The 57,671-nt window shown below is 70.5% G+C and carries 48 protein-coding genes and 2 pseudogenes (2 of these 50 running past the window's edge); 15 read left to right on the top strand and 35 right to left on the bottom strand.

Going from position 1 to position 57,671, the window contains the following annotated elements:
* The 3 genes in view from OG266_RS29855 to OG266_RS29845 are tightly spaced (each overlapping or abutting the next) and all read right to left on the bottom strand, a layout consistent with a single transcriptional unit that may run on beyond the window.
* Positions 1 to 1,511: the 5' portion of an FtsX-like permease family protein gene (locus tag OG266_RS29855; protein ID WP_371549331.1), read on the bottom strand. The gene continues 907 nt to the left of window position 1, outside the view; the window shows 1,511 of its 2,418 coding nt (coding positions 1–1,511); its start codon is at positions 1,509 to 1,511; its stop codon lies off the left edge, out of view.
* Positions 1,508 to 2,224, bottom strand: coding sequence for an ABC transporter ATP-binding protein (locus tag OG266_RS29850; RefSeq protein ID WP_371549329.1), 717 nt, complete (start codon positions 2,222 to 2,224; stop codon positions 1,508 to 1,510). Before OG266_RS29850 ends, OG266_RS29855 begins: the two co-directional genes overlap by 4 nt.
* Entirely contained in the window at positions 2,221 to 2,781 is a 561-nt protein-coding gene (locus OG266_RS29845) for a PadR family transcriptional regulator (RefSeq protein WP_371549327.1), read from the bottom strand. Before OG266_RS29845 ends, OG266_RS29850 begins: the two co-directional genes overlap by 4 nt.
* 162 nt (positions 2,782 to 2,943) lie before the next feature.
* On the opposite strand from OG266_RS29845, the gene OG266_RS29840 reads away from it, so the two are divergent.
* Positions 2,944 to 4,269 (top strand): GH1 family beta-glucosidase, encoded by a 1,326-nt coding sequence (locus OG266_RS29840; RefSeq protein WP_266462597.1) that lies wholly within the window; start codon positions 2,944 to 2,946, stop codon positions 4,267 to 4,269.
* The gene (locus OG266_RS29835) at positions 4,266 to 5,537 is read left to right on the top strand and encodes an MFS transporter (protein ID WP_371549324.1); all 1,272 of its coding nucleotides are present in this window, start codon (positions 4,266 to 4,268) and stop codon (positions 5,535 to 5,537) included. Before OG266_RS29840 ends, OG266_RS29835 begins: the two co-directional genes overlap by 4 nt.
* 22 nt (positions 5,538 to 5,559) lie before the next feature.
* Here the strand turns inward: OG266_RS29835 and OG266_RS29830 are convergent, their stop codons facing one another.
* A complete protein-coding gene (locus OG266_RS29830) occupies positions 5,560 to 6,417 on the bottom strand; it encodes an NAD-dependent epimerase/dehydratase family protein (RefSeq protein ID WP_371553010.1) in 858 nt (285 codons plus the stop codon).
* Positions 6,418 to 6,536: 119 nt separating this feature from the next.
* Here OG266_RS29830 and OG266_RS29825 point away from each other — a divergent pair, with 119 nt between their 5' ends.
* The gene (locus OG266_RS29825; RefSeq protein WP_266462590.1) at positions 6,537 to 7,379 is read left to right on the top strand and encodes a helix-turn-helix transcriptional regulator; all 843 of its coding nucleotides are present in this window, start codon (positions 6,537 to 6,539) and stop codon (positions 7,377 to 7,379) included.
* A 200-nt stretch (positions 7,380 to 7,579) separates the two neighbouring features.
* Here the strand turns inward: OG266_RS29825 and era are convergent, their stop codons facing one another.
* Entirely contained in the window at positions 7,580 to 8,539 is a 960-nt protein-coding gene (gene era, locus OG266_RS29820) for a GTPase Era (RefSeq protein WP_266462586.1), read from the bottom strand.
* A 150-nt stretch (positions 8,540 to 8,689) separates the two neighbouring features.
* Between era and OG266_RS29815 the strand changes: the two genes are divergently transcribed.
* Positions 8,690 to 10,048 (top strand): ammonium transporter, encoded by a 1,359-nt coding sequence (locus tag OG266_RS29815; RefSeq protein WP_371549322.1) that lies wholly within the window; start codon positions 8,690 to 8,692, stop codon positions 10,046 to 10,048.
* Entirely contained in the window at positions 10,045 to 10,383 is a 339-nt protein-coding gene (locus OG266_RS29810) for a P-II family nitrogen regulator (RefSeq protein WP_266462583.1), read from the top strand. The genes OG266_RS29815 and OG266_RS29810 overlap by 4 nt, the downstream gene beginning before the upstream one ends.
* Here the strand turns inward: OG266_RS29810 and OG266_RS29805 are convergent.
* The 5 genes from OG266_RS29805 to OG266_RS29785 all read right to left on the bottom strand — a co-directional run bounded on the left by OG266_RS29805 (position 10,277) and on the right by OG266_RS29785 (position 15,113).
* On the bottom strand, positions 10,277 to 11,356 hold the full coding sequence (locus OG266_RS29805; protein WP_371549319.1) for a WxL protein peptidoglycan domain-containing protein: 1,080 nt from the start codon (positions 11,354 to 11,356) through the stop codon (positions 10,277 to 10,279). The two genes, OG266_RS29810 and OG266_RS29805, sit on opposite strands and share 107 nt — an antisense overlap.
* A 69-nt stretch (positions 11,357 to 11,425) precedes the next feature.
* Positions 11,426 to 12,742 carry a beta-xylosidase gene (locus OG266_RS29800; RefSeq protein ID WP_371549317.1) on the bottom strand — a complete coding sequence of 439 codons (1,317 nt, stop codon included), beginning with the start codon at positions 12,740 to 12,742 and terminating at the stop codon, positions 11,426 to 11,428.
* A gap of 238 nt (positions 12,743 to 12,980) precedes the next feature.
* Positions 12,981 to 13,457, bottom strand: a complete 477-nt coding sequence (locus OG266_RS29795) for a hypothetical protein (RefSeq protein WP_266462573.1) — start codon at positions 13,455 to 13,457, stop codon at positions 12,981 to 12,983.
* Between the two features lie 418 nt (positions 13,458 to 13,875).
* A complete protein-coding gene (locus OG266_RS29790) occupies positions 13,876 to 14,229 on the bottom strand; it encodes a cytidine deaminase (RefSeq protein ID WP_371549315.1) in 354 nt (117 codons plus the stop codon).
* Positions 14,230 to 14,291: 62 nt separating this feature from the next.
* Positions 14,292 to 15,113 (bottom strand): helix-turn-helix transcriptional regulator, encoded by an 822-nt coding sequence (locus tag OG266_RS29785; RefSeq protein ID WP_266464292.1) that lies wholly within the window; start codon positions 15,111 to 15,113, stop codon positions 14,292 to 14,294.
* Between the two features lie 148 nt (positions 15,114 to 15,261).
* On the opposite strand from OG266_RS29785, the gene OG266_RS29780 reads away from it, so the two are divergent.
* Complete coding sequence (locus OG266_RS29780) at positions 15,262 to 16,731, top strand: MFS transporter (RefSeq protein WP_371549313.1); 1,470 nt, start codon at positions 15,262 to 15,264, stop codon at positions 16,729 to 16,731.
* On the opposite strand, the gene OG266_RS29775 is transcribed toward OG266_RS29780, so the two are convergent.
* The 5 genes from OG266_RS29775 to OG266_RS29755 form a co-directional block, all read right to left on the bottom strand.
* The gene (locus tag OG266_RS29775) at positions 16,693 to 17,052 is read right to left on the bottom strand and encodes an MmcQ/YjbR family DNA-binding protein (protein WP_371549312.1); all 360 of its coding nucleotides are present in this window, start codon (positions 17,050 to 17,052) and stop codon (positions 16,693 to 16,695) included. The two genes, OG266_RS29780 and OG266_RS29775, sit on opposite strands and share 39 nt — an antisense overlap.
* Positions 17,049 to 18,353 carry a hemolysin family protein gene (locus tag OG266_RS29770; protein ID WP_371549310.1) on the bottom strand — a complete coding sequence of 435 codons (1,305 nt, stop codon included), beginning with the start codon at positions 18,351 to 18,353 and terminating at the stop codon, positions 17,049 to 17,051. Before OG266_RS29770 ends, OG266_RS29775 begins: the two co-directional genes overlap by 4 nt.
* Complete coding sequence (gene ybeY / locus OG266_RS29765) at positions 18,350 to 18,847, bottom strand: rRNA maturation RNase YbeY (protein ID WP_266462558.1); 498 nt, start codon at positions 18,845 to 18,847, stop codon at positions 18,350 to 18,352. The genes OG266_RS29770 and ybeY overlap by 4 nt, the downstream gene beginning before the upstream one ends.
* A gap of 36 nt (positions 18,848 to 18,883) precedes the next feature.
* Positions 18,884 to 19,933: a PhoH family protein gene (locus OG266_RS29760; protein WP_266462555.1), complete on the bottom strand. Its 1,050-nt coding sequence runs from the start codon at positions 19,931 to 19,933 to the stop codon at positions 18,884 to 18,886.
* A gap of 161 nt (positions 19,934 to 20,094) precedes the next feature.
* Positions 20,095 to 20,886 carry an IclR family transcriptional regulator gene (locus OG266_RS29755; RefSeq protein WP_371549307.1) on the bottom strand — a complete coding sequence of 264 codons (792 nt, stop codon included), beginning with the start codon at positions 20,884 to 20,886 and terminating at the stop codon, positions 20,095 to 20,097.
* 107 nt (positions 20,887 to 20,993) lie between these two features.
* Between OG266_RS29755 and OG266_RS29750 the strand changes: the two genes are divergently transcribed.
* From OG266_RS29750 to OG266_RS29740, 3 genes are all read left to right on the top strand, one after another.
* Positions 20,994 to 21,983: a 5-dehydro-4-deoxyglucarate dehydratase gene (locus tag OG266_RS29750; RefSeq protein ID WP_371549305.1), complete on the top strand. Its 990-nt coding sequence runs from the start codon at positions 20,994 to 20,996 to the stop codon at positions 21,981 to 21,983.
* Positions 21,980 to 23,275, top strand: coding sequence for a glucarate dehydratase family protein (locus tag OG266_RS29745; RefSeq protein ID WP_371549303.1), 1,296 nt, complete (start codon positions 21,980 to 21,982; stop codon positions 23,273 to 23,275). The genes OG266_RS29750 and OG266_RS29745 overlap by 4 nt, the downstream gene beginning before the upstream one ends.
* Positions 23,276 to 23,558: 283 nt before the next feature.
* Complete coding sequence (locus tag OG266_RS29740) at positions 23,559 to 24,668, top strand: carbohydrate kinase family protein (RefSeq protein ID WP_371549302.1); 1,110 nt, start codon at positions 23,559 to 23,561, stop codon at positions 24,666 to 24,668.
* A 95-nt stretch (positions 24,669 to 24,763) separates the two neighbouring features.
* Here the strand turns inward: OG266_RS29740 and OG266_RS29735 are convergent, their stop codons facing one another.
* On the bottom strand, positions 24,764 to 26,398 hold the full coding sequence (locus tag OG266_RS29735; protein ID WP_371549299.1) for an IS200/IS605 family accessory protein TnpB-related protein: 1,635 nt from the start codon (positions 26,396 to 26,398) through the stop codon (positions 24,764 to 24,766).
* A gap of 148 nt (positions 26,399 to 26,546) precedes the next feature.
* Here OG266_RS29735 and OG266_RS29730 point away from each other — a divergent pair.
* Positions 26,547 to 26,900 (top strand): annotated as a pseudogene (locus OG266_RS29730) (MFS transporter); the annotation flags it as partial.
* A 9-nt stretch (positions 26,901 to 26,909) separates the two neighbouring features.
* Here the strand turns inward: OG266_RS29730 and OG266_RS29725 are convergent.
* From OG266_RS29725 to hrcA, 10 genes are all read right to left on the bottom strand, one after another.
* Positions 26,910 to 27,902 carry an adenosine deaminase gene (locus OG266_RS29725; protein ID WP_371549298.1) on the bottom strand — a complete coding sequence of 331 codons (993 nt, stop codon included), beginning with the start codon at positions 27,900 to 27,902 and terminating at the stop codon, positions 26,910 to 26,912.
* Positions 27,903 to 28,017: 115 nt separating this feature from the next.
* Complete coding sequence (locus OG266_RS29720; RefSeq protein ID WP_371549296.1) at positions 28,018 to 28,923, bottom strand: ribonuclease Z; 906 nt, start codon at positions 28,921 to 28,923, stop codon at positions 28,018 to 28,020.
* 6 nt (positions 28,924 to 28,929) lie between these two features.
* Positions 28,930 to 29,283, bottom strand: a complete 354-nt coding sequence (locus OG266_RS29715; protein WP_371549294.1) for a histidine triad nucleotide-binding protein — start codon at positions 29,281 to 29,283, stop codon at positions 28,930 to 28,932.
* A gap of 118 nt (positions 29,284 to 29,401) precedes the next feature.
* Positions 29,402 to 32,617 (bottom strand): S41 family peptidase, encoded by a 3,216-nt coding sequence (locus tag OG266_RS29710; protein ID WP_371549292.1) that lies wholly within the window; start codon positions 32,615 to 32,617, stop codon positions 29,402 to 29,404.
* Between the two features lie 64 nt (positions 32,618 to 32,681).
* On the bottom strand, positions 32,682 to 33,242 hold the full coding sequence (locus OG266_RS29705; RefSeq protein WP_371549290.1) for a hypothetical protein: 561 nt from the start codon (positions 33,240 to 33,242) through the stop codon (positions 32,682 to 32,684).
* A 102-nt stretch (positions 33,243 to 33,344) separates the two neighbouring features.
* A complete protein-coding gene (locus OG266_RS29700) occupies positions 33,345 to 33,737 on the bottom strand; it encodes a VOC family protein (protein ID WP_266462516.1) in 393 nt (130 codons plus the stop codon).
* Positions 33,738 to 33,753: 16 nt separating this feature from the next.
* Entirely contained in the window at positions 33,754 to 34,494 is a 741-nt protein-coding gene (locus tag OG266_RS29695) for a 16S rRNA (uracil(1498)-N(3))-methyltransferase (protein WP_371549287.1), read from the bottom strand.
* On the bottom strand, positions 34,491 to 35,591 hold the full coding sequence (locus OG266_RS29690; RefSeq protein WP_371549286.1) for a nitronate monooxygenase: 1,101 nt from the start codon (positions 35,589 to 35,591) through the stop codon (positions 34,491 to 34,493). The genes OG266_RS29695 and OG266_RS29690 overlap by 4 nt, the downstream gene beginning before the upstream one ends.
* Positions 35,592 to 35,724: 133 nt before the next feature.
* A complete protein-coding gene (gene dnaJ / locus OG266_RS29685; protein WP_266462510.1) occupies positions 35,725 to 36,864 on the bottom strand; it encodes a molecular chaperone DnaJ in 1,140 nt (379 codons plus the stop codon).
* The gene (gene hrcA, locus OG266_RS29680) at positions 36,865 to 37,881 is read right to left on the bottom strand and encodes a heat-inducible transcriptional repressor HrcA (RefSeq protein ID WP_266462508.1); all 1,017 of its coding nucleotides are present in this window, start codon (positions 37,879 to 37,881) and stop codon (positions 36,865 to 36,867) included.
* Positions 37,882 to 38,053: 172 nt separating this feature from the next.
* On the opposite strand from hrcA, the gene OG266_RS29675 reads away from it, so the two are divergent.
* Both OG266_RS29675 and OG266_RS29670 read left to right on the top strand, forming a co-directional pair.
* Positions 38,054 to 38,788, top strand: a complete 735-nt coding sequence (locus OG266_RS29675; RefSeq protein ID WP_371549284.1) for an MBL fold metallo-hydrolase — start codon at positions 38,054 to 38,056, stop codon at positions 38,786 to 38,788.
* Between the two features lie 45 nt (positions 38,789 to 38,833).
* The gene (locus OG266_RS29670) at positions 38,834 to 39,640 is read left to right on the top strand and encodes a DUF3097 domain-containing protein (RefSeq protein WP_371549282.1); all 807 of its coding nucleotides are present in this window, start codon (positions 38,834 to 38,836) and stop codon (positions 39,638 to 39,640) included.
* 321 nt (positions 39,641 to 39,961) lie between these two features.
* Here OG266_RS29670 and hemW read toward each other — a convergent pair whose 3' ends face one another.
* Positions 39,962 to 41,194, bottom strand: a complete 1,233-nt coding sequence (hemW, locus tag OG266_RS29665; RefSeq protein WP_371549281.1) for a radical SAM family heme chaperone HemW — start codon at positions 41,192 to 41,194, stop codon at positions 39,962 to 39,964.
* Between the two features lie 53 nt (positions 41,195 to 41,247).
* Positions 41,248 to 43,389 (bottom strand): SpoIIE family protein phosphatase, encoded by a 2,142-nt coding sequence (locus OG266_RS29660; protein WP_371549280.1) that lies wholly within the window; start codon positions 43,387 to 43,389, stop codon positions 41,248 to 41,250.
* 103 nt (positions 43,390 to 43,492) lie between these two features.
* Here OG266_RS29660 and OG266_RS29655 point away from each other — a divergent pair, with 103 nt between their 5' ends.
* Both OG266_RS29655 and OG266_RS29650 read left to right on the top strand, forming a co-directional pair.
* Positions 43,493 to 47,701, top strand: coding sequence for a HAMP domain-containing protein (locus tag OG266_RS29655; protein ID WP_371549278.1), 4,209 nt, complete (start codon positions 43,493 to 43,495; stop codon positions 47,699 to 47,701).
* A 12-nt stretch (positions 47,702 to 47,713) separates the two neighbouring features.
* Positions 47,714 to 48,298: a two-component system response regulator gene (locus OG266_RS29650; protein WP_266462493.1), complete on the top strand. Its 585-nt coding sequence runs from the start codon at positions 47,714 to 47,716 to the stop codon at positions 48,296 to 48,298.
* Between the two features lie 36 nt (positions 48,299 to 48,334).
* On the opposite strand, the gene OG266_RS29645 is transcribed toward OG266_RS29650, so the two are convergent.
* Positions 48,335 to 50,209 carry a long-chain fatty acid--CoA ligase gene (locus OG266_RS29645; protein ID WP_371549276.1) on the bottom strand — a complete coding sequence of 625 codons (1,875 nt, stop codon included), beginning with the start codon at positions 50,207 to 50,209 and terminating at the stop codon, positions 48,335 to 48,337.
* Positions 50,210 to 50,427: 218 nt separating this feature from the next.
* On the bottom strand, positions 50,428 to 52,296 hold the full coding sequence (lepA, locus tag OG266_RS29640) for a translation elongation factor 4 (protein WP_266462487.1): 1,869 nt from the start codon (positions 52,294 to 52,296) through the stop codon (positions 50,428 to 50,430).
* Positions 52,297 to 52,520: 224 nt separating this feature from the next.
* Between lepA and rpsT the strand changes: the two genes are divergently transcribed.
* Complete coding sequence (gene rpsT, locus OG266_RS29635; protein ID WP_121403109.1) at positions 52,521 to 52,787, top strand: 30S ribosomal protein S20; 267 nt, start codon at positions 52,521 to 52,523, stop codon at positions 52,785 to 52,787.
* 311 nt (positions 52,788 to 53,098) lie between these two features.
* Here the strand turns inward: rpsT and OG266_RS29630 are convergent.
* The 5 genes and pseudogenes from OG266_RS29630 to OG266_RS29610 form a co-directional block, all read right to left on the bottom strand.
* Positions 53,099 to 53,258 (bottom strand): annotated as a pseudogene (locus tag OG266_RS29630) (cobyrinic acid a,c-diamide synthase); the annotation flags it as partial.
* Positions 53,234 to 54,220: a DNA polymerase III subunit delta gene (gene holA / locus OG266_RS29625; RefSeq protein WP_266462480.1), complete on the bottom strand. Its 987-nt coding sequence runs from the start codon at positions 54,218 to 54,220 to the stop codon at positions 53,234 to 53,236. The gene holA and the pseudogene OG266_RS29630, both read right to left, overlap by 25 nt.
* 266 nt (positions 54,221 to 54,486) lie before the next feature.
* Positions 54,487 to 54,732 (bottom strand): hypothetical protein, encoded by a 246-nt coding sequence (locus OG266_RS29620; RefSeq protein WP_266462477.1) that lies wholly within the window; start codon positions 54,730 to 54,732, stop codon positions 54,487 to 54,489.
* A complete protein-coding gene (locus OG266_RS29615; protein WP_371549272.1) occupies positions 54,729 to 55,643 on the bottom strand; it encodes an arylamine N-acetyltransferase in 915 nt (304 codons plus the stop codon). The genes OG266_RS29620 and OG266_RS29615 overlap by 4 nt, the downstream gene beginning before the upstream one ends.
* A gap of 4 nt (positions 55,644 to 55,647) precedes the next feature.
* On the bottom strand, positions 55,648 to 57,671 hold the 3' portion of the coding sequence (locus tag OG266_RS29610) for a ComEC/Rec2 family competence protein (protein WP_371549271.1). 529 nt of this gene lie beyond the right edge of the window; 2,024 of the gene's 2,553 nt are visible here — the last part of the coding sequence; the start codon falls outside the window, past its right edge; it ends in the stop codon at positions 55,648 to 55,650.

The raw sequence follows: 57,671 nt of genomic DNA, 5'->3' as shown, positions 1-57,671 counted from the left end.
GTATGGACCAGGTTGTCGTCGTCGGCTTCGCTGAGCTGGACCAGCAGCTGCCGGTCGCTGAGGTTGCCGGTGCTGGGCGTCGACTGGAAGCCGGTGAGCACGATGACCAGCACGGCCGGGACGCCCAGGGCCAGACTGATCGCCGCGACCGCCGCACCGGACCGGGACGGGTGCCGGGCCAGGTCGCGCAGCGCCAGCCGCACCGCGATCGGTGCCCGTGCTCCGGTCATCGCCAGCACCCGGACCGCGCCCGGGGCGGCGAACAGGACGGCCAGCGCGGTGAGCAGGGTGGCCCCGGCGACCGGCCACGGACGGGTCTTCCCGGCCCAGGCCAGCACCCCGACTCCGGCGATGAACAGCACCGCGGCCAGCAGCGCGGACCGGTGGGCGGACGTCCGGACCGGCGGCCGTCCGGACAACGCCAGCGTCACCGGCATCCTGCTCACGGACCGGGCCGGCCACCACGCCGCCCCGGTCGAGGTCACGATCGCCAGCACCAGCAGCACGCCGATCAGCGTCCACGGGATGTGCGACACCGCGATCCGATGGTCGACCGTGCTTTCGAGCCGGGATGCGACGAGCGGCCACAGGGCCAGTCCGCCGATCGTTCCGAGGACGGCGGCGAGTACGCCGATCAGCAGGCCGGTGGCGGTCATGACCTGCCGTACCTGTCGGTCGGTCGCGCCGATCGCGGCGAGCATGCCGAGCTGGCGGAGTCTGCGGTGGGCCAGCACCGCGAACGCGGCGGCGGCCACGAACGCGACGAGCAGCAGCAGGATCATCGCGCAGCCCAGCACCAACGTGGCGACCACGATTCCGTCATTGTTGTCACCCGCGCCCCCGCTCGTCGGGCTGGCGGTGGTCAGGCCCAGGCCGCCCGGCCCCACCGGGCCCTTGGTCAGGACCGACAACGACTGCGGTTGGGTCGAGGCCGGATCGACCAGTACGAACTGGTCGGCCAGGAAACTCGGGTTCTCCGCGATGCCGACGACGGCACGGGCGTGACCGTCCAGCGAGATCGTCCCGCCGAGCCGCAGCCCGAGCAGCTGTGCCAGACCGGCGGTGATGGCGGCCTCGCCGGTCCCCTGGGGATAGCGGCCCTGGTGGATGGCCAGCAGGGCCCCGGCGAACGGGCCATGGAGCCGCTGCGAGCGGTAGTCGACGGGTGTGCCGAGGCCGGGGGCCTTCTCGGAGCTGTGCCCGATCACCTCCACGGTCTTGAGGCTTGCGCGGATCTTCGCCAGGTCGGACGCGACCGCCTGCGGGTCCTTCCCGTTCAGCGTCATGACGGTGTCGGCCGAACCGAGCCTGGAATCGGCGGGATCCGGCAGATTGGCGATGGTCGTCGCGCCGCAGACCGCCGCGGTCACCGTCACGACGAGCAGTACGGCGACCAGGGCCTGGGAGCGCCACTCGCGGCGCAGCAGCCGCCACGACCAGCGGACCAGCGCCCGGCGCGCGGGCACTCCGGGGCGCCCGGCCGCCGGCCGGGGTGGGGCGAGGGCGCTCACGACTCGGCCAGCAGGGATTCGGGGCCGGCCGGCGGCGCGGTCTGGTCGATGGCCACCCCGTCGCGGACGAACACCACCCGGTCCGCCCACGCGGCGAGTTGCGCGTCATGGGTCGCCAGTACGGCGGCGGCGCCCTGCCTGCAGGCGCTGCGCAGCAGCCTGATGACGGTCTCGCCGGCACGAGAGTCCAGGGCACCGCTCGGTTCGTCGGCCAGCAGCAGTCGCCGCTCCCCGACCAGCGCCCGGGCGATCGCCACCCGCTGACGCTGCCCGCCGGACAGCTCGTCGGGATAGCGGCCCGCCTGGTCGGTGAGGCCGACCTGCTCCAGTGCCCGCAGGGCCGCGGCGGCGGCGACCTTGGCGCGCGTGCCGTCCAGTTCCAGGGGCAGAGTGATGTTCTCGGCGGCGGTCAGTCCTGGCAGCAGGTTGAAGTCCTGGAAGACGTAGCCGACGCGGCGGCGGCGCATCCGCGCCTGCTCGGAGCGCGACATCCCGGAGAGCGGTATCCCCTCGACCAGCACCTCGCCGCTGGTCGGCTGCTCAAGGCTGCCCGCGATGGTCAGCAGCGTCGACTTGCCCGAGCCGGAAGGGCCCATGACCGCGACCATCTCTCCGGCCCGCACCGTGAGGTCCACCCCGGTCAGGGCATGCACCTGGGCCGCCCCCGTCCCGTACACCTTGGTGATGCCGCGCAGTTCGAGCACCGGACTCATCGGGCCGCCCTCTCCCTGGCAGTGGCGTCCGCGGACTCGGCGGGCGCCAGCTGCCGCAGCCGGGCATCGGCGGCGTCCAGCCAGCGCACGATCGCCTCCAGCCGGAACAGCTCGGCGTCGGCCACCAGCAACAGGCCGATGGCGTCCGGCCCGGCCCCCTCCTTGAGCCGGGCGTAGCGGGCCATGGTCTCGATCACGTGCCTGCGGTGCGTCTGCAGGATCGCGGTCACCCGCACTCCCGGCACCCGCAGCGCGACCAGCACCTTGATGACCAGCTCGTCGCGCGGCGGCACATCAGCCGTGGATGGCGTGGCCAGCCAGGCCTGCAGCTCCTCGCCGCCCGCCTCGGTGATCCGGTAGCTCTTCTGCGGCCCGGGCTCCTCCGTGTCGTCGGAGACGACCATGCCATCACGCTCCAGGCGCTGGACCGTTGTGTAGACCTGACCCACGTTGAGCGGCCAGACCTCTCCGGTCCGGGCCTCGAACTCCTGGCGCAGTTGCAGTCCGTACTTCGGGCCCTCGCTGAGCAGGGCCAGCAGCGCATGTCGCACGCTCATGGGCAGCCACCTCGGTAGGAATATACCGAGTATCATACTCAGTATGCAGCTCGCCTCCGCAACCCCTCGCACGCCGTAGGTCAGGCCGATTCCCTCCGACACCCGGAACGCTGTAACGGCCAGTTCACACGGCACCGTTGACTTCCATTACTGCGGGTAAGGATGATCGCGCGCATGGCGACGACCCTCCCGAAATTCCCGCCCAACTTCCTCTGGGGCGTATCGACATCGGCCCACCAGATCGAGGGAGCCACCGACAAACGCGCCCCCTCGGTGTGGGACACCTTCACCGCCGAACAGGGAAACGTGAAGGACGGCTCCACAGCCGAAGTGGCCTGCGACCACTACCACCGCTACCGCGAAGACGTCGCCCTCCTCCGCGACCTCGGCGTGGACGCCTACCGCTTCTCCATCTCCTGGCCCCGGGTGAACTCCCCCGGCGGCCTGGACTTCTACGATCGCCTGGTCGACGAACTGTGCGCGGCGGGCGTACGCCCCGTACCGACCCTCTTCCACTGGGACCTGCCGGTCGACCTCGACTGGATGAACCGCTCGACCGCGGAACGCTTCGCCGAGTACGCGGCCGTCGTCGCCGCCCGCCTCGGCGACCGCGTCACCAAGTGGATCACCCTCAACGAGCCCGCCGAACACACCCTGTTGGGCCACGCACTGGGCGCACACGCACCCGGCAAGAAGCTGCTCTTCGACGCCCTGCCGGTGGCCCACCACCAGCTCCTTGCCCACGGTCTGGCTGTACGGGCCCTGCGCGCGGCCGGCGTCACCGACATCGGGATCGCCAACTCGCACGGGCCGACCTGGGCGGCGTCTCAGAGCACGGAGGACGTGGAGGCCGCCGACTTCTACGACCTGCTCCTCAACCGCCTGTTCGCGGACCCGCTGCTCCTTGGCCGCTACCCCGACGGCATCGCCGACCTGCTCCCCGGTGACATCGAGTCGGACCTGAAGATCATCTCGGAGCCGCTGGACTGGTACGGGATCAACTACTACCAGCCGACCAAGGTGGGCGCCCCCGAGGGCGCGGAGATCGAGTTCAGCGGACTGACTCTGCCCGCCGAACTCCCCTTCTCGGTACGCGAGTTGGAAGGCTACCCGGTCACGGACTTCGGCTGGCCGGTGGTCCCCGAGGCGCTCACGGAACTGCTCACCGGGTTCCGCGAGCGCTACGGCGACCGGCTCCCGCCCGTGGTCATCACCGAGAACGGCTGCAGTTACGACGGGATCGACGACCAGGAGCGGATCACGTTCCTCGACGGTCATGTGCGGGCGCTGCACCGGGCGTTGGAGGCGGGCGTCGACGTACGCGGCTACTTCGTGTGGTCGCTCCTCGACAACTTCGAGTGGGCGGAGGGGTACGCGCGCCGCTTCGGCCTCGTCCACGTCGACTACGGAACCCTGGAGCGGACCCCGAAGGCGTCCTACTCGTGGCTGCGGGACGCGCTGCGGGACTCTTTGCGGGCCAAGAGATGACGGCGCCCTCGACCGACGCGAGCGAGCCCTCGGCGGCGGCGCTGGCCGAGCCCGTCGAGCGGGTCGGCCGGGGCTGGACCGCGTCGCTCTCGCTCGCCAACGGGGCGATCTGGGTGGGCTGGTACGGCCCCCTGCAGATCCTGCTCGCCTCCCAGGCGGAGGACTTCGCGCCCGGCTCCGGCATGTCCAAGGAGACGATGCTGGCGTGGGTGACGGGTGCGGGTGCGGTCGTCTCGCTGGTCGCCAACCCGCTCTTCGGGGCGCTGTCCGACCGGACGACCGCGCGCTGGGGCCGCCGTACGCCGTGGATCGTCGCCGGAGCGGCGGGCGGCGCCCTGTCGCTGCTGCTCCTGGCGGGCGCGGGCGGCGTCTGGACGATGGCGGCCGGCTGGTGCCTGGTCCAGCTGACACTGAACGCCGCCTTCGCCGCGGTCACGGCGGCCGTGCCCGACCGGGTGCCGCGGCTCCAACGGGGGTCTGTGGGCGGCTGGTTGGGGGCGGCCCAGATCCTGGGCGTGGTCGGCGGGACGGGCTTGGCGACGCTGGCGGGGGGTGTGGGCGGCGGATACGCGGCCTGCGCGGTGTTCACCCTCGTCGGCGTCCTGCCGTACGTACTGCGCCACAAGGACCTGCGCCTGCCCGCGTCGGCCCGCCCCGCGTGGTCCTGGCGCCCCTTCCTGGCCTCCTTCTGGCTGAGCCCCCGCCGCCACCCCGACCTGGCCTGGGCCTGGCTGACCCGCTTCCTGATCAACCTCAGCAACGCGCTCGTACTGCTGTATCTGCTCTATTACCTGCGGGACCGCCTGCACTACGACGACCCGGAGCAGGGCGTCCTGATCCTGACCGCGGTCAACGGCGTCACGCTCCTCGCCACCGTCGTGGTCGGCGGCGTCTGGTCCGACCGTGTGGGCCGCCGCAAGCCCTTCGTGATCTGGTCGGGCGTCCTGATGGCGGTCGCCACGGCCGCCCTCGCCGGCTGGCAGACCTGGCCGGGCGCCATCGTCGCGGCCGCCGTCCTCGGCATCGGCTTCGGCGTCTTCACCTCGGTCGACTTCGCGCTGATGACGGACGTCCTCCCGAAGGCGATGGACCGCGGCAAGGACCTGGGCGTGATCAACGTGGCCAACGCCCTCCCCCAGGTCGCCGCCCCGGCCCTCGCGGCACCGATCGTGACGTACCTGGGCGGCTACCGCGTGCTGTACCTGGTGGCGGCGGTGATCGGGCTCGCGGGGGCTCTGCTGGTGGGGCGGATCAGGGGTGTGGACTAGGGCCTGTCCCGCCGGACAGGCCCTAGAGCGCGCCCACGTCGGCCGCCGTCCAGACCGAGGGGTACAGGGGGCGGAAGCCCAGCTCGCGGCGGATGCGGCGGGTGGAGACGATGCCGTGCCACGGGTCGTCGTCCTCCGCCCGGTCGTGCAGGTCCTCGGGGACCTCGAGGCCGTTGAGCTGGTGCAGCTCGACCGTAGTCACCGGCGCGTCGTCCGCGATGTTGTACACACGGCCGTCGGCGCCCGGGGCGTAAAGCAGGCGCAGCAGCCCCTGGGCCACATCCGCGTGGTGGACCATCTGCAAGCGCTGGGTCGCGGCCCAGTGCGCCGCCCACCGCATCGACTGGGCGATGTGCGGGTCCCCTTCGCCGTAGACGAAGGAGAGCCGCCCGACGCGTACGTCGAGGTCCGCCATGGCCAGCAGCCCGCGCTCGGCCTCGAGCTTCGCCTCCGGGTACGCGCCCCACAGGCGGCCGCCGGGCACGTGGGGATCGGACTCGGTGTGCGGGCGGCCCCGCCCCGCGCCGTACACGAGGTTCGTGCTGACCTGCACGAACCTGCGTACGCCTGAAGCGACCGCCGCGTGCCCCAGTTCCAGCGCCCCGTCCCGGTTGACCGCCCGCGCCTCGTCGTCCGGTACGCCGCGGAAGGAGGCCGCGATGTTCACCACCGCGTCGGCTCCGGCGAGCGCCTTCCCCAGCGTGTCGGAGTCCCGCAGGTCCCCGACCGCGACCTGCGCGCCCAGGTCGGCGAACCTGGACGCCTTCGACTCGTCGCGGACCAGGACCCGTACCTGCTCGCCGGGCTGCGTCTGCGCCAGCAGCCGCGGGACGAAACGGCGCCCGACCTCACCCGTCGTACCCGTCACCAGTGTCAGCATCATGTGCTCCTCTCGCCTGCCGCCAGCCTGGGACGCGGCGGCGCGCGGCGGGAGAGACCTCTCGATCAGGGGATCAGCACTCCCTGGATAAGACGGGCGCCTTCGGCCACGCTGGAGGGGTGAACCGAGCCGAACTCGCCGACTTCCTGCGCCGCGGCCGCGCCCGTCTCGACCCCTCCGACGTGGGGCTCACGGCGGGTGCCCGGCGCCGTACGCCGGGTCTGCGGCGGGAGGAGGTGGCCGCGCTCGCGGGGATGTCCGTGGACTACTACACGCGGCTCGAGCAGTCGCGGGGGCCGCGCCCGTCACGGCAGATGCTGGGTGCGCTGGCGCGGGCGCTCCGGCTCAGTGGGGACGAGCGGGACCATCTCTTCCACCTGGTGGGTGAGGAGCCACCGCGGTCCGAGAGCGCGTCCGCGCATGTCCGGCCGGGGCTGCTGCTGATCCTCGACCGGCTGTACGACGCGCCCGCGATGATCGCCACGGACTACGGTGACGTGCTCGCCCAGAACGCGATGGCGGCGGCGCTCGTCGGGGATGCGGGCGGTGACCGCAACATGGTGCGCCGCTTCTTCACCGAACCGGGGGCCCGTGCCCTCTTCCCCGTCGAGGACCATCCTGAGCTGGCCCGTGCCCATGTCGCCAACCTGCGGGCCGTCACCGCGGCGCGGCCCGAGGATCCGCGGCCGGCTCGGCTGGTGGCCGAACTCCGTGCGGCCGGTGGGGAGTTCGCGGAGCTGTGGGACGCCCACGAGGTCGCCGTGCGGCGCGCCTCCACGAAGCGCTTCCGCCATCCCACCGTCGGTCTGCTCGAACTCGACTGCGAGATCCTGCTCAGCTCCGGCCACGACCAGTTCCTGATCGTCCACACGGCCCGCCCCGGCACGGAGTCCCACGAACGACTCCAACTGCTGCGGGTGGTGGGGCTGCAGGACCTGTCGCCGAGCGGGGGCCGGCCTTGAGTTTTTTCGCCCCCTCCGCCCCTACCCGTCCCTTGTTCCTGGGGCTCCGCCCCAGACCCCGCTCCTCAAACGCCGGAGGGGCTAACCCCTAGCCCGTCCGGCGTTTGAGGACGAGGCCGTTCAGGCCGAAGCGGGGGTCTGGGGGCGGCAGCCCCCAGGGGAACGGGACGGGTAGGGGCGGAGGGGGCGAAAAAAGCCCCTCAGAACCCCAGCTTCCGCAACTGCCGAGGATCCCGCTGCCAGTCCTTGGCGACCTTCACATGGAGGTCGAGGAACACCGGCGTACCCAGCAGCGCTTCGATCTGCTTCCGGGACTTGATGCCGACCTCCTTCAGCCGCTTGCCCTTGGGGCCGATGATGATGCCCTTCTGGCTGGGCCGCTCGATGTAGACGAAGGCGTGGATGTCGAGGAGCGGCTTGTCGGCGGGCCGGTCCTCGCGGGGAAGCATCTCCTCGACGACGACGGCGATGGAGTGCGGCAGCTCGTCCCGCACACCCTCGAGCGCGGCTTCACGGATCAGCTCCGCGACCATGACCTGCTCGGGCTCGTCGGTGAGGTCACCCTCCGGGTACAGCGCGGGCCCCTCCGGGAGGAGCGGCACGATCAGGTCGGCGAGCAGGTCCACCTGCTCGTCCGCGACCGCCGACACCGGCACGATCTCCGCCCACTCGAACCCGAGCTCCGTACCGAGCTGATCGATGGCGATGAGCTGCTCGGCCAGCGTCTTGCCGTCGACGAGGTCGGTCTTCGTGACGATCGCGATCTTCGGCGTCTTCTTGATGGACGCCAGTTCCTTCGCGATGAACCGGTCACCGGGGCCGAGCTTCTCGTTCGCGGGCAGGCAGAAGCCGATGACGTCGACCTCGGCCCAGGTGGTCCGCACGATGTCGTTCAGCCGCTCCCCGAGCAGCGTGCGCGGCTTGTGGAGCCCGGGGGTGTCCACCAGGATCAGCTGCGCGTCGGCCCGGTGCACGATCCCCCGCACCGTGTGCCGCGTGGTCTGCGGCTGGTTCGCGGTGATCGCCACCTTCTGGCCGACCAGAGCATTCGTGAGGGTGGACTTGCCCGCGTTGGGGCGGCCCACGAAGCAGGCGAAGCCGGCGCGGTGGTTGGCCTCGGACGGCTCGGATGACTCGGTACGAACGCTCATGGCGCCCATTGTCCCTGATCATCGGAGCCCTGCCGCACGGCGGACGAAAGCGGCGGCGGTCTCGGCCGCGGCACGGTCACCTCGGTGAGGTTCCGGAAACCCCCACGCAACACGAAACACGCCCGAAACGCATGTGTGCACAACCGGAAACGCGGGCCCGTGACCCTCGGACGACGCCCCCACCCCGTTGGAGACACCGTGATCCTGGCCGCGCCCCTGGCTGTCCCCCACATCGACACCGGCGACACCGCCTGGCTGCTCGCCGCCACGGCGCTCGTGCTGCTGATGACCCCGGGCCTGGCCCTGTTCTACGGCGGCATGGTCCGCACGAAGAGCGTCCTCAACATGCTGATGATGAGTTTCGTGTCGATCGCGCTGGTCACCGTGGTGTGGCTGGCCGCCGGCTACTCGCTCGCGTTCGGCGACGACGCCTTCGGCGGGCTGATCGGCGGACTGAAGCACGCGGGCATGGCGGGCATCGGCCCGGACAGTGTGCAGGGCACGGTCCCCACGATCCTCTTCGCGACCTTCCAGCTGACCTTCGCGATCATCACGGCGGCACTGATCAGCGGCGCGATCGCGGACCGCGCGAAGTTCGGCGCGTGGCTGGTCTTCGTACCGCTGTGGGCGCTGCTCGTATACGTTCCCGTCGCCCACTGGGTGTGGGGTCCCGGCGGCTGGATCCTCGACAGCCTGGGCGCGCTGGACTTCGCGGGCGGCCTGCCGGTCGAGGTGACCTCGGGCGCCTCCGGTCTGGCCCTCTGCCTGGTCCTCGGTCCGCGCCTCGGTTTTAAGAAGGACTCGATGCGACCGCACAACCTGCCCATGGTCATGCTGGGCGCCGGTCTCCTCTGGTTCGGCTGGTTCGGCTTCAACGCGGGCTCCGCCCTCGGCGCCAACGGCCTGGCCGCCGCCGCCTTCCTCAACACCCTCACCGCCGGCTGCACGGGCCTGCTCGGCTGGCTCTTCGTGGAGCAGCGGCGCGACGGCCACCCCACCACGCTGGGCGCGGCGTCCGGCGCGGTCGCGGGCCTGGTGGCCATCACCCCGTCCTGCGGCTCGGTCTCCCTCCTTGGCGCGCTGGTCGTCGGTCTCGCCGCCGGTCTGGTCTGCTCGTACGCCGTGAGCTGGAAGTTCAAGCTGAACTACGACGACTCGCTGGACGTCGTCGGCGTCCACCTGGTCGGCGGTGTCATCGGCACGGTCCTCATCGGCGTCTTCGCGACGGAGTCGATGACGGGCGGCGCCGAGGGCCTCCTCTACGGCGGTGGGCTCGGGCAGCTCGGCAGGCAGCTGGTCGCCGTCGTGGCCGTCGGGGCGTACGCCTTCGCCGTCACGTACGGCATCGGGAAGCTGATCGACCGGGTCATCGGCCTGCGCGCGGACGAGGAGCAGGAGCAGACCGGCCTGGACCTTACGGTGCACGCCGAGACCGCCTACGATCACGGGGTCCTGGGGCACGGCGCCCCGGTCTCCTCCTCCGTCCCCTCCGCCCAGAAGGTCCAGGCCCAGGCATGAAGCTCATCACCGCGATCGTCAAGCCGTACCGGCTCGACGAGGTCAAGACCGCCCTCCAGGAACTCGGCGTGCACGGTCTGACCGTCACTGAGGCCAGCGGTTACGGGCGCCAGCGCGGCCACACCGAGGTGTACCGCGGCGCCGAGTACCAGGTCGACCTCGTCCCCAAGGTCCGTATCGAGGTCGTCGTCGACGACGCCGACTCGGACGCGGTCATCGACGCGATCGTCAGGGCCGCGCAGACGGGGAAGATCGGCGACGGGAAGGTGTGGGCAGTTCCGGTGGAGACGGTGGTGCGGGTACGGACCGGCGAGCGCGGCCCCGACGCGCTCTGAACACCCATGGCCATGAACGGCGTTGACGTTCTCCCGACGTCCACGGCCAGCTGCCGCCGCGCCGCGCTCTGATCACCACCAGGGCCCCGACGAGCGCCGCCCCCAGCACCGCCGCCACCAGCCAGGGCAGCGCGAAGAACGAGGCGCTCGCCGACTCACGGGTGTCATGGGCCGAAGCCGTGAGCGTGACCTCGCCCCAGTCCAGCTGGGGCGCGCCCCGCCACGGCTCGCTCAGCCGGACCCGCTGCCCCGGCAGCAGCTCCGAGGGGATCTTGGTCAGTCCCCGCGAGAGCAGCGTACGGCCGAAGAGTCCCTCGGCCTTCAGCTGGACCTTCGGGTTCAGCGTCACGTTGCCCGTGTTGCGCAGGGTGTACGAGATGGTGGCGGTGCTGTCGCCCAGACCGGGCACGAGGGGCTGGTGGTGGGTGATGCGGACCTTCTCGACGGAGATGGCGGGCATCGTCGGGCCGCCGACCCGCAGGTAGATCCGGGCCGCGACGGCCCGCTGCACCCCCATCGCGAGGGTCCCGTCGCCCGCGTCGATCCGCTCGTCGAGCGCGACCAACGCCCCTGGGTGGTCCCCGGGTTCGGCCTTCTCCGGCACCCGGAGCGTGAACGGCACGGTGACCGAGCCGTGCGCGGGAACCGTCACCCGGGAGCGCGCGGGACGCGCCCACGCCCCGACCCCCCGCTGCTTCTCCTTGAGCGTGCGTACGGCGAACCCGCCGTCGCGCACGGTGTTGTAGGCGTCGGCCGCGTACAGCCGGAAGGTCAGCGGCTCGCCTGTCTTGTTGGCGACCGTGACCTTGTCCTCGAGGGTCGTGCCGGGGTCGGCGGAGAGGTAGAAGTACGGCCGCGCGGCGAGTTTCGTCGAGACGGGGAAGACGGACCAGCTGCCGTTGTCGGCGGCGTAAGAGGGTGCGGCCTGTGCGGCCAGGAACAGGCACAGGAGGAGGACGTACAGCTTGCGCATGGGTGCGGACCCCCACGGACGAGGTGGACGGGCGGGTGCGCGCCCGGCCACGAGGTGCGGATGGACGAATCAGCTGAGCGTCAGCGTGAGAACGCCCGAGTACGAACCCGGCGGGGTGAACGCCGGTACGTTCAGCGACAGTTGGGCGTCAGCGGTGAACTCACCACCGGTGACCGTGCCGTTGGGGGCGGACGCCAGTGTCGCTCCCGAACTGCCCACCGTGCCGGACGAACCGGCCTGGCAGGTGCTCAGGCTCCCGGCCTTGGTGGCGCATGCCGGGGTCCAACTCAGTTGACCGGCGTCGATCTTGGCGCCGGGCGCGGTGAAGTCGGTGACCTTGCCGACCAGGGACCAGCCCGCGGGTCCGCCGCGGAAGTCCTGGACGGTCACTGTGTTCAGGGCGCCCGTCGACGGACCGCCCTTGCCGAACTCGACGGCCGAGAGGTCGACGGTGTCGCCGTCCTGGGTCATCGACAACGACCCTGCGGTCACTGTGGTGTTGAGCTTCTGACTGTTCGGCGGGACCGGTGTGTTGTCGATGACGGTGTACGTGGCCGGGCCCGCGCCCAGGTCGCTGCTCCAGCTGCTTCCCTCGTACGCCACGACGCCGGTCGTCGTCTTGTCGTTGACGGTCAACGCGCCGGTGATGGCGCCCGCCGCGGTCGCGGTCACGGTGGCCGTGTCCGCGGTCTGACTGACACCGGACCGTCCGGCGAGCGTGACGGTCGCACCCGGGGTGAAGTTGCTGCCGGTGACGGTCACGCTGTCACCGGGGTTCCCGGAGGCCGAACCCAGCTGAATGGCACGGGTGTTGGGCTGGGGTGTGTCCGCAGCGGTGATCGTCTCGGAGACCGGCGCGGGCGCGTTGGTGACCGTGCAGGGGGTGTCCAGCTCCAGGATGTAGCTGGTGTGGATGTTGTAGTCGCCGGGCGAGAGCGTGATGGCACCCGGGCTGGTGACCGTGAAGGTGCCGGTCATGGTGAACCCCGGGAAGGGGGCGTTGCCCGCCACCGGGTCGTTCTTCTTCGGTCCCGCGACGGTGACGCTCCCGGTCTGGGCGCCGCCCAGCGTGACCTTGCCGGACGGCGTCATGATGTCGGCCGGCAGGCTGATGGCCGTGGGGTTGTTCGCGGCGGGCTTGACCACCTCGTACGTCACCGTGACGGTGTCGCCGACCGTGGGACTGGCGTTGTCCACCGTGATGACCGCGGTGGTGGTGCCGTCGATCGGCGGGATGCCCGCGATCTCCGGCGGGATGCAGTGCGTGGGGAAGTCCACGTTCGTGGCCGCCCCGGCCGGACCGGCCAGCGCGCCTGTGGCTGTGACCGCGAGAGCGGTCACCCCGAGGAGCGCCGCCCAGCGGCGTCTTCGAGCTGTCGAACCCATGATTGACATGGTTGCCCCCTCCTGAGGGATGCGGGCGCAGCGGCTCTTCTGCGCCGACAGGGGGCCATTGATGTGCGGGTAGTGTGAAAAGTCAATGGAATCCGGCCACAGCAACTGATGGGCCATCAGATTTCGTAGATACCGCCAACAGTGCGCGGCAGAAGGCCAGTTGGACACGCGTCAACGCGAGGACCGGTGCCGCTGCGCGCGGGCGGCACCGGTCTGCGCGTACTGGGGCCTACTCGAACACGAACGGGCCCGGGGACTGCGGCGCGTTCGCGTTGCAGGTGATGGGGATCCCGAAGACCACCAACTGCAGGGAGCCGCCGTAGGCCTCCAGGCTGTCACCGGGGGCGACAGTGCCGTCCAGGGGGCCGACCGAGACCCCGCCGCCCGCCGGGATGGCGGGGTTCTTCGTACCGCTGAAGACGCTGGTGCCGCCGCTCGCCTTCACCAGGGTCAGCGTGGCGCTGACCGTGTCCTGGTCCAGGGCGAGCGGGGTCGTGATCTCGGTGGAGGTGACGGTGATGGTCGCGGCCGTGCCGGTCTGCGTGGCCGTGAGGGTGGCCTCACCGTCGCCGACGATGCTGCAGGTCGCTGTGATGGTGGCCGTCAGTGGGGTGACGGCCGCGGCGGTCGGCGCGAACGCCAGCCCGGTCACCGCGAGGGTGCCTGCGGCTAACGCCGCGACACTCCCGAGTCGCTTGCTTCTCATCGGATTCCCTTCCCTTGTACGGGAATTGCCATGTGGGGATGGAGGGACGGCGCCGCCTTGCGCCGGGCACACGGACGCGTCACCGGTACGCCGGTGAGGGTGCGGAGTGTTGTGTACGCGGACCGCCCACGTACGTGGTGCGGGACGCCACGCGGCGGTGTTTCTGACGGTCCGTCGGAACTGACGGTTCCATTGATGCGCGAGCGGCTCGCCAACGCAAGCGATTGCCGACGGATTCCTCCAGGGGTCAGCAAAAGTGGCCGAAGGTTACCCCGGGTAAGTCTCTTTTTCGCCCCTAGCCGGAGGGGCTGATTTCAGCCCGTCCGGCGTTTGAGGACGAGCGCGTTCAGCGCGAAACGGAGGTCTGGGGGCGGAGCCCCCAGAAACGGGACGGGAAGGAGCGGAGGGGGCGAAAAACTCAGCCCGCCACAACCCTCACCCGCAGAGCCCCGTCGGGCCCGGCGACCAGCACCGGCGTCCCGGCCCCGCCGAGATCCCGCACAGCCGCAAGATCCTCCGCAGCGGCGGCCTCCGCCTCCGTCACCACCGCCGCCGCCTCCAACGACTTAGCCCCCGAAGCCACAGCCATCGCCACAGCCGTCCGCAGCGCACTCAGCCGCAACGAGGGCAGATCCACGGTCCCGGCGACATACGTACGCCCCGTCTCGTCCCGCACGGCCGCCCCCTCGGGCACACCGTTACGGGCCCGAGCCGAACGAGCCAGGGTGACGATCTTGCGGTCCTCGGGATCGAGGGCGGAGTTCTCGGTCATGGACCGAGCTTATCGACACGCCGGCCAGGACTTTCGTACACCCGGCCACCACTCCCCAGGTCCTAGCCCGCCACCGGATACATGGACCCCCGCCGCCCCTCCGGCGTAGCCAGCCACTCCAGCTTCGCCGCGGTGTTCGCCTCCGGCAGCGGCGTATGCAGGACGACGGTGAGATCGGGCCGCGCGGGCACCTTCATCGCGGTGGACTCGACGGCCAGCACCCCGACCAGCGGATGGTCGAGCTCCTTGCGGATCTGCCCCGCGTCCTGGATGTCGCGCCGCTCCCACAGCTCGGTGAACTCCGTACTGCCCGCCTTCAGCCGGGCCAGCAGCTCCTGGAACCCCTCGTCGTCCGGGGCGGCGGCACAGGAGGCACGGAACTGGGCGACCACCGTGCAGGCGTTCCGCTCCCAGGTCCGCGAACGCCCCCGGTAGAGCGGGTCGTTGAAGAAGTCGACGATGCAGTTCTGGGAGTTCTCGGGACGCATCCCGAGGACCATGGTGGCGGCGTCGTTGTACATCACGCAGTTGTAGTACTGGTCCATGATGTGCGCCGGATACGGCATCCACGTGTCGATCAGCCGCCGCAGCCCGTCGCACATGTCCCGCACCTCGGGCGCGACTTCGGGCGCCGGCGGATTCAGCCCGGCGAGCACATACAGATGGCGGCGCTCGGCGTTGCTCAGCCGCAGCACACGGGACACCGCGTCGAGGACCTGCGGCGATACGGAGATGTCCCGCCCCTGCTCCAGCCACTGGTACCAGGACGCGCCCACCCCCGCGAGCACGGCGACCTCCTCGCGGCGCAGCCCCGGGGTACGGCGCCGGGCCCCGCCGTCCGGCAGCCCCGCCTCGGCCGGAGTGACCCGCGCACGGCGGCTCATCAGGAACTCGCGCAACTCCCGCCGTCGGTGCGTCTTGAGCGCCGCGTCTTCAGCCACGTACGAATCCCCCTACTGGCGACTGGTGGTGCGACCACCAGCATAAGTTCCGGCTCCCCACGGTTATTCCGGCCGCAGCAAGCTCTTGCCCATGCCGACCGACACAACCTCCAGTCCCCTGAAACACCCGAAGCAGCGCCCCCTCGACACCCGCCGGTCCACCCGCCTGTCGACCCGCGACAAGCTCGTCCTCTTCGTGCTCTGCGCGGCCCAGTTCATGGTCGCGCTCGACTTCTCCGTCCTGAACGTGGCGCTGCCCGTGCTCGGCAAGGACCTGGGCATGAGCCAGTCCGCCCTGCAGTGGGCGGTCACCGCCTTCGCGCTGCCGTCGGGCGGATTCCTGCTCCTGTTCGGCCGCATCGGCGACCTGTACGGGCGCCGCAGGCTGTTCCTGACGGGCCTGGCCCTGTTCGGCGCGGCCTCGCTGCTCGCGACCTTCGCCTGGGACCCGGCGTCGTTCCTGACCGCGCGGGCGCTGCAGGGTCTTGGCGCGGCGGCGATCGTGCCGACGGGCATGTCGCTGCTGACGACGACGTTCCCCGAGGGCCCGGCGCGCGACCGTGCCCTCGGCATCTCCGGCACGCTCCTGTCCCTCGGCTTCACGGTCGGCATGGTGGCGGGCGGTGTCCTGACCGACGTACTGAGCTGGCGTTCCACGATGGGCCTGCTCGCGGTCTTCGCGCTGATCGTGCTGCCGCTGGCGCCCGGCCTGCTCCCCGAGTCCCGCACCCCGGACCGCCCGCGCCTGGACATCCCGGGTGCCGTCACCGTCACCGGCGGTCTGCTGGCCCTGATCTACTCGCTGTCGACGGCGGCCGAGCGCGGCTTCGGCGGCGCCGACGTGATCACGACCCTCGTCGCGGGCGTCGCGCTGCTCGCCGCCTTCGGGTACGTCGAGTCGCGCAGCGAAGCTCCCCTGGTGAGTCTGCCGATGCTGCGCCGCCGCACGGTGGCGTGGGGCAACCTGGGCGGTCTGGTGACCTTCTCGATGATGTCGACGGTGGTCTTCGTCCTGACCCTGTACCTCCAGGAGACCCTGAACCTCTCCGCGTTCGAGACGGGCCTGGTCTTCGGCGTGCAGGGCGTCATGTCGGCCGTCGCCGGAGTGAACGCCCCGAAGGTCATCGGCCGCTTCGGCGCCCGCCGCACGCTGGTCGCTTCGCTGGCGGGCCAGGGTGTCCTCACCGCCGCGCTGCTCGGCCTCGGCGAGGGCGGCCGGTCGGTCTGGCTGGCCACCGCCGCGGTCTCGCTGGCCAGCATGTGCCACCTCGGCGCGATCATCTCGTACGGCCTGACCGTCACCTCGGGCGTCCCCAATGAGGAACAGGGCCTGGCCACCGGCCTGGTGACCTCCACCCAGCAGGTCGGCCTCACCATCGGCATCCCGCTGCTCGGCATCCTGGCCACCACGTCCACCGACCTCCTGTCCGGAGTCCACACGGTGCTGTCCCTGGACGCGGCGATCCTGCTGGTGGCGGCGGTGCTGGTCGCGGCGGGTCTGCGCCGGGGCCGCCCGGGGACTTCAGGGGCGGTCGAGGCGGAGGCGGTCGGCCTTCGGTAGGCCGGCGACGACGAGGTCGTAGCTGTCCTCGATGAGCTCCCGGACCAGGCGGTCCGGGAGTTCGCCGTCGACCGTCACGGTGTTCCAGTGCCGCTTGTTCATGTGATAGCCGGGGATGATCAGGCCCGGATACTCCTCGCGCAGCCGGACCGCGTCGTCGGGGTCGCACTTCAGGTTGACCGTCAGTGGCCGCGCGCCCAGATTCGTCAGCGCGAAGAGCTTGCCCAACACCTTGAAGACCGAGAGGTCCGGGTTGAAGGGAAAGTCCTCGACGGTCGCGTTGAAGGACAGACAGAACGCGCGCAGCCGCTGCGGAGTCACTCCGGCTTCTCCTCCTCGGCAGGATCCGCCGCGCCCACCGGCTCGACGAGCACCGTGACGATCTTGTTCCGGCGTCCGGCCGCGGCCTCCGCCGTCAGCCGCAGTTCCCGCCCGTCGGGCAGCTCGACCACCGACGAAGCCCCGGCGATCGGGACGCGCCCGAGCGCCTTCGCGAGTAGCCCGCCGACCGTCTCGACGTCCTCGTCGTCGTACGCCTCGAAGCCGTACAGCTCGCCGAGGTCGCCGATGTCGAGGCGGGCGGTGACGCGGTAGCGGTCGTCGCCGAGCTCCTGGACCGGCGGCAGCTCACGGTCGTACTCGTCGGTGATCTCGCCGACGATCTCCTCGAGGATGTCCTCGATGGTGACGATGCCGGCCGTGCCGCCGTACTCGTCGATGACGACGGCGACGTGGTTGCGCTCCTGCTGCATCTCGCGCAGCAGATCGCCCGCGTTCTTGGTGTCGGGCACGAAGGTGGCGGGCCGCATGGCCGTCGACACCAGCTCGGACTCGGCCTCGCGGCTGATGTGCGTCTTGCGGGCCAGGTCCTTCAGGTACACGACCCCGACGATGTCGTCCTCGCTCTCCCCGGTGACGGGAATGCGCGAGAAGCCCGACCGGAGCGCCAGGGTGAGCGCCTGCCGGATGGTCTTGTACCGCTCGATGACGACGAGGTCCGTCCGCGGCACCATCACTTCCCGTACGAGGGTGTCGCCCAGCTCGAAGACGGAGTGCACCATGCGGCGCTCCTCGTCCTCGATGAGGGACTCCTTCTCGGCAAGGTCGACCAGGGCGCGCAGCTCGGCCTCGGAGGCGAACGGGCCGCGCCGGAAGCCCTTGCCGGGGGTGAGCGCGTTGCCGATGAGGATGAGGAGCGGCGGGATCGGGCCCATGATCCGCGCGAGCGGAAGCAGTACGTACGCCGCCGCCGTCGCCGTGTTGAGCGGGTGCTGGCGGCCGATGGTGCGCGGTGAGACGCCGACCGCGACGTACGAGACGAGGACCATGACGCCGATGGCGACCGCGAGGGCCTCCCAGGTCGCGTCGAACTCCTGCAGGCACGCGTACGTGACGAGCGCGGAGGCGGCCATTTCGCAGGCGACGCGCACCAGCAGCGCGACGTTCAGATAGCGGGTCGGGTCGGCGGCGACCTTGGCGAGCTTCGCGCTGCCGCGCCGACCGGACCGTACGGCCTCCTCCGCCCGGAAGCTGGAGACGCGCGCGAGGCCCGCCTCCGCGCAGGCGGCGAGCCACGCGACGATGACCAACAGGACGGCGCCGGCGACGAGTTGCGGACTCATGACACGGTCGGGGCCGGTGAGGGACCCGTCATGCCCTTGTCCGCGCGCCAGCCGTCCACGATGGCCGCCTGAAGACCGAACATCTCGGCCTTCTCGTCGGCCTCCTCGTGGTCGTAACCGAGCAGGTGCAGCACCCCGTGGACGGTCAGGAGCTGGAGCTCCTCGTCCATGGAGTGCTGCGTCTCTGCATCCTTGCCCTGCTGCTCGGCGACCTCCGGGCAGAGCACGATGTCGCCGAGCAGACCCTGCGGCGGCTCGTCGTCGTCCTTCGACGGCGGCCGCAGCTCGTCCATGGGGAACGACATGACGTCCGTCGGCCCCGGCAGGTCCATCCACTGGATGTGCAGCTGCTCCATGGCGTCGGCGTCCACGACGATCACCGAGAGCTCGGAGAGCGGGTGGATACGCATCCGCGCGAGCGCGTAGCGGGCGATGTCGAGGATCGCCTGCTCGTCGACCTCGGTTCCGGACTCGTTGTTGACGTCGATCGACATGGCTGTGCTGGTCTCCTGCTTTAAAAGTTACGGCTCTTAGTGCCTGCGGCCCTTGTGGGAGCCGTTCTCGGTGCCGTTCTCGCTGTCGTACTTCTCGTACGCGTCGACGATACGGCCGACCAGCTTGTGCCGTACGACATCGCTCGACGTGAGCCGGGAGAAGTGGATGTCCGGAAGGCCCTCCAGGATGTCCTGGACCTGCCGCAGACCCGACTTCGTGCCGCTCGGCAGGTCGACCTGGGTCACGTCACCCGTGATCACGATCTTCGACTCGAAGCCGAGCCGGGTCAGGAACATCTTCATCTGCTCGGGGCTCGTGTTCTGGGCCTCGTCCAGGATGATGAAGGCGTCGTTGAGCGTACGGCCGCGCATGTAGGCGAGCGGCGCGACCTCGATCGTGCCCGCCGCCATCAGGCGCGGGATCGAGTCCGGGTCGAGCATGTCGTGCAGCGCGTCGTACAGCGGGCGCAGGTACGGGTCGATCTTGTCGTAGAGGGTGCCCGGGAGGAATCCCAGGCGCTCTCCCGCCTCCACCGCCGGGCGGGTGAGGATGATCCGGCTGACCTGCTTGGCCTGGAGCGCCTGGACGGCCTTCGCCATGGCGAGGTACGTCTTGCCCGTACCGGCGGGGCCGATGCCGAAGACGATGGTGTGCTTGTCGATGGCGTCGACGTACCGCTTCTGGTTGAGCGTCTTGGGGCGGATGGTGCGGCCCCGCCAGGACAGGATGTTCTGCGTGAGGACCTCGGCCGGGGTCTCCTCGCCGTCGCCCTCCCCGTTCTCGCTCGCTCTGAGCATCGCGATCGAGCGTTCCACGGCGTCCTCCGTCATCGGCTGCCCGGTGCGGAGCACCAGCATCATCTCGTCGAACAGGCGCTGGACGAGGGCGACTTCGCCGGCGTCGCCCACCGCGCTGATCTCATTGCCCCGGACATGGATGTCGGCCGCCGGGAAGGCCTTCTCGATCACGCGCAGGAGGGCGTCGCCGGACCCCAGCACAGTGACCATGGGGTGATTCGCGGGGACCGTGAAACGCGCTCTTGCCTGCCCCTGTGCGGGGGTCTGTGCTGTGGGTGTCTGAGTCATGGGCCGGCTCTGAGGCCTGCTTTTCCTCCTCGATCGGCACGCTTGCCACGGGGGCAGCCTTGCGATTCCAAGAGTACGACCCTGCACTGACAAGTCCGTAGGGCTTTTCACCGTGACGTGGACCGTCGACGCACCGTGACCTGGACCGTCGCCGTGCGGCCTCAGCGCCAGTGCGGGGCTCCCGCCGCCCCCGGGGCCGCCGTCTCGATCTTGGCCCGGATCTCGCGCATGACCGTGATGATCCGGTCCTCGTGTGCGGAGGTCAGCCGGGCCACCGGAACCGAGCAGCTGACGGCGTCCTGGGCGGGGACGTCGTACCGCAGGGCGAAGCCGAAGCCGACGATGCCGAGGACGCCCTCCTCGCGGTCGACGGAGTAGCCGCGGGCGCGGGTGCGGGCCAGGTCCGCCGCGAGGGCGTCGCGCCGGGTGTGGGTGTGCGGGGTGGCGGCGGCGTACGGGCCCTCGGGCAGCTTCTCGTCGGGGCGTTCGGCCAGCAGGGCCTTGCCCAGTGCGCCCACGTGGGCGGGGAGCCGGCGGCCCACCCGGCTGATGGTGCGCAGGTACTCGTGCGATTCGCGGGTCGCGAGGTAGGCCACGTCCGTGCCGTCGAGGCGCCCCATGTGGATCGTCTCGCCGAGCGCCTGCGAGGCCTCGTCGAGGTAGGGGCGTACGGCGCGCACGCGCGGGTCCGAGTCCAGATAGCTGGTGCCGGTGAGGAGCGCGTGGATGCCGATGCCGTAGAGCGAACCCGTGACGTCCGTGCGCACCCAGCCCCGGCCGATCAGGGTCTGGAGCAGCGCGTACATCGAGCTGCGGGGCACTTCGAGCGCGTCCGCGAGCTCCTGGAGGCGTGCCGGACGGTCGCCCCGCACGGCGAGCAGTTCCAGCAGTTCGACCGTGCGCGCGGCGGACTTCACCTCGCGCACTCCGCGCTCGTCAGTGGGTTCCGGCATGTGCAGATCGTAAGCGTGGCGGCCCGGCCCATTGACGTCTCTCGTTCGCGTACCTAATCTCCATCTTCATACGTAGACGACATCTACATACGGAGATGATGACAGGGATGACCGCGGACACGCACAGGAAGGCCGTCGTGGAGCGGCTGCGCGAAGGGATGGCACGCGGCGTGCTGTCGTTCCCGCTCACCAGCTTCCACCGCGACGGCTCCCTCGACCTCGACGGCTTCCGTACACATGTGGCCGCGCAGATCGCCACCGGCCCCGGCGCCGTCTTCCCGGCCTGCGGCACCGGCGAGTTCTTCTCACTGGACGAGGACGAGTACCGGAAGGTCGTCGCCGCGACGGTCGAGGCGGCGGCAGGGCGCGTGCCCGTCGTCGCGGGTATCGGGTACGGCTGGGCCCAGGCCGCCCGGTTCGCGCGGATCGCGGAGGAGGCCGGCGCCGACGCCCTGCTTGTGCTGCCGCACTATCTCGTCGCCGCGCCGCAGGACGGGCTCGTCGCACAGGTGGAGCAGATCGCCGTACGGACACGACTGCCCCTCATCGTCTACCAGCGCGGCCAAGTCACCTTCAGCGCCGAGTCGTTGAGGCATGTCGCCCGCATCCCCGGCGTCATCGGACTCAAGGACGGACACAGCGACCTCGACCGCCTGCAGCGGCTCACCCTCGCCGCGCCCGAGGGGTTCCTGTTCTTCAACGGGGCCGCCACGGCGGAGATCCAGGCCCGCGCGTACGCCACGGTCGGCGTCCCCGCGTACTCGTCGGCCGTGCACGCCTTCGCGCCCGAGATCGCCGACGCCTTCTTCGCGGCGCACCAGGACGGTGACGACGCCGCCATGGACCGGCTGCTGCGCGACTTCTACATCCCCTTCGTCGAACTCCGCGACCGCCGGCCCGGCTACGCCGTCTCGCTCGTGAAGGCCGCCGCCCGGCTCCGCGGCCACCCCGTCGGCCCGGTCCGCGCCCCGCTCACCGACCCGTCGGCAACGGACCTCGCCGACCTGGAAAAGCTGCTCGCCACCGGACTCGCCCTCGTCCCCACCTCCGCCTCCCCCTCCACCCCTACCTCCGCCTCCGTAGGAGCCGCCCTGTGACCCGCGATCTGACCATCACCGACGTGCGGCTGACCCCGATCCTGGTGGCCGACCCGCCGCTGCTCAACACGCAGGGCGTGCACCAGCCGTACACCCCCCGGCTGATCGTGGAGGTCGTCACGGCGGACGGTGTGACGGGCGTCGGCGAGACGTACGGCGACGGCAAGTACCTCGAACTCGCCCGCCCCTTCGCCGACAAACTGGTCGGCCGCCAAGTCTCCGACCTCAACGGCCTGTTCACCGTCGCCGACGAGGTGGCCGTCGACCAGGGCCGGGTCGACGACCAGATCGACGTCGGCGGTCTGCGCGGCGTCCAGACCGCCGACAAGCTGCGCCTGTCCGTGGTCTCCGGCTTCGAGGTGGCCTGCCTGGACGCGCTGGGCAAGGCACTCGGGCTGCCCGTGCACGCGCTGCTCGGCGGCAAGGTGCGGGACGCGGTGGAGTACAGCGCGTACCTCTTCTACAAATGGGCCGAGCACCCCGAGGGCGTCGAGAGCGAGAAGGACGACTGGGGCGCCGCCGTCGACCCAGCCGGAGTCGTCGAGCAGGCGCGGAAGTTCACCGAGCGGTACGGGTTCACCTCGTTCAAGCTGAAGGGCGGTGTCTTCCCGCCGGACGAGGAGATCGCCGCCGTACGGGCACTCGCCGAGGCGTTCCCCGGGCATCCCCTGCGCCTGGACCCCAACGGCGCCTGGTCCGTGGAGACTTCACTGAGGGTCGCCGAGGAGCTGGGTGACGTACTCGAATACCTGGAGGACCCCGCACTCGGCACGCCCGCCATGGCGGAGGTCGCCTCCCGCACCTCGGTCCCGCTCGCCACCAACATGTGCGTGACGACCTTCGCGGAGATCCAGGAGGCCTTCACCAAGGGGGCGGTGCAGGTCGTCCTGTCCGACCACCACTACTGGGGCGGACTGCGCAACACACGTGAACTCGCCGCCATCTGCCGCACGTTCGGCGTAAGCGTGTCCATGCACTCCAACACCCATCTCGGCATCTCACTCGCCGCGATGACCCACGTCGCCTCGACGGTCCCCGACCTCCACCACGCCTGCGACTCCCACTACCCCTGGCAGTCCGAGGACGTACTCACCGAGCGCCTCACCTTCGAGAACGGCTCGGTCAAGGTCTCCGACGCCCCCGGCCTCGGCGTCGAACTCGACCAGGACAAACTCCGCTTCCTGCACCAGCGCTGGCTCGACGACGACGGCAAACTGCACGACCGCGACGACGCGGCGGCGATGCGGATCGCGGCCCCGGACTGGGTCACACCGGCCGTGCCGCGCTGGTAGTCACCGGCGCCGCTTCCCTTCAAGCCGACCTCGCCGATCCTCTGGACTCACCGAGGTCGGTTTCCTGGTCCGCGGCGGCGGCCGCAACGACCGTATCCGGCCGCGCCCCGCGAGAGCCTTCACGCCCACCGCGCCGAAGGCCGCACCGGACGCCGCCCCCCGGACCTGCGGGAACGGCTCCGGCGGGAGCCTGACGCGACGGCAGTTGCGGGCGTGCTCCGCCGCTCCGCCCGCAGCGTGGTGCAGACTGACTTGAAATCAGCACCACGTCAGGGAGCGCACCGTGACCGCAGCCAACGGAGAGCGACCGTACAGCCACGCGCCCGTCGACCCGCTCGCCGGGCTGCGCGCGCCCCAGGATCCGCCCTGGGACGTCTACCTCACGGGCACCGTCTTCCTCGACATCATCTTCACCGGGCTCGACTCCGCCCCGGTGCGCGGGACCGAGTCCTGGGCGCGCGGGATGGGGTCGAGCCCCGGCGGCGTGGCGAACATGGCGACGGCGCTGGCGCGGCTGGGCCTGAAGACCTCGCTGGCGGCGGCCTTCGGGGACGACCACTACGGGGAGTACTGCTGGGACGCCCTGGAGCAGGGCGAGCACATCGACCTCTCCCCGTCCCGCACGGTGCCCGGCTGGCACTCGCCGGTCACCGTGTCGATGGCGTACGAGGGCGAACGCACGATGGTCTCGCACGGCCACGAGCCGCCTCCGGAGGAGCCGGCGCCCGACTGCCCGCCGAGCGCGCGTGCCGCCGTCGCCGCGCTCACGCCGGGCAAGCCCGCGCCGTGGATCGCGCAGGCCGCGAGCAAGGGGGCCCGGATCTTCGCGGACGTCGGCTGGGACGACACGGGCGCGTGGGATCTGGCGGGGCTGTCCGACCTCGCGCACTGCGAGGCGTTCCTGCCCAACGCCGAGGAGGCGATGCGCTACACAGGCGCCTCTTCCCCTCGGGCCGCGGCCCACGCGCTCACGGAGCACGTGCCGCTCGCCGTGGTCACGCTCGGCGCCGAGGGTGCGTACGCCGTTGACGCCGGCACCGGCCAGAGCGCCGAGGTGCCCGCCATCGCCGTCGAGGCCCTGGATCCCACCGGCGCCGGTGACGTCTTCGTCGCCGGCTTCGTCATGGCCACCCTCGCCGACTGGCCCCTCGCCGACCGCCTCGCCTTCGCCGGCCTCACCGCCGCGCTCTCCGTCCAGGAGTTCGGCGGCTCCCTCTCCGCCCCCGGCTGGTCCGAGATCGCCGCCTGGTGGCGCCGCGTCCAGTCGGTCGACGACCAGGACCCCGCCGCCCTCGACCGCTACGCCTTCCTGGAGCCCCTACTCCCGGAGACTTCCCGCCCCTGGCCCCTGAGACGAGCAGTCCCCACCATCGGCTTCGGCCGCTCAGCCTGATCCCAGGGTTGCCGCGGAGGCATTTTTTCGCCCCCCGCCCCCTCAAATGCGAATTGCCCGAGCATTCCTGTCCGTCGACAGCCGCCCAACCGTTGCTAATAGCTGAGCGGGAGTGAGTCCTGTAGCCAGGACGCATGCTCAGCCATGTGCCCCGAACGGTGTTGGGCACACTGGTCTCCCGCTTTCGCTCCACCACCGGGCGGCGCGCATCGCGTGCGCGGTCCGGGAACGTGGGGGCGGGTTTCCTCACGCCCTCGGGTGTCCGGTCGGGCCTGGCCGGTCCGATGCCCCTGCACATCGCTCTGGTGTACAGGGGGCGGTGCCGCCCGTCGCCTGATCGGATGTCCGAGTGCGCGCCTTCCGACCCCGATGCTCGCCGCATCGTGCCGGGTGGTCTTGCGGGTGGGGGTGGTCAGGGGTTTCTGCCAGTGCTGGCCGCCCCAGCGGCTTGTGTAGGCGGGGTCGACCGCGACGATGGCCATGTCCTGCTCGGCGGCCATCGAGACGAGCCGGGCCTTGAGTCTCGCGGTCGGGAAGCGGGAGATCAGTCGGCGGAAGCGTTTGTTGCGGCCGTGCTTCTCCCGGCTCCTGCCGTCGGTGAAGTCGAGATCCTCGACGGCGATCGCGGCGACGCCGCTGCGCCGGGCGAAGTGCAGCAGCCGCGTTAGCGCGTGCCGGATCTGCGCATCCCGGTGATCCGCGTTCCCGGTCAGGTCGTAGAAGAAGCGCTGCGGCTCCCCGACCGGATTGCCGTGGGTATCGAGCTGCCAGGCAGCGAGGTGGTCGTCGTTCATGTCCACCCCCACCACCCCCTGAGCCAGGGCCGCTTCCAGGGGCAGCACCGGCGTTGCGGCCCGCTGCCAGGACGCGGTCACATACCAGCGGCCTCGCACCGTGTCGTGGTGGATGCGGTAGGCCACCGCCCGGTTGGCGGTGATCCGGTCGAGCCACTCCTGGCCCCGGTACTGGAACGCCACCCGTGCGTCGAGCACGTACCGGCCGTGCGGCGCGTTGGCCAAGTGCGCCAGCGGGAGCGGGAGTTTGAGGGAGAGCTGTCCGCTGTCGGTGACGCGGATCGTCTCGTTGCCGAAGCGTTTGCCGGACTCCCCGTCGGCGGCCAGGAACATCCGCGCCGCCTCCCACCGCTCACGCCACGCCCGCTCACTCAGCCCGGCCTCAGCGAGGTGGTGACGAGTGTTCATCAGACTTCGGCCGCCGCGCACCACACGCACCCGGCCCGCCGCCCAGTCCGCCTCCACCACCGCCAGCCGTCCCTGCAGCACGTGCAGACGCCGGGACTTGGCATGCCACTCGGCACGCGAGGCATACCCCCGTACCAGGCCCTCACGTTTACAGGCCTTGGCGCCCAGCGGCCGGGCCAGCCGCGCCGCAATCTGCGCGATCTGCCCCCGCAGCCAAGTGATGTGGGCGGCCTGACCGCGCCGGGCCAGCGCCCACTGGTCATGCGTCGCCTTGGTGACACTCCCCGCCCAACGCGCGGACGAGCGCCCGGTCAACTCCCGCTTGCGCACCGCCCAGGCGGCCGCATCAGGCGCCGCGCCCTGCTGGGAACGGACTACGAGATCCTCTGCGGCCAGCGAGCCCAGGAAGGCGCCGACCTCACACAGCACCGTCTCGTCCGCCCCCGACACCCTCAGCCGGTCTCGGATCGCCACCCCCGCAGGGCCGGGCACCACGAACGATGCCGCCAACTCTCGTACCCCGCCCACCCGTTCACCCCCGCCCGACCGAAGATCCCATCACTGCAGTCAACGAACACCACCGGCAAAGGTCACCCGTTCGGCCCAGGAACTTCCGTTCCCCTCCCGAAGACAGTCCAGCATGCACGCCGCGACACACAAGATTGCGCGGCGGCCGACGTACGTGATCGGCCTCGCCGCGTCCCTGGACCCGCGCGGCCGCTGGGCGGTCCTCGTAGGCTCCGCCTCCTCACTCGGCACGGCGTGCGGCCCGCTCACGGGCAGCCTGCTCTCCGCCCGGGCGGGCTACCCGGCGATGGGCACGATCCTGGCCCTCGGCCTGCTCCTGCTCACGGTCCCGATGACGGCCGTGGCCCTGCGCACGAGCACGGCCAGGACCCGGTACGCCACCCCCGAACACACGGTGGTGGAGATCTCGTTGGACGCGATCCCGGCCCAGCGGACGGCGTACGACACGGCAGGACCCCGGCAGGCAGCAACAGCGGCCGCACCGGGGCCCGGCCCCACGTAGAAAGCCCGTCTACTCGAACTCGTACGCCGCCACCTCGGCGATGTACCGGGCCCGCCGCTCCTCGTCGTGCTCGAGGAAGGACGCCTCGAAGGAGTTGCGGGCCAGCTCCCGCAACCGTTCCTGATCGACCCCCAGCGCTTCCCGCACCGCGTGGAAGGTGTCCCCGACGTACCCCCCGAAGTACGCGGGGTCATCGGAGTTCACGGTGCACAGCAGCCCGGCGTCCATCATCGCGACCAGCGGATGGTCCTCCAGCATCTCCACGGCCCGCAGCCGTACGTTCGACAGCGGGCACAGCGTCAACGGCACCCGCTCGCGCACGAGCCGCTCGACCAGCGCGTCGTCCTCCATGCAGCGCAGCCCGTGGTCGATGCGCTCGACGCCGAGGACGTCCAGCGCCTCGGTGATGTAGGACGGCGGCCCTTCCTCACCCGCGTGCGCGACGCGCCGCAGCCCGAGCGCGGCGGCGGCCTCGTACACCTCGCGGAACTTGACCGGCGGGTGCCCGACCTCGGCGGAGTCGAGGCCGATGCCGACGATGCGGTCGAGGTACGGCTTCGCGGCCTCCAGGGTGTCCATGGCCGACTCGGCGGACTCGTCGCGCAGGAAGCACATGATCAGCTGGGTGGAGACACCGTGCGTCTCCTCACTGCGCGCGAGCGCGCGGGAGAGCCCCTCGACGACGGTCCCCATTCCCACCCCCCGCGCGATGTGCGCCTGCGGGTCGAAGAAGATCTCGGCGTGCCGCACGCCCTGCGCGGCGGCGCGCGCGAGGTAGGCGTCAGCGAGGTCGGTGAAGTCCTGTTCCGTCCGCAGTACGGCCATGAGCTCGTAGTACAGGTTCAGGAACGACTGGAGATCGTCGAAGAGATACGCCTTGCGCAGCTCTTCGGTGTCCGCGTACGGCAGGGTCACGCCGTTGCGCGCGGCGAGCGCGAAGGCCAGCTCGGGTTCGAGGGTGCCTTCGATGTGGAGGTGCAGTTCAGCTTTGGGGAGGGGCATCAAATCATCGTAAAGGCGATTCCCCACAGCTCCGGAACCGGCACTCGAACTACCACCCGAACCACCGTCAACGCCGCTTCGGAACCGGCACTCGCACCGCCACCCGAGCCCACCATCACCGCCGCTTGGGAACCGGCACCCGAACCAGATCGTGCGCCACGGTCAGCTCCCCCTCGAACCCGGCGGCCCGAGCCTGCCGCTCGAACTCATCCGGTTCGGAGTACCGCTGACTGAAGTGCGTGAGCACGAGATGCCGTACGCCGGCGTCCTTGGCCACCCGGCCAGCCTGACCAGCCGTCAAATGACCGTGATCCGAAGCAAGTTGCTCGTCCTCATCAAGAAACGTCGACTCGATGACCAGCATGTCGCACCCCTCGGCAAGCGCATACACCCCGTCGCACAGCCGGGTGTCCATCACGAACGCGAACCGCTGCCCGCGCCGGACCTCGCTCACCTCGTCGAGGGAGACTCCCGGAAGGGAGCCCTCTCGCTGCAGCCGCCCGACATCAGGTCCCCGGACCCCCCGCTCGGCGAGCCGCTCGGACAGCATCCGCCGCCCGTCGGGCTCGACAAGCCGGTAGCCGTACGACTCGACGGGGTGGGAGAGCCGCCGTGCCTCCAGCGTGTACGAAGCGCTCACAGCAAGCACCCCATCGGCGTCGACCGGCGCCTCGGTGAGCGCGACGGTCTCGCGGTACGCGGTGGCGTACCGCAACCGGTCGAAGAACCGCTGCCCGGAGCGCGGATAGTGCGCGGTCACCTCGTGCGGCACCCGGTCGAGGTTGATGCGCTGGATCACCCCGGCGAGCCCGAGCGAGTGGTCGCCGTGGAAGTGGGTGACACAGATCCGGTGCAGATCATGGGCCGCGACCCCGGCACGCAGCATCTGCCGCTGCGTGCCCTCGCCGGGATCGAACAGCAGCCCTTGCCCGTCCCAGCGCAGCAGGTAGCCGTTGTGGTTGCGATGGCGGGTGGGGACCTGGCTGGCGGTGCCGAGGACCACCAATTCACGTACGGACAAGGCCGGTTACCCCGGCGGCCACTGCATGCCACGACCACCGAGGAGGTGGGCGTGTGCGTGGAAGACGGTCTGCCCGGCACCGCTGCCCGTGTTGAACACGATGCGGTAGCTGTCGAGCTTCTCCTCGGCCGCGACCTGACCGGCCTCGCGCAGTATGTCCGCGGCGATGCCGGGTTCGGCGGCGGCCAGTGCTGCCGCGTCCGGGTGGTGCACCTTGGGGATGACCAGGATGTGGGTGGGCGCCTGGGGGTTGATGTCCCGGAACGCCACGGTCGTCTCGGTCTCCTGGACCATGTCGGCCGGGATCTGCCCCGCGACGATCTTGCAGAACAGGCAGTCGTCCTGCGGCTCTCCCACCATGCGTGTGCCTCCTCACGTGGTCCGGTCAGTACGCCAGCATCGTATCGGCCCTACCGATCAAGGGCGCCCTGCCCGGTAGGGGCGGATGTTCCAAGCCACAACGCACCCGCAGAAAAGATCAAAGCTGCGGCAGAGCGGGCGCAGCCTTCGCCGGGTTCTCGGCAAGCGCAGCCAGCGCGATCCGGATCGCCTCGTCCAACTGTGTGTCGCGCCCCGCGGCGTAGTCCTGCGGGGTCTGGACGACCTCGACGTCCGGATCGACGCCGTGGTTCTCCACGCCCCACTCGTAACCCTCGAACCAGAAGGCGTACTTGGGCTGGGTGACGAGGGTGCCGTCGACGAGCCGGTAGCGGCTGTCGATGCCGATCACGCCGCCCCAGGTCCGGGTGCCGACCACGGGACCGATGCCCAGCGCCTTGATGGCCGCGTTCACGATGTCGCCGTCGGAGCCGGAGAACTCGTTGGCGACGGCGACGACGGGCCCGCGCGGCGCGTCCTCGGGGTAGCTGTACGGGCGCATGCCGCGGGGCAGGTCCCAGCCGACGATCCGCCGGGCGAGTTTCTCGACGACCAACTGGGAGGTGTGGCCGCCGCGGTTCTCGCGGACGTCCACGACGAGTCCCTCGCGCGCCACCTCGACGCGCAGGTCGCGGTGGAGCTGCGCCCACCCGGAGCCGACCATGTCGGGCACGTGCAGATAGCCGAGCCGTCCGCCGGACTGCTCGTGGACGTAGGCCCGCCGGTCGGCGACCCACGCGTGGTAGCGCAGCGGTTCCTCGTCCGCGAGGGGCACCACGACGGCGTGCCGCGGATCGCCGCCGCCGGACGGGGAGACGGTCAGCTCGACCGGCTTGCCCGCCGTGCCGACGAGCAGCGGTCCCGGCCCGGCCACCGGGTCCACCGGCCGCCCCGCGACCGCGACAATGGCGTCCCCGGCGCGCACGGCGACCCCGGGCGCGGCGAGCGGCGCGTGTGCGTCGGGGTCGGAGGTCTCCGAGGGGAGGATCCGGTCGATACGCCAACTGCCGTCGTCGTGACGGGAGATGTCGGCCCCGAGCAGCCCCTGCGCACGGTCACCGCCGCCCCATCCGCCGCCGCGCGGCATGACGTACGCGTGCGAGGTGCCGAGTTCGCCCTGCACCTCCCACAGGAGGTCCACGAGGTCGTCGTGGGTGGCGACCCGTTCAAGCACCGGCCGGTACCGCTGAAGGACCCCGTCCCAGTCGGTCCCTCCGAGATCGGGCCGCCAGAAGTTGTCCCGCATGAGGCGGCCGGTCTCGTCGTACATCTGCCGCCACTCGGCGGCCGGGTCGACGGTCTGTCGTACGCGCGACAGATCGACGGTGATGTTGGTGTCGCTCTCGTCGTCGTTCGAGGCGCGCCGGTCGCTCGGTACGACCTTGAGTTTGCCGTCGGTCCACAGCAGGACGCGCTTGCCGTCGCCGCTGACGGCGAAGTGGTCGGCGTCGGCGGCGAGATGCTCGATGCGCTGCTGGACGAGGTCGTACCGCTCCAGTTCGGTCTTCGGGTCCGGGTCGTCGGGGGTGGCGCGGGAGGAGCCGAGCACTCCGCGGACGGGATGCCGCAGCCACAGCAGTCCGTCCTTGGCGGCGCGAAGGCCGGAGTAGCGGGCGGCCTCGACGGGGAACGGCACGATCCGGTCGGCGAGTCCGTCGAGGTCGATCCGGGTCGCGGGGGCGCCCTCGCTGTCGGGCGTCTCGTCCTTGTCGGGCGCCTCGAAGGGGCGGCCGTGGCGCTGCGGTCCGAAGGGCGAGGGGGTGGTCGCGGCGAGCGTGATGAGGTGCGGTCGCGAGCCGCCCACGAACGCGAGGTCGAAGACGTGCTCGTCGTAGACCGGGTCGAAGGACCGGGCCGAGAGGAACCCGAGGTGCTTGCCGTCGAGGGTGAACGCGGGTGCGTAGTCCCGGAAGCGGAGCGGGGTCGCCTCGGTCACCGACAGGTCGGTGGTGTTGGCGAGCTTGAGCTGGCGCAGCGGGCGCGGGCCGGGGTGCGACCAGGCGAGCCAGGCGGAGTCGGGCGAGAAGGCGAGGCCGCTGACGTCGCCGTTCTCGCTGCGGTCGACCTCGCGGACCTCTCCCGTCTCGCGCTCGACGAGCAGGACGCGTCCGTCGTGCGAGGCGACGGCGGCGCGGCTGCCGTCGGGTGACATCGCGAGCCCAAGGACCCGCCCGAGCTGTCCGGCGGCGAGCCGCCGGGGTGTCGCGCCGGGCGCGACGCCGGTCGCGGGGGCGAACTCCAGGGCGTCGTCGCCCTCGGCGTCCGTCACCCACACCACGTGTTCCTCGCCCTCCGCCCGGAAGGTGCGGGGCAGCCGGGCGCGTACGCCGGGTTCGGCGGCGAGCGCGCGGGCCGGGCCCGAGCGGTGGGTGACCCAGTGGACGGAGCCGCGCACGGCGATCGCGCTGCCGCGTCCGGTGTGGTCGGGCGCGGCGGCCCCGAACCAGCGGGAGGCGCTCACGGGATGCGGCTGCAGGTCGACGCGCTGTCCGCCGAGCCTGAGGTCGAGCCGGCGCGGTTCGGCACCGTCCAGGTCGTCGAGGAGCCACAGTTCACCGGCGGACGCGTACACGACCCGGGTGCCGTCGGTCGCCGCGTGCCGCGCGTAAAAACCGTCGATCTCGGTGTGCCGCCGCAGGTCGGACCCGTCCGGGAGAGAGGAGTAGACGGCCCCGACGCCTTCGTGATCGGACAGGAAGGCGACCCGGTCCCCCACCCACAGGGGGTACTCCAGGTTCCCGTCCAGCCCTTCATGCAGCCGTACGAACTCCCCGTCGCCCTCCCGGTCGATCCACAGCTTGCCCGCCGTACCGCCCCGGTACCGCTTCCACCAGGCGGCCTCGCGCCCCATCGGAGCGGACAGCAGCAGCACGCCCCCGTCGCCGTGGGCGACGTCGCCGACGGGCCCGTACGGGAGAGTGGTGGCCGGACCGCCGTCGAGCGGGATCGCCCGCGCCCAGCTGCGGCGCAGGCTCGCCTGTCCCTGCGTACTGAGCGCGAGCACCTGCCCGTCGGGGGTCCAGCCGCGCACCTGGGTCTTCGAACTCCCCCAGTACGTCAGCCGTTTGGACGGTCCGCCGTCCAGCGAGGCGGCATGCACCTCGGGGGCGCCGTCACGGGTGGACGTCCAGGCGACGGTCGTACCGTCCGGGGAGATGCGCGGATGGTTCACCGGAACGTTGTCTGCGCTGACCCGCCAGGCGCGGCCCGCCCCGTCCAGCGGGGCGACCCAGACGTCGTCCTCGGCGGTGAAGGCGACCAGATCGCCGTGCAGATGCGGAAACCGGAGATACGCGGAGGGTGCGGACTCTGTCACCCGATCACCTTAGGCAGCGATCACGCCCCCGGACAGGGGTTTCGATCACTTACCTCCCCGCACGTCACTTGCCCTGGGGCCAGCACGTGGGGTTCCCCTGGCAGTAGATGGTCTTGGTGACGGTCACGGTCACAGTGGGGCCGGGCTGCTGTGGGTTGTTGACGGGCGGGGTGTATCCGGGCGTGCTGGGGGTGTCGCAGTTGCCGAGACCCTTCACGTGGAACCACTCCTTGCCGTCGATCCTGGCGGTCAGATCACCGCGTACGCACCGGCCGTCGACGGCCCGGGTGACCTTGCCCGTGACGGTGATGTCCTTCCCGTCCGAGGTCTCCCCCGTGCAGTCGACGTCCGCCACGGTGTTCTCGGTCGGCGAGGGCGTCTTCCCGGGCGTGTAGGCCTTGTTGCCGCCGCCGAACGACGCCGTGCAGGTGAGCCACCGCACATCCGCCTTCTGCCGCTCGAGTTCCTTCGTCACGGTCTGGTCGGTCGTGTACGCCACGGAGGCGGAGCTCAGCCCTGCGGGGTCGCACGCGACGACGCCGCCCACGGCGACCGCCACGAGACCGGCCGCCGCCATCGTCCGCCGCTGTCCGGCCCGTCTTCCTATCCGCCTCAAAGCCCCCATGACTGGCAGCGTGCCACCGTCCCGGGTGGCGCGGAAGACCGCATGCGGCCACTGCCGCATCCTCACGCGTCACACTCGAACACCTGGGCGCCGACCGGGGATTCAGGCGAGCAGCAGCTGCCACTCCTGCAGCTCCACCAGGTTCCCTTCCGGGTCCTTGAGGTGGGCGACGCGCATGCGGTCGGTCATGGGTGCGGGGCCGTGCAGGATGGTCGCGCCGCGGGCCGTGATCTGCTCGCAGTACGTGTCCAGGTCGTCCACGCGCAGCACCACCAGTGAGCGGTGTCCCGTCGCCATGTCGCCCAGTTCGCCGAGGACTTGGGCCATCATCGCGCGGTCCTGGAGGGCGATGCCCGCCGAGCCGGTGACCGGGCTGAACTTCTCGTACGGTCCCCCGGTCGCGCCCGACTGGGGCTTGAGGCCGAGGACTTCCGCGTAGAAGCGGTAGCAGGCCGGGAAGTCGGAGACGAGCAGACGTACTTGGGCGAGTTCCAAGGGGATCTCCATCGGTTCAGGACCAGCGACCGGTGCGGCCGAGCAGCAGCGCGGCCGCCGCGGTCCCGGCGGTCGAGGTGCGCAGCACGCTGCGCCCCAGGCGGTACGCCCGCGCGCCCGCCTCGGTGAAGAGCACCAACTCCTCCGGGGAGACGCCCCCTTCGGGGCCGATCACGAGCACGATCTCGCCCTGTTCCGGGAGTTCGGCCGTGGCGAGGGGTTCGTCGCCGCTCTCGTGCAGGACGGCCGCGAGGTCGGCTTTGGCGAGAAGTGCGGCAACCTGCTTGGTCGTCATCGCGTCCGCGACCTCGGGGAAGCGGACGCGGCGGGACTGCTTGCCGGCCTCCCGGGCCGTGGCCCGCCACTTGGCGAGCCCCTTCAGTCCCCGCTCGCCCTTCCACTGCGTGATGCAGCGGGAGGCCACCCAGGGGACGATCGCGTCGACGCCGGTCTCCGTCATGGTCTCGACGGCCAGCTCGCCGCGGTCGCCCTTGGGGAGGGCCTGGACGACGGTGATGCGGGGCGACTCCTCCGGCTCCTCGGCCACCGAGTCCATCTGGACGATGAGCCGGTCCTTGCCCTCGGTGTCGAGCACCACGCAGTCCGCCCACCGCCCGGCGCCGTCCGTGAGGATGACGTCCTCGCCGGCCCGCAACCGCTTCACGGAGACCGCGTGCCGCCCCTCGGCCCCGTCGAGGACGTAGCGTCCTCCGCCGCCCGCGTCGAAGTGCTCGACCACGAACACCGGCGCCGTCATCGGACCGCACCCCCCGCACCCGTCCCGGACTCCGGATCCGCCGACAACGCTGTCTTCGCAGCGGCGAGTTCGGCGCTCAGCACCTCCACCAGCTGCCCGGCCGGCAGTTCGCGTGCCATGCGGTGTCCCTGGCCCGCCCACAGCGCCATGCCCTGCGCGTCGCCCGCCTTGGCCGCCGCCTTGCGCAGCGGGGAGGTGAGGTGGTGGACCTGGGGGTACGCGGCGGGCGCGTACGGGCCGTGCTCGCGCAGGAAGCGGTTGACGAGTCCGCGTGCCGGGCGCCCGGAGAAGGCGCGTGTCAACTCCGTACGTACGAAAAGGGGGTTGGTCAGTGCCTGCTTGTGCACGGCGTGCGCGCCGGACTCGGGGGTGGCGAGGAACGCCGTGCCGAGCTGGGCCGCGTTCGCGCCGGCCGCGAGCACCGCGGCGATCTGGCTGCCCCGCATGATGCCGCCGGCCGCGACGATCGGGATCTGCACGGTCTCGCGGACCTGCGCGATCAGCGAGAGCAGTCCGATGCCGGTGCCGTCCGTCTCCGGGTTGTCGCGGTGGGTGCCCTGGTGGCCGCCCGCCTCGACGCCCTGCACGACGACTGCGGCGGCTCCGGCCCGCTGCACGGCGAGCGCTTCCTCGGCCGTGGTCGCGGTGACCAGGGTGAGGGTGCCGGCGCGGGCGAGGGAGTCCAGGACGTCGCGGGTGGGGATGCCGAAGTGGAAGGAGACCACCGGCACCGGGTTGTCGTGGAGGACCGCGAGTTTGGCGTCGTAGCCGTCGTCGCGGCCGCTGTCCGGGTCGCCGAGTTCGGTCTCGTACCAGGCGGCCTCACCCGCGAGCTGGTGGGCGTACACCTCGACGGCGGCCTTGTCCGCGTATTCGGGCTGCGGCATGAAGAGGTTCACGCCGAAGGGTCGTCCGGTAATCCCGCGCAGCTGCTTGATCTCCTGGTACATACCGTCGGCGGTCTTGTACCCGGCGGCAAGGAAGCCGAGCCCGCCGGCCTCGGACACGGCGGCCGCGAGATGCGGGACGGATACGCCGCCCGCCATGGGGGCCTGCACGATCGGGTGTGGGAAGAGATCGGTCAGTGCGGAGGACATGACGGCATGTTGTCACGTCCTCCGAACAAGTCCGAATCGAGCCTTCGCCCTGGCATAGGCCACCCGCACGTCCCGCCCCGGCCTGTGCGGCCCGGGGCGGAAAGGCCCACCTCAGCGAGTGCTGAAGGCGCTCTCAGCGACCGTTGAAGGCGTCCTTCAGGCGGGAGAACAGCCCCTGCTGCCCCGGCTGGAACTGCCCGATGGGCCGCTCCTCGCCGCGCAGCACGGCCAGCTCACGCAGCAGGCGCTCCTGCTCGGCGTCGAGCTTCGACGGCGTCATCACCTCGACGTGCACGACGAGGTCACCGCGCCCGCCGCCCCGCAGATGCGTGATACCGCGCCCGTGCAGCGGGACCGACTGCCCGGACTGCGTGCCCGGACGGATGTCGATCTCCTCCATGCCGTCGAGCGTCTCCAGCGGCACCTTGGTACCGAGGGCCGCCGCGGTCATCGGGATGGTGACCGTGCAGTGCAGGTCGTCACCGCGCCGCTGGAACACGGCGTGCGGCAGCTCGTGGATCTCGACGTACAGGTCGCCGGCGGGGCCGCCGCCGGGGCCGACCTCGCCCTCGCCCGCGAGCTGGATCCGGGTGCCGTTGTCGACACCGGCGGGGATCTTGACGGTCAGCGTCCTGCGCGACCGCACCCGGCCGTCGCCCGCGCACTCCGGGCACGGCGTCGGGACGACGGTCCCGAAGCCCTGGCACTGGGGGCAGGGCCGCGAGGTCATGACCTGGCCGAGGAAGGACCGCGTGACCTGCGACACCTCACCGCGACCGCGGCACATGTCACAGGTCTGCGCCGAGGTCCCCGGCGCCGCGCCCTCACCGCTGCAGGTGCCGCACACCACGGCCGTGTCGACCTGGATGTCCTTCGTGGTGCCGAAAGCCGCCTCGTCCAGCTCGATCTCGAGCCGGATCATGGCGTCCTGGCCACGGCGCGTACGCGACCGGGGGCCACGCTGCGACGCCGTGCCGAAGAAGGCGTCCATGATGTCCGAGAAGTTGCCGAAGCCACCGGCGCCGAAGCCACCGGGGCCGCCCGCGCCGCCCGACTGGGACAGCGGGTCGCCGCCGAGGTCGTAGACCTGCTTCTTCTGCGGGTCCGACAACACCTCGTACGCGGCGTTGATCTCCTTGAACCGCTCCTGCGTCTTCGGATCGGGATTGACGTCCGGGTGCAGCTCGCGCGCGAGCCTTCTGAACGCCTTCTTGATCTCGTCCTGGGACGCGTCGCGGCGCACGCCGAGTACGGCGTAGTAGTCCGTGGCCACTTAGGACTCCGCCAGGATCTGTCCGACGTACCGTGCCACCGCTCGTACCGCTCCCATCGTGCCGGGGTAATCCATGCGGGTCGGTCCGACCACGCCGAGTTTCGCTACTGCTTCGTCGCCCGAACCGTAGCCGACGGAGACGACGGACGTGGAGTTGAGTCCCTCATAGGCGTTCTCGTGACCGATCCGTACGGTCATGCCCGAATCCCCGGCCTCACCAAGCAACTTGAGGAGCACGACCTGCTCCTCCAGCGCTTCGAGGACGGGCCGGATGGTGAGAGGGAAGTCATGTCCGAAACGGGTGAGATTGGCGGTGCCGCCGATCATCAGCCGCTCCTCGGTCTGCTCGACGAGCGTCTCCAGCAGAGTGGAGAGCACCGTCGTGACCGTACCGCGGTCCTCCGCCTCGAAGGCGTCGGGCAGGTCCTGCACCAGTTGCGGAACGTCCGAGAACCGACGGCCCGCGACCCGGCTGTTGAGCCGCGCCCGCAGATCCGCCAGCGACGTCTCCCCGAACGGCACCGGGCAGTCGATCATGCGCTGCTCGACCCGGCCGGTGTCCGTGATCAGGACGAGCATGACGCGGGCCGGAGCCAGCGACAGCAGCTCGACGTGCCGCACGGTCGAACGCGTGAGGGACGGGTACTGCACGACCGCGACCTGCCGGGTGAGCTGCGCGAGCAGTCGTACGGTCCGCCCGACGACGTCGTCGAGATCGACCGCGCCGTCGAGGAAGTTCTGAATGGCCCGCCGCTCGGGGGCGGTCATCGGCTTGACGCCCGCGAGCTTGTCGACGAAGAGCCGGTAGCCCTTGTCGGTGGGGATGCGCCCGGCGCTGGTGTGCGGCTGGGCGATGTACCCCTCGTCCTCGAGGGCGGCCATGTCGTTGCGGACCGTCGCCGGAGAAACCCCGAGCCGGTGCCGCTCGGTGAGGGCCTTGGAACCGACCGGCTCCTCCGTCCCCACATAGTCCTGGACGATGGCGCGCAGCACTTCGAGCCTGCGTTCACTGAGCATCGCGCACACCTCCAGCTGTCGTCCCGTGGTCCTGGTGGGCCTTTCGCCCTGGCACTCAGCGCGTGCGAGTGCCAGCGTTCCCCGGCCCAGTGTACGGCGGGGAGGTACGCCCCCGGCAAGGGCGGCCCCCGCGCGGTCGTGCCGACGACGTCCTCGCCGTTAGCGTCTGCCCATGAGCGTGACTTGGGAAGAGGCAGGCTGGGAGAGGGTGACGCCACGGGTCGGGCGACGGCGTCTTCCGGACTGGGACTGCACGACCGGACTCGTGGTGGGCGACGGGGCGGCACTGGTGATCGACGCGGGGTCGAGCCTGCGGGAGGGCGCGCGGTTGCGTTCCGAGGCGCGAGGGCTGCTTGACGGCCGCCGGGTGACGCACCTCGCGCTCACCCACGCGCACTTCGACCATGTTTTCGGCGCGGCCGCCTTCTCGGGTGTGGAGGTGTTCGGGGCGGTGGGCCTGGACACGGTTCTCGCGCACGGCCGCGAGGGGCTGGGCGCGGACGCCGTACGCCACGGTCTCGACCCGCGGGAGGCGGACGAGGCCGCCGATCTGCTCGTCCGCCCCCGCCACCTCGTGTCCGGCGAGTGGACCCTGGACCTGGGCGGCGGCACGCAGGTCCTGCTCGCGAACGTGGGCCCCGGCCACACGGGCCACGACCTGGTGGTCCTGGTCCCCGGATCGACGTCATGGCCGGAGGTCGTCTTCTGCGGCGACCTGGTGGAGGAGTCGGGCGAGCCCCAGGCGGGCACAGACGCCGTCCCGTCCCACTGGCCGGCGGCCCTTGACCGGCTGCTCGACCTGGGCGGGGAGGACGCGTTGTACGTGCCCGGTCACGGGGCGGTGGTGAATGCGGGGTTTGTCCGGGCCCAACGGGACGCGCTGGCGGCCCGTTTCGGCGTGTCGTAGGAGGCCGTACGACACGGGGGCCCGGCTTCTCCTATCGTCATCCGAATGCGCCAGTACCAGCCGGACCTGACTCCGCCGTGGAAGAAGCCCAAGCCCGTACCCGAGGTCCCGGCGGACCCCGGTCTGGTGGTCGAGGAGCCCGGCACCGGTTTCTGCGGCGCGGTGATCCGTTGCGAGGCGGGCACGGTGACGCTTGAGGACCGCTTCGGCAAGCACCGGGTGTTCCCGCTGGAGCCGCGCGGCTTCCTCCTCGAGGGCAAGGTGGTGACCCTGGTCCGCCCCTCGGGCGCGGCTCCCGTACGTCCCGCCCGCACCGCCTCCGGGTCGGTCGCGGTGCCGGGTGCGCGGGCGCGGGTGGCACGGGCCGGGCGGATCTACGTGGAGGGGCGGCACGACGCCGAGCTCGTCGAACGCGTCTGGGGCGACGACCTGCGCATCGAGGGCGTCGTCGTCGAGTACCTGGAGGGCATCGACGACCTGCCCGCGATCGTCGCGGACTTCGCCCCGGGGCCGGACGCCCGCCTCGGCGTCCTCGTCGACCACCTGGTCCCCGGCACGAAGGAGTCCCGCATCGCGGACGCGGTCACCAGCGACCACGCCCTGGTGGTCGGCCACCCGTACATCGACATCTGGGAGGCCGTGAAACCGTCCTCCGTCGGCATCGCCGCCTGGCCCCGGGTCCCCCACGGCCAGGACTGGAAAACAGGCGTCTGCCGCGCCCTGGGCTGGCCCGAAAACACCGGCGCGGCCTGGCAGCACATCCTGTCCCGCGTCCACTCCTACAAGGACCTGGAGCCAGAACTCCTGGGCAGGGTGGAGGAACTGATCGACTTCGTGACGGCACCGGAGTGAGCGACAGGGGTGTTTTCTCGCCCCCTCCGCCCCTTCCCGTCCCGTTCCTGGGGGCTGCCGCCCCCAGACCCCCGCATCGCGCTGACGCGCTCGTCCTCAAACGCCGGACGGGCTGAAAGATCTCCCCCGGCCGGGACTGAAAGATCTGCCGCGGGGGCGAAAGATCTGCCGGTCGGGGTTGAAAGGTTCTCTGGCCGGAACTGAAAGATTTCAGCTCCGGCCGGGGAAAGATTCAGCCCCTCCGGCGTTTGAGGAGCGGGGTCTGGGGCGGAGCCCCAGGAACAAGGGACAGGTAGGGGCGGAGGGGGCGAAAAAAGCCCCTCAGTCCACCAGGTCCCGCACCACCGCATCCGCCAGCAACCGCCCCCGCAACGTGAGAACGGCACGACCGTCGTCGTACGGCCCGATCTCCAGAAGCCCCTCGGACAGCGCCCGCCGCGAGGCGGAGAGCCCATCAGGGCGGAGCAGCGACAACGGACACCCCTCCCGCAACCGCAGCTCAAGCAGAATCCGCTCCACCCGCCGATCCTCCCCGGAGAGCAGCTCACGCCCCGCCCCGGGCGACTTCCCCGCCGCCAGCGCCCCGGCATACGCCCCCGGATGCTTCACGTTCCACCAGCGCACCCCGCCCACATGACTGTGGGCCCCGGGCCCGGCACCCCACCAGTCGGCACCACGCCAGTACAGCTCGTTGTGGAGGCACCGCCCGGCATCGGAGGTGGCCCAGTTGGACACCTCGTACCAGTCGAAGCCCGCCCCGGAGAGCACCTCGTCGGCGATGAGATACCGGTCCGCGTGGACGTCGTCGTCCGTCATCGGCACCTCCCCACGCCGGATCCGCCGCGCGAGCTGAGTGCCCTCCTCGACGATGAGCGCGTACGCGGAGATGTGATCGGGCCCGGCCCCGAGCGCCGCGTCCAGCGAGGCCCGCCAGTCGTGGTCGGACTCCCCAGGCGTGCCGTAGATGAGGTCGAGGTTCACATGCTCGAAGCCCGCCGCGCGGGCCTCGGCGACACAGGCCTCGGGCCGCCCGGGCGTGTGCGTGCGGTCGAGCACCTTCAGCACGTGCTGCCGGGCGCTCTGCATGCCGAAGGAGATCCGGTTGAAGCCCCCGGCCCGCAGGGTCGCGAGGTACCCGGGGTCCACGGACTCCGGGTTCGCCTCGGTGGTGATCTCCGCGTCGTCGGCGAGCCCGAACTCGTCACGGATCGAGGCGAGCATCCGTACGAGATCGGCGGCGGGCAGGAGCGTGGGCGTACCGCCGCCGACGAACACCGTACGGACGGGACGCGGGTCGTCGCCGAGCACCTTGCGGGCGAGGCGGACCTCGTCGATCAGTGTCTCCGCGTAGTTGTCGCGGGAGGCGAGCACGCCTCCGGTGCCCCGCAGCTCGGTCGCCGTGTAGGTATTGAAGTCGCAGTAGCCGCAGCGGGTCGCGCAGTACGGCACATGGAGATAGAACCCGAGGGGGCGGTCGGCGGCCCCGGCCAGGGCGTGCGCGGGCAGCGCCCCGTCGTCGGGGACGGGCTCACCGTCGGGAAGTGCGGAAGGCATGCCTTCCATTGTCCCGTACGCCCGCCCGAACCTCGTACGAGCTGCGGCCGTGCCTATTCCGCCTGCAGCACCAGCAGCGCCATGTCGTCCTCCGGCGGCTTGGCACCGAACTCGTGGACGAGCCTGCGGATCCGTTCGGCGATCAGTTCGGCGCTCAGGCCGGTGCAGTCGGCCAGGGCCACGGCGAGACCGTCGTCGTCGTCGAACTGACGGGAGCCGCTGCGGCGCTCGGTGACACCGTCCGTGACGCACAGCAGGGTGTCGCCGGGGTACAGCTCGAAGGTCTCGGAGGCGTACGTCGCGTCCTCGAAGACGCCGAGGAGGGTCCCCGGCCGGGCCACCTCGCGCACGTCGCCGTCCGGGCCGAGGAGCAGCGGCAGCGGATGCCCGGCGGAGGCCAGGGTGCAGCGCACTCCGCCGTCGAAGGGCACCAGTTCGCCGTACAGCATGGACAGGAAGCGCGTCTGCGGTCCGGGGTCCGCGGCGAGCCCGGGTCCGCCCGCCGCCACGAGCGCGCGGGCCGCCGCGTCCGCCGCCTCCGTCGCGTCGTCGAGGAGGAGCCTGTTGAGGCGGTCGAGGACGTCGGCGACCTCGTACCCCTCACGGGCCAGCAGCCGCAGCCAGGGCCTGGCCAGGCCGATCACTACGGCGGCCTCGGGCCCCTTGCCCTGGACATCGCCGACGAGGAAGGACCAGCGCCCGTCGCCGGCCGGAAACAGGTCGTAGAAGTCGCCGCTGGGTCCGCCCTTGTCGAGCGGCTCGTAGACGAGGGCGCTGCGTACCCCGGGGATCTCGGCGACCGCGCCGGGCAGCAGGCCGCGCTGGAGGACCCGGCTGATGGTGGCCTGGCGCGCGTACTGGCGGGCCGCTCCGATGGCGAGGGCGATACGGCGGCTGAGGTCCTCGACGAGCCCCGTGATCTCGTCGGGGAAACCGGTCGCCCCGGCCCGCCCGATGACGAGCGTGCCCAGCGGCCGCCCGCCCGCGATCAGCCGATACGCGAGCGCCGCCCCGCTCACTCCGGGCCCGGTCGGCCCAGCCGACTCACCAGCTTCATGCACGTCACCTGCCGCATCAGCCCCATGCCCGTCCAGGATCTCGCCCACCGGGCCCGTCCCGTCGCCCCCGCCCGAAGCCAGCGCCTCCCCGGGCCAAGGCACCGGTACGGCCCGGGAGCGTACGGAGTCGGGGAGCCGGGGCGGGTCCTTCTCCAGGGCGCGGCGCAGGTCCTCGATGCGGTTCTCGCTGCCGTGCCAGACGCGGGCGAGGCGTGGGCCCAGGGCGATGCCGAGGCCGCCGGCCCGGTCGGTGGCCTCGTCCTCCAGCCACACCGCGCACCAGTCGGCGAGGCGCGGCACGATCAGCTGTCCGGCGAGCGCGGCGACGAGATCCTCGTCGAGCTGCCCGGCGAGCAGGTCGGAGGCCTCGGCGAGGAAGGAGAGGGCTCCGCGGTTGAGCCAGTCGTGGTCCTGCTGGGCTCTGCGCCTCGGCTCGCGGGCGAGTATCTCGGCGACCCGCAGCCCGCGTTCCAGAGCCTGTTCACCGGCGTACGCCTCCATCCTCTCGTCGACTTCCACGATCCCCCCGACGCCCGGGATCCCCTCCCTGCCCACGCCGAGGCCGCCTCCGGCGAGGGGCAGCCGCGCCCAGACGGTCTTGACGCCGGTGCGGTAGGTGATCCCCCAGGCGTCGGAGAGCGCGGAGACGAGCCGCAGGCCACGCCCGTACTCCGGTGTGCCGTACGGCTGTTCGCAGTTGTCGTCGCGTACCGCGCGTGAGGGGTGGTGGTCGGACACCTCGATGACCAGCGAGCCCGGCGAGCCGCCGTCGGTGCCTTCGGCGCTGCCGGAACTCCCCATGCCATCGGTGTCCTCCCTGCTCACCCTGCTCCCCTCGCCCTCCATGCGGCACACGAGCTGGACGTCGGTGCCCGCGTGCACAACGGCGTTGGTGACGAGTTCGCTGACGACCACGAGGGCGTCATCGGTGAGCCTGTCGTCCATCATCTCGGCGCCGTGCGGAGCGAGTTCGGCCCATTCGGCGAGGGCGGCGCGAACAAAGTCGCGGGCGGCTCCTGGAGCGAGTGGCGTGCCCGGCAGCGAGGTGCGGGTGACGGTGTCCTGGCCGGCGCGGTGGTGCGCGGGCGCATCAAGGGCACGCGCCTCGGACTCCCGTTGCGTCGGAATGGCCCCCACGGTGCGGCTCCCTGAGCAGTTCGGACGAATAGGCCTCAGCCGATGCGGACACAGTGACAGACTGGCTGTGCCCATAAGCGCCGAGTTACCGAAGTGGGCCGCCATGAGTGAGAACAGTGGTATGCGTGTGCTCGAAGACGGACAGATTCGGGCATCGGATCTGCGCCCTCTGTTCGCCGCGATGACCGCCGCACGGGACGGTGACTTCAGCAAAGTGCCGGAAACCGGACACGGTCTGGTGGCGGATCTCAGCACGATGTTCAACCAGATCATGGACCGCAGCTCGCACTTCAACTCCGAGGTGCAGCGCGTCCGCCGGGACCTGGTGCGGCACGGCCGCCTCGACGAGCGCCTCTCGGCGAGCCCGGGCCAGGGCAGCTGGACGACCCGGGTCAACGACGTGAACCAGCTCCTTGACGCCCTGGTCGCGCCCGCCGCGAACGCGACCCGCGTCCTCGACGCGGTGGCCGGCGGCGATCTGACCCAACGGGTCGACCTGCACGACGGCAACCGTCAACTCCGGGGTGATTTGCGCCGGTTGGGGCGTGCCGTCAACAAGATGGTGGACCAGCTCTCCCTGTTCACCGGAGAGGTGACCCGGGTCGCGCGCGAGGTCGGCACCGAGGGACGGCTCGGCGGCCGCGCCAAGGTGACGGGTCTGTCCGGAAGTTGGCGGGACGTGACCGAGGCGGTCAACACCATGGCGTCCCGGCTGACCGCCCAGGTCCGGGACATCGCCCTGGTGACCACGGCGGTGGCCCGCGGTGACCTGACCCGCACGGTGACCGTCGAGGCGACCGGCGAGCTGCTCGAACTGAAGCTCACCGTGAACACCATGGTCGACCAGCTCTCCGCCTTCGCCGACGAGGTCACCCGCGTGGCCCGCGAGGTCGGCACCGAGGGGCAGTTGGGCGGCCGGGCCCAGGTGCGGGGTGTGTCGGGGGTCTGGAAGGACCTCACCGACAACGTCAACTTCATGGCCTCGAACCTGACCTCCCAGGTCCGCAACATCGCCCAGGTCACCACGGCCGTGGCCAACGGCGACTTGAGCCAGAAGATCACGGTCGACGCGCAGGGCGAGATCCTGGAGCTCAAGTCGACCATCAACACGATGGTCGACCAGCTCTCCGCCTTCGCCGACGAAGTGACGCGCGTCGCCCGCGAGGTCGGCACCGAAGGCAACCTCGGCGGCCGCGCGCAGGTGCGGGGTGTGTCGGGGGTCTGGAAGGACCTCACCGACAACGTCAACTTCATGGCGGACAACCTGACTTCGCAGGTCCGCAACATCGCCCTGGTGTCCACGGCGGTGGCTCAGGGCGACCTCGGCAAGAAGATCACCGTCGAGGCGAAGGGCGAGATCCTGGAGCTGAAGTCGACGATCAACACGATGGTCGACCAGCTCTCCGCCTTCGCCGACGAAGTGACGCGCGTCGCCCGCGAGGTCGGCACCGAAGGCAACCTCGGCGGCCAGGCGCAGGTGCGAGGCGTGTCGGGGGTCTGGAAGGACCTCACCGACAACGTCAACTTCATGGCGCTGAACCTGACTTCGCAGGTCCGCAACATCGCCCAGGTGACGACGGCCGTCGCGAACGGCGACCTCTCCAAGAAGATCACCGTCGACGCCCGCGGCGAGATCCTGGAGCTGAAGGACACCGTCAACACGATGGTGGAGCAGCTGCGCGCCTTCGCCGACGAGGTGACACGTGTGGCCCGCGAGGTCGGCACGGACGGCCGGCTGGGCGGTCGCGCCCAGGTGCTCGGCGTCTCCGGCGTCTGGGCCGACCTGACCGACAACGTCAACTACATGGCCGACAACCTGACTTCACAGGTACGGAACATCGCGCAGGTCGCGACCGCCGTGGCCCAGGGCGACCTGTCCAAGAAGATCGACGTGGACGCGCGCGGCGAGATCCTGGAGCTGAAGACCACGATCAACACGATGGTCGACACTCTCTCCTCCTTCTCGTCCGAGGTCACCCGCGTGGCCCGCGAGGTCGGCTCCGAGGGCCAACTCGGCGGCCAGGCGAGGGTCGAGGGTGTGTACGGCACCTGGAAGCGCTTGACGACGAACGTGAACGAGCTGGCGCTCAACCTGACCACCCAGGTCCGCGCGATCGCCGAGGTGGCGTCCGCGGTGGCCCAGGGCGACATGTCCCGCTCCATCACGGTGGAGACCCAGGGCGAGGTCACCGAGCTCAAGGACAACATCAACCTGATGGTGGCCAACCTCCGCGAGACCACCCGCGCGAAGGACTGGCTGGAGTCGAACCTCGCCCGCCTCGCCGCGCTGATGCAGGGCCACCGCGATCTGATGGAGGTCGCCGACCTGATCCTGCGCGAGCTGACCCCGCTGGTGAACGCGCAGTACGGCGCCTTCTATCTGGCAGACCCCGAGGACGAGAGCCTGCGGACCGCCATCCCGGCCAAGGGGCTCGCCTTCATCGCCGGGTACGGCTCGGCGCAGGGCGCGACCGTCGACACGGGCGGCATGCCGGTGCACGGGCTGGTCCGGCAGGCGGCGCGCGAGAAGAAGCGGATCCTGGTGGAGGAGGCCCCGCCGCACTACATCAAGATCAACAGCGGTCTGGGCGAGGCCTCCCCCGCGAGCGTCGTCATCATCCCGATCCTCTTCGAGGACAAGCTCCTCGGCGTCATCGAACTCGCCTCGTTCTCCCGCTTCTCCGACGTCCACCTGGCCTTCTTCGACCAGTTCGTGAACACCATCGGCGTCGCGATCAACACCATCATCGCCAACTCCCGCACCGAGTCCCTGCTCGGCGAGTCCCAGCGCCTGGCGATCCAGCTCCAGGACCGCTCGGACGAACTCCAGTCGCAGCAGGCCGAGTTGCAGCGCTCGAACGCCGAACTGGAGGAGAAGGCAGCGCTGCTGGCCACCAGCTCCCAGTACAAGTCGGAGTTCCTGGCGAACATGTCGCACGAACTCCGCACGCCGCTCAACTCACTGCTGATCCTGGCCCGCCTGCTGTCGGACAACCCGGACGGTCATCTCTCCGACCAGGAAGTGCAGTTCGCAACCACCATCCACCGTTCCGGCTCCGACCTGCTCCAGCTCATCAACGACATCCTCGACCTCTCGAAGATCGAGGCCGGCCGGATGGACGTACGCCCCAAGAAGCTCCCCCTCATCAAGCTCCTCGACTACGTCCACGCGACCTTCCGCCCGCTCACCCTCGACCGGGGGCTCGCCTTCGAGGTGGCCGTCGGCGACGACGTACCGCGCGAGATGTGGTCGGACGAGCAGCGGCTCCAGCAGATCCTGCGCAACCTGCTCTCCAACGCGATCAAGTTCACCGCGACCGGCCGGGTCGAGCTGCGCGTCAACCGCCTCAAGGACCCGGACCACGTTTTCACCCGCGAGAACAGCGACGACGTCATCGCCTTCGCCGTCTCCGACACCGGCATCGGCATCGCCCCGGAGAAACTCCCGGTGATCTTCGAGGCCTTCCAGCAGGCCGACGGCACCACCAACCGCAAGTACGGCGGCACCGGCCTCGGCCTGTCCATCAGCCGCGAGATCTCCGGACTGCTCGGCGGCCGGATCGTCGCCGAGAGCAAGCCCGGCCAGGGGTCCACCTTCACGCTGTACGTCCCCGTCATCAGCCCCGGGCACGCGCCGACCGGCCCCACCCACGAGGACCAGGACCTGCCCGTACCCGAGCTGTCCACCGAGCCGTACACCGCCCACGACACGGACGACACCTGGCCCACGCCCACCAAGCTGGAGGCGTGGAAGGCCGGCCGGGCGGGCCAGGTCCTGCCGGGGCGACGGGTGCTGATCGTGGACGACGACATCCGCAACGTCTTCGCGCTCACCCATGTCCTGGGCCGCGTCGGCATGCCCGTCCTGTACGCGGAGAACGGCCGCGAGGGCATAGAGACGCTGGAGCGCAACCCCGACGTCGAACTCGTCCTGATGGACATCATGATGCCGGAAATGGACGGCTACGAGACGATCGCCGCCATCCGCCGCACGCCCCGCTGGACAGGCCTGCCCATCGTCGCGCTCACCGCGAAGGCGATGCCGGGAGACCGCGAGAAGTCCATCGCGCAGGGCGCCAACGACTACGTACCCAAGCCGGTGGACGTCGACCAACTGCTCACCGTCGTCTGCGCACTCCTCGACCCGGAGGGCACGAAGAACTCCGAGCTCCCGGAACACCCGGAGAACCCGGAGGGCGCGAACGACACCGAGCGGCAGGCCAACGACGCTGCCGCCGCCGAGACTGCTGTACCCGTTGTACCGGGACCGAGCACATCAGGGGAGCCCGCGATCCCGCCGACGACTGAGTGAGGCACAGTCATCATGAGCGCTGAGGAAACGACCGACGAGCGCGCCAGCATCCTCCTCGTGGACGACATGGAGGACAATCTGATCGCCCTTGAGGCCGTCCTGGGGTCCCTCAACGAGCCGCTGGTGCGCGCGCGTTCGGGCGAGGAGGCGATGAAGGCGCTGCTGCGGCAGCGATTCGCCGTCGTCCTTCTCGACATCCGGATGCCCGGCATGGACGGCTTCGAGACCGCCGCGAACATCAAGCGGCTCGACCAGACCAAGGACGTCCCCATCATCTTTCTGACCGGCACGGACGCCGACGCGGGCTACGCCTTCCGCGGGTACGCGACCGGAGCCGCCGACTACCTGACGAAGCCCTTCGACCCATGGGTGCTGCGCGCCAAGGTCACCGTCTTCCTCGACCTGCACCGAAAGAACCAGCAACTGGAACGTTTGCTCGCCCGTGAACAGGAACAATTCGACGAACTTGCCGCCCGCCTGAAGAAGATCGAGACGCACATGGCCGCGAGCAGCCTGCAGGACGTGTTCGAACTGCGCCACCAGGTACGGCAGATGGAGGAGCTGCTGAAGGAGATGCGAAGGGGACGGGGCCTGTGACTCCCCGCCCCCTTCGGGGACTTACGCCTCGGGGACTTATGCCTCGCGCGATCCCGCGTACATCTCGTCGATGAGGTGCTTGTACTCGCGCTCGACGACCGGCCGCTTCAGCTTCAGGCTCGGCGTGATCTCGCCGTGCTCGACGTCGAGGTCGCGGGGCAGCAGCCGGAACTTCTTGATGGTCTGCCAGCGCTGGAGACCCTCGTTGAGCTCCTTGACGTAACCCTCGACGAGGCTGACCGTTGCGGGCGCGGCGACGACCTCGGCGTACGACTTGTCGGCGAGCCCGTTCTCCTCGGCCCAGACCAGAATTGACGGCTCGTCAAGAGCGATCAGCGCGGTGCAGAAGTTCCGGTCGGCGCCGTGCACAAGGATGTTGGAGACGTACGGGCACACGGCCTTGAACTGGCCCTCGACCTCGGCGGGCGAGATGTACTTGCCGCCCGAGGTCTTGATGAGGTCCTTCTTGCGGTCGGTGATGCGGAGGTAGCCGTCCGGGGACAGCTCGCCGATGTCACCGGTGTGGAACCAGCCGTCGGCCTCAAGGACCTCGGCGGTCTTTTCCGGCAGCCCGTGGTAGCCCTCCATGATGCCGGGGCCGCGCAGCAGGATCTCGCCGTCGTCCGCGATGCGCACCTCGGTGCCGGGCAGCGGCTTGCCGACGGTGCCGGTGCGGTAGGCCTCACCGGGGTTAACGAAGGAGGCGGCGGAGGACTCGGTGAGACCGTAACCCTCAAGGATGTGGATGCCGGCGCCGGCGAAGAAGTAGCCGATCTCCGGCGCGAGCGCCGCACTGCCCGACACACAGGCGCGCAGGTTGCCGCCGAAGGCCTCGCGGATCTTGGCGAAGACGAGCGCGTCGGCGACCTTGTGCTTGGCCCCGAGCGCGAAGGGGACGGAGGCGGATCCGGTACGGCGGAAGTTGTCCTGGCTGGCCTTCGCGTACTCGCGCGAGACCCCGGCCGCCCACTGGAAGATCTTGTACTTGGCGCCGCCACCGGCCCGTGCCTTGGCCGCGACCCCGTTGTAGACCTTCTCGAAGATGCGGGGCACGGCCGCCATGTACGTCGGCTGCACCACCGGCAGATTCTCGATGATCTTGTCCACCCGGCCGTCGACGGCGGTGACGTGCCCGACCTCGATCTGGCCGGAGGTGAGCACCTTGCCGAAGACGTGCGCGAGCGGCAGCCAGAGGTACTGCACGTCCTCGGTGCTGATCAGACCGGTCGCGGCGATGGCCTTCGCCATGTACGACCAGTTGTCGTGCGGGAGACGGACACCCTTGGGGCGCCCGGTGGTACCCGAGGTGTAGATGAGGGTGGCGAGCTGGTCGGAGGTGATCGCGCCGACCTTCTCCTTGATCAGATCGGGGTTCTTCTCCAGGTAGGCGGCGCCGCGGGCCTCCAGCTCGGCGAGGGTGAGAACCCAGTCGCTGCTCTCGATGCCCGCGGGGTCGATGACCACGACATGCGTCAGCTCGGGAAGGTCGGCGCGCTTCTCCACCGCCTTGGCGAGCTGGGCCGCGTCCTCCGCGATCAGGACCTTGCTCGCGGAGTCCGAGAGGATGAACGCCGACTCCTCGGCGTTCGTCTGCGGATACACGGTCGTCGTGGCCGCGCCCGCGCACAGGATGCCGAGGTCCGCGAGGATCCACTCGACCCGGGTGGAGGAGGCGAGCGCGACGCGCTGTTCCGGCTGCACGCCCAGTTCGATCAGACCGGCCGCGACGGCGAAGACCCGCTCGGCGGCCTGGGCCCAGCTCAGCGACTTCCACTCGTCCGGGCCCTCGCCCGAGGTGGCGGGCACCGGGTAGCGGTACGCCTCGGCGTCCGGCGTGGCCGCCACACGCTCCAGGAAGAGGGCCGCCACGGACGGCGGACGGTTCTCGATCAGGGTCTGTGTGTCGCTCACGACATCCTCCGGGGCCCGCGGCAGCGCGGCTGGCTCAATGGTGCGGCTGTTGTTTAACTCGTGAGTAACTAGCGAGCAGTGATCAGAGTAAAGCCCGACCGGCCACTGCGTAAGAGGCCGCGGCCTGTCACTTCCTACAGAGCGCGACCGGGCGCAAGCGCAAGGGCCCGCCACGCCGAAGCGCAGCGGGCCCTTGGGAACAACGGCATTCCGCGGGTCTACTTCTTGCCCTTGCCCGAGCCGCTGTCCTCGTCACTGGACAGCACGGCGATGAAGGCCTCTTGCGGAACCTCCACAGAGCCCACCATCTTCATCCGCTTCTTGCCTTCCTTCTGCTTCTCCAGCAGCTTCCGCTTACGGGAGATGTCACCGCCGTAGCACTTGGCGAGGACGTCCTTGCGGATCGCGCGGATGGTCTCGCGGGCGATGACCCGCGACCCGATGGCCGCCTGGATGGGAATCTCGAAAGCCTGGCGCGGGATGAGCTCGCGCAGCTTGGCCACGAGCCGCACTCCGTACGCGTACGCCGCGTCCTTGTGCGTGACGGCGGAGAAGGCGTCGACGCGGTCGCCGTGGAGCAGGATGTCGACCTTCACCAGCTGGGCGTCCTGCTCGCCGGTGGGCTCGTAGTCCAGGGAGGCGTACCCACGGGTCTTGGACTTCAGGTTGTCGAAGAAGTCGAAGACGATCTCGGCGAGGGGAAGCGTGTAGCGGATCTCGACCCGATCCTCCGACAGATAGTCCATGCCGAGAAGGGTGCCGCGGCGGGTCTGGCAGAGCTCCATGATCGAGCCGATGAACTCGCTGGGAGCGAGGATCGTGGCCCGGACGACCGGCTCGAAGACCTTGTCGATCTTGCCCTCGGGGAACTCGCTCGGGTTGGTGACCGTGTGCTCCTTCCCGTCCTCCATGTTCACGCGGTAGACCACGTTGGGCGCGGTGGCGATGAGTTCGAGGTTGAACTCGCGCTCCAGGCGCTCACGGATGACATCGAGGTGCAGCAGGCCGAGGAAGCCGACGCGGAAGCCGAAGCCGAGGGCCGCGGAGGTCTCCGGCTCGTAGACCAGGGCGGCGTCGTTGAGCTGGAGCTTGTCCAGCGCCTCGCGGAGGTCGGGGTAGTCCGAGCCGTCCAGCGGATAGAGGCCGGAGAAGACCATCGGCTTGGGGTCCTTGTACCCACCGAGGGCCTCGGTGGCGCCCTTGTCCTTGCTGGTGATGGTGTCACCGACCTTGGACTGACGGACGTCCTTCACGCCGGTGATGATGTAGCCCACCTCGCCGACGCCGATGCCGTCGGCCGGTGTCATCTCGGGGGACGAGACGCCGATCTCCAGCAGCTCGTGGGTGGCACCGGTCGACATCATCTTGATGCGCTCGCGCTTGCTGAGCTGGCCGTCGATGACACGGACGTACGTGACCACACCCCGGTACGAGTCATAGACGGAGTCGAAGATCATCGCGCGGGCGGGCGCATCGGCGACACCAACCGGGGCAGGGACGTCACGGACGACCCGGTCCAGGAGCGCGTCCACGCCGATACCGGTCTTCGCCGAGACCTTGAGCACGTCCTCCGGCTGGCAGCCGATGAGATTGGCCAGCTCCTCGGAGAACTTCTCCGGCTGGGCGGCCGGCAGGTCGATCTTGTTCAGTACGGGGATGATCTTGAGGTCGTTCTCCATCGCCAGGTAGAGGTTGGCGAGAGTCTGCGCCTCGATGCCCTGAGCTGCGTCGACGAGGAGAACGGTCCCCTCGCAGGCGGCGAGCGACCGGGACACCTCATACGTGAAGTCCACGTGCCCGGGGGTGTCGATCATGTTGAGGATGTGGGTCTTGCCCGGATCCTCGGTCGGCGCCCAGGGCAGTCGCACTGCCTGGGACTTGATCGTGATGCCGCGCTCGCGCTCGATGTCCATCCGGTCGAGGTACTGGGCGCGCATCTGCCGCTGATCGACCACTCCGGTCAGCTGGAGCATGCGGTCGGCGAGCGTGGACTTGCCGTGGTCGATGTGCGCGATGATGCAGAAATTGCGGATCAGAGCCGGGGCGGTACGGCTCGGCTCGGGCACATTGTTAGGGGTCGCGGGCACGCAGGGTCCTGTCTCTTGAGGCGCCTGTCGCCTCGGGTCGGATCGATACGTAGGCTCCATGGTCCCACGGGCGGGGAGCTGCGACCGGTTTGGGCCGGTCGCAGGAGCACTGGTAGCCTGGGTAGCTGTGTCTCATGCCCTCTCTGCAGGAGGCACACCCAAGGAAATCAAACGGCGTGTGAGACGTGCTGTCTCGCGCGCCTGAACCTGTAAAGGCTCATTCAGTGGCGAACATCAAGTCCCAGATCAAGCGGATCAAGACCAACGAGAAGGCTCGGCTGCGCAACAAGGCCGTCAAGTCCTCCCTGAAGACCGCGATCCGCAAGGCCCGCGAGGCAGCTGCCGCCGGTGACGTCGAGAAGGCCACCGAGTACACGCGCGATGCTTCGCGCGCGCTCGACAAGGCCGTCTCGAAGGGCGTCATCCACAAGAACCAGGCCGCCAACAAGAAGTCGGCGCTTGCTTCCAAGGTCGCTTCCCTCAAGGGCTGATCCAACCCGACTTAACCGCCGAATAGGACCCAGCGGACCCTCTCTACCGCTCCTACCCGGCACCCCTGGACCCACGCACGACCTGCGTTCGCCACGCGGGCGTGGCTCCAACATCTTGAACCGAGACCCCGTTTCCCCTTCCTTCCCCGGGAGGGCGAGCGGGGTTTTTGGCGTTCGAGAGCTCGGCGGGCAAGTTCCAGCCCATGAGGTGCATGAGCTCTAGCCCGTCCGGCGTCCGAGGACGCGCCTGTGCCGTCCCGATCCCCCACCCACCCGTGGGGCAGCGCTTTTCAGCCCGGGCCAGGTATCTCCAGCCCGTCCGGCGTTTGAGGACGAGGCCGTTCAGGCCGACAGCGGGGGTCTGGGGGCGGCAGCCCCCAGGAAGCAAGGGACGGGTAGGGGCGGAGGGGGCGAAAAACCCGAGGCCGACACCAGCCCAGGAGCACCTACCCCCGCCGGGACCGCGCAGCCCGAGCAATCACCACAACAGCCTTCTCCAGGGCGTACTCAGGATCATCCCCGCCCCCCTTGACGCCCGCGTCAGCCTCCGCAACCGCCCGCAGGGCAACAGCAACCCCATCCGGAGTCCACCCCCGCATCTGCTGCCGAACCCGGTCGATCTTCCACGGCGGCATCCCCAGCTCACGCGCAAGGTCGACCGACCGCCCGTTCCTCGCCGAGGACACCTTCCCGATCGCCCGCACCCCCTGCGCCAACGCGCTGGTGATCAGCACCGGCGCAACCCCGGTAGACAGAGACCACCGCAACGCCTCCAGCGCCTCCGCGGCCCGCCCCTCCACCGCCCGATCGGCCACGGTGAAGCTCTGCACCTCGGCCCGCCCGGTGTAGTACCGCCCGACGACAGCCTCGTCGATCGTCCCCTCGACGTCCGCGGTCAACTGCGACACCGCGGAAGCCAGCTCCCGCAGATCACTCCCGATGGAGTCCACGAGCGCCTGACAGGCCTCAGGCGTGGCAGCTCTCCCCACCGCCCGGAACTCACTCCGCACGAACGCCAGCCGATCCGCCGGCTTCGTCATCTTGGGGCACGCCACCTCCCGCGCCCCCACCTTGCGCGCCGCATCGAGCAGCCCCTTGCCCTTGGCACCACCCGCGTGCAACAGCACCAGGGTGATCTCCTCGGCGGGCGCCCCCAGGTACGCCTTCACGTCCTTGACCGTGTCGGCCGGCAGATCCTGCGCATTGCGTACGACCACGACCTTCCGCTCGGAGAAGAGCGACGGACTCGTCAACTCGGCAAGCGTGCCGGGATGCAACTGGTCCGGAGTGAGATCGCGTACGTCCGTGTCGGCGTCGGCGGCCCTGGCGGCGGCCACCACCTCCTGCACGGCACGGTCGAGCAGGAGATCCTCCTGGCCCACGGCAAGCGTGACAGGGGCGAGAGGGTCGTCATTAGCAGTCTTCCTGGCCATCCCGACAAGCATCCCACGCGCCACTGACAACGCGTCCCGAGCGGTCGCCCCCTGACGCAGCAGCCGGGTCACCGGGCTACCGGAACCGGGATCGGGGTCGGGGTGCCGGACCGGAGCCGAGGTCGGGCGCCGGACCGAAGCCGGAGGTCAGGGTGCCGGACCGAAGCCGGAGGTCGGGGTGCCGGGTGGACCACCTGTCCACAGCCGGCCGTGGACAACCCGCGGTTCACGAACCGCCCGCACAACTCCCGCACCCCCGCGGAGCGCTACGGCTCCTCGCGCCAGCCGTCCCACTCCCCCACGAACTCGTCCAGCTCCTTGGGGTCGAGCCGCTCCTCGGCATCCCGCAGCACCACCAGCCACTGCGCGTCCTCGGCGTCGTCCTCACCGGCCAGCGCGTCCCGCACGAGCTGCGGTTCCTCATCCAGCCTGAACCTGTCACCGAGTGCCTCCGCGGCCTCTTCCGCGGCATCACGGTCGGGCAGTACCAGCACATGTCTCACATCACTCACGCAGACATTTTCCGATACGCCCGACAGGCCCGACACCAGGGGCACCCGTCACGGCACACCACCTCCCTCACCCAGCGCAGCCGACGCGCCTCCCTCACCTCCGGCACCCGCCCCAACTCGATCCCGAATCGGTCGCGATAGGTCGCCAACACCTCCTCGTCCGTGGCCAGCTCCGACACCTCCTTCGCCCCGTCGGCCGCCGTCACCGTGAAGTTCCGACCGCTGAGCGTGATCCTGCCGCCGTCCTCGGTGACCCGCGAACAGACCAGCGACCGCGCGAAATGCGATACCGGTGAGGTGCTGTGCCACCAGGCCCCGGTCACGAAGTCCCCGAGCACCCGCGGCCGCACCTCCAGCCGGTACTGCGTCTTGCCGTTCCGGATGACATCGAGGTCCTCCCGTTCGCGCGACCCTCCGGCACCCCGCACCCCCGCCGCGTCCGGCCCCGCCTCGACGACCCGGAACGTACCCCCGGGATCCTCCTGCTCCCCCCGCTCCCCGAAGGCCAGCGGGTAGAGACTGTGCGCGCCGAACCCGACGTCGGTCAGCCAGTCACCCCCGTCCACCGTCCGCACCCGCAGCGCGAGATGGTCGTACGGAATCCCGAGCCGCCCCTCGTCGCCGTACACCCTCCCCGCCAGCAGCGTCACGTCGAAGCCCAGCGCCCCCAGCAACGCCCCGAACGCCCCGTTCAGTTCGTAGCAGAACCCCCCTCTGCGCGCGCCCACCAGCTTGTCCAGCAGCCTCTTCTCCTCCAGCACGATCTCCTCACCGAGGTGAATCGACAGGTTCTCGAACGGCACCGCCTCCAGATGGCGCCGGTGGAGCTCGCGCAGCGCATCGGACGTGGGCCACGCGGGGTACTGAGCCCCGATCCTGCGGAGGTAGGCGTCGGCCTGTGCGGAATTCATGACCTCAGTGTCTCGCCACGCTCAGCCCTCCGCCCGCACCTACGACCGCCAACGCCCCGTCCTCGTCGGTACGCAGCACCACGGCGCCCGCTGCTTGCAGCGCCGCGACCGTGCTGGGCGCGGGATGCCCGTACGGGTTGTCCTTGCCGCACGAGATGAGCGCGAGCCGCGGGGCCACCCTGCGTATGAGGTCCGGATCCTGGTAGGCCGAGCCATGATGGGCGACCTTGAGGACGTCCACGGCTCCCAGCTCAGCAGCCGCGGGCGATCTCAACAGCGCCTGCTGGGCCGGTGGTTCGAGATCACCGAGCAGTAGCATCCTCAGCCCCGCCAACCGTACGAGCAGGGTGACACTGGCGTCGTTCGGGCCGTCCGGCGTGGAGGCCGGGCTCGGCGGCGGCCACAGCACCTGCCATTCGAGACCGCCCGTGCGCCGCCACTCCCCCGCCACCGCCCGCGTCATCGGAATGTTCCGTGCGGCCGCCTCCCTTCTCACGAACTCGGCCTGGTCCGGCGGCTCTTCGAGACCGGTCGTCTCGATCGCGCCCACGGAACGCCCGCGCAGCACGCCCGTCAGCCCCGCCACATGATCGGCGTGAAAATGCGTGAGCACGACGAGAGGGATCCGGGTGATGCCGAGCGCCCCCAGACAGCGGTCGACCAGCACCGGATCGGGCCCGGCGTCCACCACCACTGCGGTGCCGTCACCCGCCGCGAGTACCGTCGCGTCTCCCTGTCCCACGTTGCACATCGCCATCCGCCAGCCGGGCGGCGGCCACCCCGTGATCACCCTGGTGAATGGCGGCGGCTGCACCACGACCAGCAGGAACAGCACCAAGCAGGCGCCGGTCAGCCACGGATACCTCAGGAGCCGCCTGCCGATGAACACGAGGGCCACGGCCACCAGGGCGAGCAGCAGCGCCCCCGTCCAACTGCCCGGCCAGTCCACTCCACTGCCGGGCAGCGCCGCCCCGGTACGGGCGATGTCCGCGATCCACTGGACGGGCCAACTCGCGCACCACGCCAAGGCCTTGGCAACGGGCAGCGCCACCGAGGCCGTCGCCAGCGTCGCGAAACCCAGCACCGTGGCCGGCGCGACCGCGAACTCCGCGAGCAGATTGCACGGCACCGCCACCAGACTCACCCTGGCCGAGAGGACCGCGACGACCGGTGCGCACACGGCCTGCGCGGCGCCGGCGGCAGCGAGCGCCTCGGCCAGGCGCGGCGGTACCCGACGCCTCTGGAGCGCGGCGCTCCACCGGGGGGCCAGGGTGAGCAGCGCGCCGGTCGCCAGGACGGAGAGCACGAAGCCGTAACTCCGGGACAGCCAGGGGTCGTAAAGCACCAGCAGCAGGACGGCCGTGGCCAGCGCGGGGATCAGCGATCTGCGGCGGCCGGTCGCGATGGCGAGCAGCGCGATCGATCCACAGGCCGCGGCCCGCAGCACGCTCGGGTCCGGTCGGCACACGATCACGAAACCGAGCGTGAGCGCGCCGCCGAACAGTGCCGCTGCCCTTAGCGGTACACCGAGCCGCGGTGCCAGACCGCGCCGCTCGGCACGCTGGGCAAGGCCCGGTGGCCCGATGAACAAAGCGAGCAAAATAGTGAAATTACCGCCACTTACCGCCAAAAGGTGCGTGAGGTCCGTCGCCTTGAACGCCTCGTCCAGCTCCGGCGTGACCCGTGAGGTGTCCCCGACGACCAGTCCCGGAAGCAGCGCCCGCGCGTCTGCCTCCAGCCCGTCGGTCGCCTCCCGCAGGCCTTCGCGCAGCCCACCCGCGAACCGCTGCGGCCCGGACGGCTCCCCCACCACCTGCGGCGGCGCACTCCCCCGCACCCGCAACACCGCCGCGATCTCGTCCCCACCCGACAGGGCCGGCGCAAGCCGTGCGGCCACCCGCAACCGCGTGGACGGCAGCAGCGACAGCCAGGGTGAACGCCCACCCGACAACTGAGGCGAGCCCCTTGCCGAACCTGCGTCGACGATCATCAGCACCGGCGTACGCGTCACCACGACGTTCCCGTCCG

Origin of the sequence: Streptomyces sp. NBC_00554, from assembly GCF_041431135.1 — a bacterium.
Taxonomy (GTDB): Bacteria; Actinomycetota; Actinomycetes; order Streptomycetales; family Streptomycetaceae; genus Streptomyces.
Note: the sequence above shows the minus strand (reverse complement) of the source record. Positions and strands in the feature narration are given on the sequence as shown.

Coding starts and splice junctions, on each gene's coding strand:
- era (WP_266462586.1), bottom strand. CDS start 8,539: ATGGGCGCCATGAGCGTTCGTACCGAGTCATCCGAGCCGTCCGAGGCC.
- ybeY (WP_266462558.1), bottom strand. CDS start 18,847: ATGTCGATCGACGTCAACAACGAGTCCGGAACCGAGGTCGACGAGCAG.
- OG266_RS29850 (WP_371549329.1), bottom strand. CDS start 2,224: ATGAGTCCGGTGCTCGAACTGCGCGGCATCACCAAGGTGTACGGGACG.
- OG266_RS29690 (WP_371549286.1), bottom strand. CDS start 35,591: ATGTCCTCCGCACTGACCGATCTCTTCCCACACCCGATCGTGCAGGCC.
- OG266_RS29675 (WP_371549284.1), top strand. CDS start 38,054: ATGAGCGTGACTTGGGAAGAGGCAGGCTGGGAGAGGGTGACGCCACGG.
- OG266_RS29810 (WP_266462583.1), top strand. CDS start 10,045: ATGAAGCTCATCACCGCGATCGTCAAGCCGTACCGGCTCGACGAGGTC.
- OG266_RS29650 (WP_266462493.1), top strand. CDS start 47,714: ATGAGCGCTGAGGAAACGACCGACGAGCGCGCCAGCATCCTCCTCGTG.
- OG266_RS29840 (WP_266462597.1), top strand. CDS start 2,944: ATGATCGCGCGCATGGCGACGACCCTCCCGAAATTCCCGCCCAACTTC.
- OG266_RS29805 (WP_371549319.1), bottom strand. CDS start 11,356: ATGCGCAAGCTGTACGTCCTCCTCCTGTGCCTGTTCCTGGCCGCACAG.
- OG266_RS29615 (WP_371549272.1), bottom strand. CDS start 55,643: ATGAATTCCGCACAGGCCGACGCCTACCTCCGCAGGATCGGGGCTCAG.
- OG266_RS29715 (WP_371549294.1), bottom strand. CDS start 29,283: ATGGTGGGAGAGCCGCAGGACGACTGCCTGTTCTGCAAGATCGTCGCG.
- OG266_RS29695 (WP_371549287.1), bottom strand. CDS start 34,494: ATGACGGCGCCGGTGTTCGTGGTCGAGCACTTCGACGCGGGCGGCGGA.
- OG266_RS29725 (WP_371549298.1), bottom strand. CDS start 27,902: ATGCCCCTCCCCAAAGCTGAACTGCACCTCCACATCGAAGGCACCCTC.
- OG266_RS29785 (WP_266464292.1), bottom strand. CDS start 15,113: ATGAGCCGCCGTGCGCGGGTCACTCCGGCCGAGGCGGGGCTGCCGGAC.
- OG266_RS29790 (WP_371549315.1), bottom strand. CDS start 14,229: ATGACCGAGAACTCCGCCCTCGATCCCGAGGACCGCAAGATCGTCACC.
- OG266_RS29670 (WP_371549282.1), top strand. CDS start 38,834: ATGCGCCAGTACCAGCCGGACCTGACTCCGCCGTGGAAGAAGCCCAAG.
- OG266_RS29845 (WP_371549327.1), bottom strand. CDS start 2,781: ATGAGCGTGCGACATGCGCTGCTGGCCCTGCTCAGCGAGGGCCCGAAG.
- OG266_RS29835 (WP_371549324.1), top strand. CDS start 4,266: ATGACGGCGCCCTCGACCGACGCGAGCGAGCCCTCGGCGGCGGCGCTG.
- hemW (WP_371549281.1), bottom strand. CDS start 41,194: ATGCCTTCCGCACTTCCCGACGGTGAGCCCGTCCCCGACGACGGGGCG.
- OG266_RS29705 (WP_371549290.1), bottom strand. CDS start 33,242: ATGGGGGCTTTGAGGCGGATAGGAAGACGGGCCGGACAGCGGCGGACG.
- OG266_RS29795 (WP_266462573.1), bottom strand. CDS start 13,457: ATGAGAAGCAAGCGACTCGGGAGTGTCGCGGCGTTAGCCGCAGGCACC.
- OG266_RS29755 (WP_371549307.1), bottom strand. CDS start 20,886: ATGCCGGAACCCACTGACGAGCGCGGAGTGCGCGAGGTGAAGTCCGCC.
- OG266_RS29780 (WP_371549313.1), top strand. CDS start 15,262: ATGCCGACCGACACAACCTCCAGTCCCCTGAAACACCCGAAGCAGCGC.
- OG266_RS29800 (WP_371549317.1), bottom strand. CDS start 12,742: ATGGGTTCGACAGCTCGAAGACGCCGCTGGGCGGCGCTCCTCGGGGTG.
- OG266_RS29655 (WP_371549278.1), top strand. CDS start 43,493: ATGAGTGAGAACAGTGGTATGCGTGTGCTCGAAGACGGACAGATTCGG.
- hrcA (WP_266462508.1), bottom strand. CDS start 37,881: ATGCTCAGTGAACGCAGGCTCGAAGTGCTGCGCGCCATCGTCCAGGAC.
- OG266_RS29750 (WP_371549305.1), top strand. CDS start 20,994: ATGACCGCGGACACGCACAGGAAGGCCGTCGTGGAGCGGCTGCGCGAA.
- OG266_RS29830 (WP_371553010.1), bottom strand. CDS start 6,417: ATGCTGACACTGGTGACGGGTACGACGGGTGAGGTCGGGCGCCGTTTC.
- OG266_RS29770 (WP_371549310.1), bottom strand. CDS start 18,353: ATGAGTCCGCAACTCGTCGCCGGCGCCGTCCTGTTGGTCATCGTCGCG.
- OG266_RS29760 (WP_266462555.1), bottom strand. CDS start 19,933: ATGACTCAGACACCCACAGCACAGACCCCCGCACAGGGGCAGGCAAGA.
- holA (WP_266462480.1), bottom strand. CDS start 54,220: ATGGCCAGGAAGACTGCTAATGACGACCCTCTCGCCCCTGTCACGCTT.